The organism is Candidatus Polarisedimenticolia bacterium (assembly GCA_036004685.1).
In the GTDB taxonomy this organism is placed as follows: Bacteria; Acidobacteriota; Polarisedimenticolia; order Gp22-AA2; family AA152; genus DASYRE01.
Genome location: DASYRE010000017.1, coordinates 1 through 53,732 on the forward strand (window position 1 = coordinate 1; position 53,732 = coordinate 53,732).

General features: G+C 66.4%; 49 protein-coding genes. 21 read left to right on the top strand and 28 right to left on the bottom strand.

The genetic code is table 11. The annotated features are described in order from the left end of the window. On the bottom strand, positions 1 to 960 hold a 960-nt coding region (gene asnB, locus VGR67_04155; GenBank protein HEV8335589.1), incomplete at its 3' end, for an asparagine synthase (glutamine-hydrolyzing). Between the two features lie 599 nt (positions 961 to 1,559). Between asnB and VGR67_04160 the strand changes: the two genes are divergently transcribed. The 5 genes from VGR67_04160 (at position 1,560) to VGR67_04180 (ending at position 6,837) form a co-directional block, all read left to right on the top strand. After that, entirely contained in the window at positions 1,560 to 2,474 is a 915-nt protein-coding gene (locus tag VGR67_04160; GenBank protein ID HEV8335590.1) for an SGNH/GDSL hydrolase family protein, read from the top strand. Between the two features lie 111 nt (positions 2,475 to 2,585). Then, the gene (locus VGR67_04165) at positions 2,586 to 3,695 is read left to right on the top strand and encodes an ATP-binding protein (protein ID HEV8335591.1); all 1,110 of its coding nucleotides are present in this window, start codon (positions 2,586 to 2,588) and stop codon (positions 3,693 to 3,695) included. Positions 3,696 to 3,710: 15 nt separating this feature from the next. After that, positions 3,711 to 5,099, top strand: coding sequence for a sigma-54 dependent transcriptional regulator (locus tag VGR67_04170; GenBank protein ID HEV8335592.1), 1,389 nt, complete (start codon positions 3,711 to 3,713; stop codon positions 5,097 to 5,099). A 313-nt stretch (positions 5,100 to 5,412) separates the two neighbouring features. After that, on the top strand, positions 5,413 to 6,234 hold the full coding sequence (locus VGR67_04175; GenBank protein HEV8335593.1) for a dockerin type I domain-containing protein: 822 nt from the start codon (positions 5,413 to 5,415) through the stop codon (positions 6,232 to 6,234). A gap of 132 nt (positions 6,235 to 6,366) precedes the next feature. After that, on the top strand, positions 6,367 to 6,837 hold the full coding sequence (locus VGR67_04180; protein HEV8335594.1) for a cohesin domain-containing protein: 471 nt from the start codon (positions 6,367 to 6,369) through the stop codon (positions 6,835 to 6,837). Positions 6,838 to 7,009: 172 nt separating this feature from the next. Here the strand turns inward: VGR67_04180 and VGR67_04185 are convergent, their stop codons facing one another. Beyond that, entirely contained in the window at positions 7,010 to 7,714 is a 705-nt protein-coding gene (locus VGR67_04185) for a TIGR04282 family arsenosugar biosynthesis glycosyltransferase (protein ID HEV8335595.1), read from the bottom strand. A 193-nt stretch (positions 7,715 to 7,907) separates the two neighbouring features. Between VGR67_04185 and VGR67_04190 the strand changes: the two genes are divergently transcribed. The 3 genes from VGR67_04190 (at position 7,908) to VGR67_04200 (ending at position 11,846) form a co-directional block, all read left to right on the top strand. Beyond that, positions 7,908 to 10,112, top strand: coding sequence for a patatin-like phospholipase family protein (locus VGR67_04190; protein ID HEV8335596.1), 2,205 nt, complete (start codon positions 7,908 to 7,910; stop codon positions 10,110 to 10,112). 164 nt (positions 10,113 to 10,276) lie between these two features. After that, a complete protein-coding gene (locus VGR67_04195; protein HEV8335597.1) occupies positions 10,277 to 11,206 on the top strand; it encodes a proline dehydrogenase family protein in 930 nt (309 codons plus the stop codon). Between the two features lie 16 nt (positions 11,207 to 11,222). Next, a complete protein-coding gene (locus VGR67_04200) occupies positions 11,223 to 11,846 on the top strand; it encodes a redoxin domain-containing protein (GenBank protein HEV8335598.1) in 624 nt (207 codons plus the stop codon). A gap of 6 nt (positions 11,847 to 11,852) precedes the next feature. Here VGR67_04200 and VGR67_04205 read toward each other — a convergent pair whose 3' ends face one another. From VGR67_04205 to VGR67_04250, 10 genes are all read right to left on the bottom strand, one after another. Beyond that, on the bottom strand, positions 11,853 to 12,350 hold the full coding sequence (locus VGR67_04205; protein ID HEV8335599.1) for a DUF188 domain-containing protein: 498 nt from the start codon (positions 12,348 to 12,350) through the stop codon (positions 11,853 to 11,855). Beyond that, complete coding sequence (locus VGR67_04210; protein ID HEV8335600.1) at positions 12,347 to 12,664, bottom strand: carboxymuconolactone decarboxylase family protein; 318 nt, start codon at positions 12,662 to 12,664, stop codon at positions 12,347 to 12,349. Before VGR67_04210 ends, VGR67_04205 begins: the two co-directional genes overlap by 4 nt. Continuing rightward, complete coding sequence (locus VGR67_04215) at positions 12,665 to 12,907, bottom strand: hypothetical protein (protein ID HEV8335601.1); 243 nt, start codon at positions 12,905 to 12,907, stop codon at positions 12,665 to 12,667. Positions 12,908 to 12,970: 63 nt separating this feature from the next. Beyond that, on the bottom strand, positions 12,971 to 13,150 hold the full coding sequence (locus VGR67_04220) for a hypothetical protein (protein HEV8335602.1): 180 nt from the start codon (positions 13,148 to 13,150) through the stop codon (positions 12,971 to 12,973). Between the two features lie 106 nt (positions 13,151 to 13,256). Beyond that, the gene (locus VGR67_04225) at positions 13,257 to 13,958 is read right to left on the bottom strand and encodes a hypothetical protein (protein ID HEV8335603.1); all 702 of its coding nucleotides are present in this window, start codon (positions 13,956 to 13,958) and stop codon (positions 13,257 to 13,259) included. A gap of 126 nt (positions 13,959 to 14,084) precedes the next feature. Further along, positions 14,085 to 16,973: a c-type cytochrome gene (locus tag VGR67_04230; protein HEV8335604.1), complete on the bottom strand. Its 2,889-nt coding sequence runs from the start codon at positions 16,971 to 16,973 to the stop codon at positions 14,085 to 14,087. Positions 16,974 to 16,991: 18 nt separating this feature from the next. Further along, positions 16,992 to 18,074 (bottom strand): hypothetical protein, encoded by a 1,083-nt coding sequence (locus VGR67_04235; protein ID HEV8335605.1) that lies wholly within the window; start codon positions 18,072 to 18,074, stop codon positions 16,992 to 16,994. Between the two features lie 30 nt (positions 18,075 to 18,104). After that, the gene (locus VGR67_04240) at positions 18,105 to 18,896 is read right to left on the bottom strand and encodes a cytochrome b N-terminal domain-containing protein (protein ID HEV8335606.1); all 792 of its coding nucleotides are present in this window, start codon (positions 18,894 to 18,896) and stop codon (positions 18,105 to 18,107) included. Between the two features lie 43 nt (positions 18,897 to 18,939). Beyond that, positions 18,940 to 19,488, bottom strand: coding sequence for a ubiquinol-cytochrome c reductase iron-sulfur subunit (locus VGR67_04245; GenBank protein HEV8335607.1), 549 nt, complete (start codon positions 19,486 to 19,488; stop codon positions 18,940 to 18,942). Positions 19,489 to 19,632: 144 nt separating this feature from the next. Next, positions 19,633 to 20,517 carry a HEAT repeat domain-containing protein gene (locus VGR67_04250; GenBank protein ID HEV8335608.1) on the bottom strand — a complete coding sequence of 295 codons (885 nt, stop codon included), beginning with the start codon at positions 20,515 to 20,517 and terminating at the stop codon, positions 19,633 to 19,635. Between the two features lie 157 nt (positions 20,518 to 20,674). Here VGR67_04250 and VGR67_04255 point away from each other — a divergent pair, with 157 nt between their 5' ends. Both VGR67_04255 and moaC read left to right on the top strand, forming a co-directional pair. Then, a complete protein-coding gene (locus VGR67_04255) occupies positions 20,675 to 21,301 on the top strand; it encodes a molybdenum cofactor guanylyltransferase (protein HEV8335609.1) in 627 nt (208 codons plus the stop codon). Next, on the top strand, positions 21,294 to 21,836 hold the full coding sequence (moaC, locus tag VGR67_04260; protein ID HEV8335610.1) for a cyclic pyranopterin monophosphate synthase MoaC: 543 nt from the start codon (positions 21,294 to 21,296) through the stop codon (positions 21,834 to 21,836). Before VGR67_04255 ends, moaC begins: the two co-directional genes overlap by 8 nt. On the opposite strand, the gene VGR67_04265 is transcribed toward moaC, so the two are convergent. Beyond that, positions 21,779 to 24,484 carry a pitrilysin family protein gene (locus VGR67_04265; GenBank protein ID HEV8335611.1) on the bottom strand — a complete coding sequence of 902 codons (2,706 nt, stop codon included), beginning with the start codon at positions 24,482 to 24,484 and terminating at the stop codon, positions 21,779 to 21,781. The two genes, moaC and VGR67_04265, sit on opposite strands and share 58 nt — an antisense overlap. Positions 24,485 to 24,651: 167 nt before the next feature. On the opposite strand from VGR67_04265, the gene VGR67_04270 reads away from it, so the two are divergent. Then, on the top strand, positions 24,652 to 24,822 hold the full coding sequence (locus tag VGR67_04270) for a twin-arginine translocase TatA/TatE family subunit (GenBank protein ID HEV8335612.1): 171 nt from the start codon (positions 24,652 to 24,654) through the stop codon (positions 24,820 to 24,822). 7 nt (positions 24,823 to 24,829) lie between these two features. Here the strand turns inward: VGR67_04270 and VGR67_04275 are convergent, their stop codons facing one another. Beyond that, entirely contained in the window at positions 24,830 to 25,171 is a 342-nt protein-coding gene (locus tag VGR67_04275; protein HEV8335613.1) for a hypothetical protein, read from the bottom strand. A 353-nt stretch (positions 25,172 to 25,524) separates the two neighbouring features. Between VGR67_04275 and VGR67_04280 the strand changes: the two genes are divergently transcribed. Further along, positions 25,525 to 25,986, top strand: coding sequence for a hypothetical protein (locus VGR67_04280; protein ID HEV8335614.1), 462 nt, complete (start codon positions 25,525 to 25,527; stop codon positions 25,984 to 25,986). A 73-nt stretch (positions 25,987 to 26,059) separates the two neighbouring features. Here the strand turns inward: VGR67_04280 and VGR67_04285 are convergent, their stop codons facing one another. Next, positions 26,060 to 26,812 (bottom strand): hypothetical protein, encoded by a 753-nt coding sequence (locus VGR67_04285; GenBank protein ID HEV8335615.1) that lies wholly within the window; start codon positions 26,810 to 26,812, stop codon positions 26,060 to 26,062. 120 nt (positions 26,813 to 26,932) lie between these two features. Beyond that, positions 26,933 to 27,316 carry a response regulator gene (locus VGR67_04290; GenBank protein HEV8335616.1) on the bottom strand — a complete coding sequence of 128 codons (384 nt, stop codon included), beginning with the start codon at positions 27,314 to 27,316 and terminating at the stop codon, positions 26,933 to 26,935. 202 nt (positions 27,317 to 27,518) lie between these two features. On the opposite strand from VGR67_04290, the gene VGR67_04295 reads away from it, so the two are divergent. Then, the gene (locus VGR67_04295; GenBank protein ID HEV8335617.1) at positions 27,519 to 29,387 is read left to right on the top strand and encodes a bifunctional homocysteine S-methyltransferase/methylenetetrahydrofolate reductase; all 1,869 of its coding nucleotides are present in this window, start codon (positions 27,519 to 27,521) and stop codon (positions 29,385 to 29,387) included. Here VGR67_04295 and VGR67_04300 read toward each other — a convergent pair. Both VGR67_04300 and VGR67_04305 read right to left on the bottom strand, forming a co-directional pair. Further along, a complete protein-coding gene (locus VGR67_04300; protein ID HEV8335618.1) occupies positions 29,368 to 31,494 on the bottom strand; it encodes a tetratricopeptide repeat protein in 2,127 nt (708 codons plus the stop codon). The genes VGR67_04295 and VGR67_04300 overlap by 20 nt on opposite strands. Positions 31,495 to 31,548: 54 nt before the next feature. After that, complete coding sequence (locus VGR67_04305) at positions 31,549 to 33,231, bottom strand: hypothetical protein (GenBank protein ID HEV8335619.1); 1,683 nt, start codon at positions 33,229 to 33,231, stop codon at positions 31,549 to 31,551. A 103-nt stretch (positions 33,232 to 33,334) separates the two neighbouring features. Here VGR67_04305 and VGR67_04310 point away from each other — a divergent pair, with 103 nt between their 5' ends. Both VGR67_04310 and VGR67_04315 read left to right on the top strand, forming a co-directional pair. Further along, on the top strand, positions 33,335 to 34,225 hold the full coding sequence (locus VGR67_04310; protein HEV8335620.1) for a hypothetical protein: 891 nt from the start codon (positions 33,335 to 33,337) through the stop codon (positions 34,223 to 34,225). 74 nt (positions 34,226 to 34,299) lie between these two features. Next, complete coding sequence (locus VGR67_04315) at positions 34,300 to 34,680, top strand: hypothetical protein (protein ID HEV8335621.1); 381 nt, start codon at positions 34,300 to 34,302, stop codon at positions 34,678 to 34,680. 33 nt (positions 34,681 to 34,713) lie between these two features. Here the strand turns inward: VGR67_04315 and VGR67_04320 are convergent, their stop codons facing one another. Next, positions 34,714 to 35,007, bottom strand: a complete 294-nt coding sequence (locus tag VGR67_04320) for a DUF3467 domain-containing protein (protein HEV8335622.1) — start codon at positions 35,005 to 35,007, stop codon at positions 34,714 to 34,716. A gap of 146 nt (positions 35,008 to 35,153) precedes the next feature. On the opposite strand from VGR67_04320, the gene VGR67_04325 reads away from it, so the two are divergent. The 4 genes from VGR67_04325 (at position 35,154) to VGR67_04340 (ending at position 40,595) form a co-directional block, all read left to right on the top strand. Further along, the gene (locus tag VGR67_04325) at positions 35,154 to 36,959 is read left to right on the top strand and encodes a carbon starvation protein A (protein ID HEV8335623.1); all 1,806 of its coding nucleotides are present in this window, start codon (positions 35,154 to 35,156) and stop codon (positions 36,957 to 36,959) included. Next, on the top strand, positions 36,959 to 38,233 hold the full coding sequence (locus VGR67_04330) for an MFS transporter (protein ID HEV8335624.1): 1,275 nt from the start codon (positions 36,959 to 36,961) through the stop codon (positions 38,231 to 38,233). Before VGR67_04325 ends, VGR67_04330 begins: the two co-directional genes overlap by 1 nt. Before the next feature lie 28 nt (positions 38,234 to 38,261). Then, positions 38,262 to 40,037 (top strand): tetratricopeptide repeat protein, encoded by a 1,776-nt coding sequence (locus VGR67_04335; protein HEV8335625.1) that lies wholly within the window; start codon positions 38,262 to 38,264, stop codon positions 40,035 to 40,037. A 108-nt stretch (positions 40,038 to 40,145) separates the two neighbouring features. Next, positions 40,146 to 40,595 (top strand): arsenate reductase ArsC, encoded by a 450-nt coding sequence (locus VGR67_04340; protein HEV8335626.1) that lies wholly within the window; start codon positions 40,146 to 40,148, stop codon positions 40,593 to 40,595. Positions 40,596 to 40,614: 19 nt separating this feature from the next. Here the strand turns inward: VGR67_04340 and VGR67_04345 are convergent, their stop codons facing one another. Next, entirely contained in the window at positions 40,615 to 42,834 is a 2,220-nt protein-coding gene (locus VGR67_04345) for a M28 family metallopeptidase (protein HEV8335627.1), read from the bottom strand. Between the two features lie 226 nt (positions 42,835 to 43,060). Between VGR67_04345 and VGR67_04350 the strand changes: the two genes are divergently transcribed. Both VGR67_04350 and VGR67_04355 read left to right on the top strand, forming a co-directional pair. Next, positions 43,061 to 44,482: an aminotransferase class V-fold PLP-dependent enzyme gene (locus tag VGR67_04350; GenBank protein HEV8335628.1), complete on the top strand. Its 1,422-nt coding sequence runs from the start codon at positions 43,061 to 43,063 to the stop codon at positions 44,480 to 44,482. Positions 44,483 to 44,880: 398 nt separating this feature from the next. Beyond that, a complete protein-coding gene (locus VGR67_04355) occupies positions 44,881 to 47,514 on the top strand; it encodes a M1 family aminopeptidase (protein HEV8335629.1) in 2,634 nt (877 codons plus the stop codon). A gap of 18 nt (positions 47,515 to 47,532) precedes the next feature. Here the strand turns inward: VGR67_04355 and VGR67_04360 are convergent, their stop codons facing one another. From VGR67_04360 to VGR67_04395, 8 genes are all read right to left on the bottom strand, one after another. Next, positions 47,533 to 48,282 carry a glycosyltransferase gene (locus VGR67_04360; GenBank protein ID HEV8335630.1) on the bottom strand — a complete coding sequence of 250 codons (750 nt, stop codon included), beginning with the start codon at positions 48,280 to 48,282 and terminating at the stop codon, positions 47,533 to 47,535. Continuing rightward, complete coding sequence (locus VGR67_04365) at positions 48,282 to 49,421, bottom strand: MotA/TolQ/ExbB proton channel family protein (GenBank protein HEV8335631.1); 1,140 nt, start codon at positions 49,419 to 49,421, stop codon at positions 48,282 to 48,284. The genes VGR67_04360 and VGR67_04365 overlap by 1 nt, the downstream gene beginning before the upstream one ends. 18 nt (positions 49,422 to 49,439) lie before the next feature. Next, complete coding sequence (locus VGR67_04370; protein HEV8335632.1) at positions 49,440 to 50,222, bottom strand: ABC transporter permease; 783 nt, start codon at positions 50,220 to 50,222, stop codon at positions 49,440 to 49,442. Beyond that, positions 50,219 to 51,205, bottom strand: a complete 987-nt coding sequence (locus tag VGR67_04375) for an ABC transporter ATP-binding protein (protein HEV8335633.1) — start codon at positions 51,203 to 51,205, stop codon at positions 50,219 to 50,221. Before VGR67_04375 ends, VGR67_04370 begins: the two co-directional genes overlap by 4 nt. A gap of 8 nt (positions 51,206 to 51,213) precedes the next feature. Beyond that, the gene (locus tag VGR67_04380; protein ID HEV8335634.1) at positions 51,214 to 51,657 is read right to left on the bottom strand and encodes a hypothetical protein; all 444 of its coding nucleotides are present in this window, start codon (positions 51,655 to 51,657) and stop codon (positions 51,214 to 51,216) included. A 177-nt stretch (positions 51,658 to 51,834) separates the two neighbouring features. Next, positions 51,835 to 52,653, bottom strand: coding sequence for an energy transducer TonB (locus VGR67_04385; GenBank protein HEV8335635.1), 819 nt, complete (start codon positions 52,651 to 52,653; stop codon positions 51,835 to 51,837). Positions 52,654 to 52,789: 136 nt separating this feature from the next. Continuing rightward, entirely contained in the window at positions 52,790 to 52,975 is a 186-nt protein-coding gene (locus VGR67_04390) for a hypothetical protein (protein HEV8335636.1), read from the bottom strand. 107 nt (positions 52,976 to 53,082) lie between these two features. Continuing rightward, entirely contained in the window at positions 53,083 to 53,496 is a 414-nt protein-coding gene (locus VGR67_04395) for a hypothetical protein (GenBank protein HEV8335637.1), read from the bottom strand. Positions 53,497 to 53,732: the final 236 nt, after the last annotated feature.

Consider the following 53,732-nt stretch of genomic DNA (forward strand, 5'->3'; position numbering starts at 1 on the left):
GATCGGCTGGTCCAGGTGCCAGAGAATGCGGGGATAGTCGCGCTTGAAGTCCTCGGCCGTGGGCTGCACGACCACCTGTTTGGCCCCGACGTGTCGGGCCACGGTTTGCGCGTGCTCGAACTCGTCGTAGCGCGGGCCGTAGGGATAGCGGCAGGAGAAGACGACGTCCGGCTTCGCCAGACAGGCGATCAGCGAGGAGTCGAGGCCCCCGGAGAGGAACACTCCGACCGGGACGTCGCTGCGCAGCCGCAGCTTCACCGCGTCCTCGAGCAGCCACCTCAGCTTCTCGACGTAATAGGCTTCCTTGTCGTAGGGGCCGTCGAACGAGGGGATTTCCCAGTAGCGCCGCACGCGCGCCTTCTCCCCGTCGTAGCGCATGAAGCAGCCGGGGGGAAGGCTCAGAATACCCTTGAACAGCGTCTGCTCGGCGATCGAGGTCTCGAACGCGCCGTACTCCTCCGGCAGCGCCGGCTCGGCGTCGAGCAGCGTCAGGAGGCTCTTGATCTCCGAGGCGAAGGCGAAACGGAGCGGCCCCCGGGGGAGGGAGTAGTACAAGGGCTTTTCTCCCATCCGGTCGCGCGCCAGGAACAGCTCCTTGCCGTCCCAGATCGCGAAGGCGAACATCCCGATGAAGCGATCGAGACACCGTTCGCCCCACTCGGCATAGGCATGGAGAATGACCTCGGTGTCCGACTGGGTCCGGAACCGGTGGCGCTCTTCCAGCTCTTTGCGGATCTCGCGGTAGTTGAAGATCATGCCGTTGAAGACGAGGGTGAACCGGCCGTCCTCGGTCGACATGGGCTGCGCCCCGGTCTTGAGATCGATCACCTTGAGCCGCCGGCTGCCCAGGCTGACGTCCCCCGAGGTCACCGTGCCGGAAGCGTCCGGCCCCCGGTGGAACAGAATCTCGGTGGCGTCCGAGATATCGGCTTTCCCCCAGATTCCCGCGATGCCGCACATTTTCCGCTCCCCGCGTTGCGAATCGGCTCGCTGTGAAGAGGCGCAATGCGGCGCCGGGAACCCGGCGGCGACATGACGCTCGTCCTGCGCGAAAACGACGTTAACCCGATCCAGGGTGCCTGGGGGTCGAGATAGCTCGCAAACCCGTCGATGTGGGCTCGGGCGGTGAAGGCTTTTGGAGCGCGAGCCTGCGAAGTGTACGAAATGGCGCCCGCCTGCACCCTGCGCGTCGCGTGTGCTAGCCTAACATACTCGTGAAATCAGACAGACAGGCAGCGGAGGATTGCTTTGGTAATCGCTGCCGGGAGACCATCCATGCCCATTGACTCGGGGCCGATTTACTGGATTGCCGCGGTGGAGGGGACGTGACCCATAAAGCACTCGTGAACGGTTCCCGGGGAACTGAACGGAAGGTTCGAGCGATCCTGCTTGCCGGCTCGATTCTCTTTTCGTTGCTGGCTGGGGAGGCGGTCGCCCGTTTGTTCCTTCCGGCTCCGTTACCCTGGCGATATCCGCAACTGCGTTTCCGCAGTTTGCCGGTCCTCCGCTTCGGTCTCATCCCGGGAGAGATAGGTTACAGCGCCGACAAGAAAGTCCGGGTGAACGCTCGCGGACTGCGCGGCAGCCTCGTTCCGTACGAAAGGACGCCGGGCAGAATCAGATTCCTTCTGCTAGGAGACTCGATCGTGTTCGGGTATGGCGTCGGGCAGGACGAGACCCTCGGCGAGCGACTTGCCGATACCCTGCGGAAGGACGGGCTCCCTGCGGAAGTGATCAATTCGGGCGTGCCCGCGTACAGCATCGAAGAAGAGATCGCCTTCCTGGAGCTAGATGGGATCCGCTACCGGCCAGACTACGTGATCCTTGGCTTTTGCTGGAACGATCTCAACGACAATCATGGCATCCGCGTGAGCTCGGAGGGCTGGCTCGTATCCGCCGCTCAGGGGGATGGGCCCGCCTCACACCCACTTTGGGAGACGCCCGCCACGTACGAGCTCAGGAACCTGGTCAAGCGATCACGAATCGCCTATACGGCGATGACCGGACTGCGCAGCGTGCAGGAGAATCTCTGGCCCGATTCCCACTATCTTTTCCGCAAGAGCGTTCTCGAAGGCATGCAAACCCAGGCGATCGTGCAGGCTTGGGAGCGGGTGGCGAGAAACGTCCGGCGCCTGCAGGAGCTTTCCGTTCAACATGGGTTTCGTGTCCTGGTGGTCGCTCTTCCGCTCCCCCTGGCCCTGGAAGCCGACTTCCCGCGGAGCAGCTATCCCAAATCGCTGGCCGAAATCGCCGCGAGGGAAGGCGTGCCCTTCCTAGACCTGCAGGGCAGCTTTCGCGGGGCGTTCCGGGGGCACGACTCGCTGTTCATCCCGTACGATGCCGATCATCCGAACGGTGCCGGTCACGCTCTGGCCGCCGCTTCGATCCGGGACTATTTGGAAAAAAATGGAGGACTCGCGCTCCTGATCTCTTCCGTCCGGCATCGTCCCTCCTTCCCGGACACGCCCCGGTAGGCTCCTCAGCACCTCTGGAATCGGGGGATCGATTCCTTGACTCGCCCCGAGGCTCCGCTTATATTACGAATTCGTAATTATGCGACGTCGCCTTCCAGGGAGAGGGCCTGGATGAACCCTGGCTTTTTCAAAGATGTCTTCGAAAGCACTCGTTGCGGCATCCTGACCATCGACGAATCGGGTCGCGTGACCGCGGTCAATCACCTCGGCAGGTCCATCCTGTCGCTTGCGGAGGCCGATTCTGGCCCTATTCCTTGCGAGGAGCTCCTTCGTAATCACCCTCGGATGAGCCGCATGCTCCTGGACTCCCTCCACATGGAGAATCCGCCGGGCCGTTTCGAAATTGATATCGAGGCAGAGGGAAGGCCGAGAAGGGTGGTCGGCGGGACGATCTCCCACGTACGAGACGGAGAGGGGCGCCGAGAGGGGGCGGTCCTTGTCTTCAAGGATCTGACCCAGATCGAAGAGGGGGAGGAGCAAGAAAGCCTCAAAGAGCGCCTCGCGGCAATCGGCGAGATGGCGGCCGGGCTCGCCCATGAAATCCGCAATCCCCTGGGGAACATCGGCTCCACGGCAACGCTCCTGAAGCGCAAGCTCAGCGGGAACGACTCGGGGATCCTCGCCCTGAACAACATCGTCCAGGAAGTGCGGCGGCTCAACCACACCGTGACCCAGTGCCTCGAATATGCGAAGCCAGTGAACTTGACGTACCGTCCGCTGAATCTTGCGAGCCTGCTGCAGGAAGTCGTCGAGGACGTCCAGGCCAAATGGCCGCGTGGGGGCGTCCTGGTCACCGAAAGTCATACGGGAGGAGAGGCCGGCCCCCTGATGGCGGACGGGTTCCAGCTTCGTCAGGCCTTCCACAACCTGGTGGCGAACGCTTTCGACGCCATGGAGGGAAAGGGTGAGCTCGGCATCATCACCCTTCTGGAGCCGAGCGGGCACAAATTTGCCGCTTCCGACATTTCGGGAGAGGATAATCCGCCCTATTTCGCCGTGGTGCGCATCCGGGATTCCGGCCGGGGCATCACGCCCGAAGCCCGCGAGCGGATGTTCTTTCCCTTTTTCACCACCAAGGCGGGGGGGTCGGGAATCGGGCTGGCGGTGGCCAAGAAGATCATCGATTCCCATCGAGGTCTTATCGACGTGGAAAGCGAGCCGGGCAGGGGAGCCACTCTTACCGTGAGGCTACCCTATCCGGGAGGTCCAATCGATGCGTGAGCCGGGGGTGAGCCGATGAAGCGTCTTCTCATCGTCGAGGACGAGAGGATTTCGAGAGAAAACCTCCAGACGATGTTCAGCGAGCACGGTTACGACGTGGAAGCAGCGCCCAATGGCGGCCAGGCGATTCGCCGGCTGGACCAGGAGCACTTCGACCTGGTGATCACCGACATGCAGATGCCGGAGGCGGACGGGCTGCAGGTCCTCCGGAAAGCAAAACAGGCCGACGAAAACACCATCGTCATGGTCATGACTGCCTACGGATCGGTCGAATCGGCGGTCGAGGCGATGCGCTTCGGGGCCTATGACTACATCCAGAAGCCGTTCGAGCTCGACGAGCTCGAGATGAAAGTCATGCGGGCCTTCGATCACCAGCGGGAGACACGGCAACTGGAGGTCCTGAAGTCGGCGGAAAGCGAGGCAGGCGAGCTCGTCTCAGAAAGCGCGGAGATGAAGCAGGTCCTGGCGGTCGTTCAGAAAGTGGCCCGGAGCAAAGCGACCGTTTTGATCACCGGAGAGACCGGGACGGGAAAAGAGAAGGTCGCGGAAGCGTTGCATCAGGGCTCGTGGCGGGCGGAGCACAACTTGGTGAAGGTGAATTGCGCCGCGATTCCGGAGGACCTGATTGAAAGCGAGCTTTTCGGCCATGAGCGCGGCGCCTTCACGGGGGCGCTCCGAAGAAAAATGGGGCGCTTCGAGCTGGCGGATGAAGGGACACTGTTCCTCGATGAAGTCGGGAGCATGTCCCCCCGGACTCAGGCGAAGCTCCTGCGGGCTCTCCAGGACCAGGAATTCGAGCGGGTCGGCGGCGAGCGTAGCATCCGCGTCGACGTCCGCGTCGTGGCGGCCACCAACCGGGACCTGCTGGAGGCGATCGACCGGGGAGAATTCCGCAGCGATCTCTTTCATCGCCTGTCGGTCGTGAACATCCGAATTCCGCCCCTGCGGGAGAGGAAGGCGGACATCCAGCCGCTCGCGACCATCTTTCTGGAGAAATACAGCCGGGAGCTCCACCGGAGCATCAAAGGCTTCACCGAGGAGGCGAAAGCGCTGCTGCTGGAGCACCCTTGGTCGGGGAACGTGCGCGAGCTCAAGAACGCTATGGAGCGGACGGTGCTGATGAGCGAAAGCGATTGGATCTCCCCGGAAGACATTTCGCTCTTCGAGATCAGGCTGGCACCAAGGGATGCGGCCGGGGGATCCCAGAAGGTCTCGGCTTCGATGGATTTGGAGGAGATGGAAAAGGAAGCCGTGCTTCAAGCCCTGGAGCGCGCCAACTGGGTCCAGAAGGATGCCGCGGCGGCCTTGGGGATCAGCAGCCGGGTCATGAACTACAAGGTCAAGAAGTACAGCTTCAAGAACCCCCGCTGGAACCGCAACAAGCCCACCGCCGGCGAAATGTAGAGAATCCTTCATTCCACTTTGGATGAACCCGAGTCAAGGAACGTCCACTTCTGTCCTCGCGCGCTCCGACATAATCCGAGAGTTCTTCCGAATGCCTCTCGCACACCTGCGTAACCGTAACCGACTTACTAGGGTGTAAGACGTTTGAGGATATGTGCGAGCGCCAAAATACCGACGCTTCCTCCGAGTTCTATCTCGCTGCAATCCTGCAACTTATAGAGTGTCTTTGAGAGCGTGAGAAGGTCTTTCGTGGCACCGATGCTGCTATCGCTCCCTGAGAGGATCCACGAGCGGATCCTGCGAGGGGGGAGCGATGCAATCCATCCAGCGCCAAGCGGTTCGAACGGCCGGCGCCCGGCTCCTGAAGTGGATTTTCTGGATCGCCTTCACGGTGCTGCTCGTGCTCTTTCCGCGTGCGGCATCCGCCGGCACGATCAAGCTGGCTTGGGACCCCGTCGGCGACACCGACCTTTCAGGGTATCGCGTCTACTACGGGACGACCTCGAGGGTCTACACCAACATGCTGGACGTCGGCATGCAAACGGCGGCGACCCTCAATAATCTGCAGGATTGCACGGTCTATTACCTGGCGTTGAAGGCAAGGGACGCCAACGGAAACGAGAGCGTCGCCTTCTCCAACGAGGTGTCGGGAATGTCGGCGCCGGAGCCTGCGTCGATCAGCCCCAACTCGGCCGTCCAGGGCGCGGGCAACGTGACCGTCACCATCACCGGCAACAATTTCGATACCCAGGCGAGGCCGGATTTCGGCCCCGGCATCACGGTGAACAGCTACGGGACCACCTCCTGCAACAGGCTTCAGGCCACCATCAGCATCGACGCGGCCGCCTGGGTCAACGCGCCGCCGGCGCAGCCTCGTGCGGTCGGGGTCCTGAATCAAGGCGGGCCCCGTGGCCAGAGGAGCGGAGCGTTTACCGTGCTTTTCGACAACAAGCGCTCCGACATCGACCACTCGGGGAAGGTGGCGGCTCGAGACGTCCTTTACTGGCGCAATGCTTTCGGCAGCATTCTGGGCGATTCGAGCTACAATACCGCCGCCGATCTGAACGGGGACGGCGTGGTGGACGGCGCCGACCTCGCGCTTCTCGCCGTCTGGCACGGCACGATCTTCAACTAGCCTCGGGGGACCACCCTGATAGCTCAAGCCAAAAGGCGGGCGGCGATTCTGGCCTGCTTCTTCCTGTTCGTCCTGATCAATTGCGGCGGCGGGGGAGGCGGCGGCGGAGGGGACGACGACAACGGGGGCCTGGTGGCCACGTTCGAGGGCGCTTGCGTCCCCGGCAATCCCTGCTACGCGGGGACGGTCACGATGCAGGCGGGGTCGGCCTCCGGGAACGTCTTCGAAGTGAACATGGTCCTGAACAAGCTGAACACCGTTATCGGAGCGGTCTCGATGCTGGTCGATTTCGATCCGACCTTCCTGAGCTATCAGGGCTTCACGAAGGGGACTGCTTTGGGCAACGGCGTCCAAACAATTTACATCGTCACGCCCACTTCCGGTGAAGTCCAGATCAGCATCACGCCGGGTGGTGGGAAGAGCATTTCAAGCGCCGATACGATGATTACCCTGGCTTTCAAGGCCCTGAAGGCGGGGCAGTCGAACCTGTCTTTCAGAAACAAGGACGTCAATGACGGCTCGGTCCTCTACACGACGGGGGGAGTCGTCATTCCCGCGGGCGGCTCGTCCGGCTGGTCCGGAGGGCTGGTAACGGCCAATTGACCGGCGCCTCCAACAGGCTCCGCAGCAAGATGCCCCTCACCATCTGACGAAGTCCTGAGAGGAAGCCGCACCGGTCCCCGGGCGCGTTTTAACCCGCTACCCGCCACCACGCCGGCCGCAGAGCCGGCACCAAGCCTGAACGTTCCGTTGGCGAACGCCTCCGAAATGGCGCTCAGAGCGCTTTCCCTGCCTCCGTCCAGCGCCGCAAAAGGGCTTGGGTGGCGCGCGGAATCGACACGTCCTCCCGCTCCTGCCGGTTGCGGATTTCCTTCCAAAGCGCGCCGAGCGCTTCAGGGGTGTCGACGTCGTCCCAGGCGGGGAGCGAAGCGAGAGTGATCCCTTCCTGGCGGGCCCGGCGGACGGTCTCGCGATAGACCTGCGCCGTCCCCCACGGGATTGCGCGGAACAGCTCGGGGTGAAGGCGCGTGGCCCCCATCAAATAGTAGCCGCCGTCACGGGCCGGCCCCACGACGACTTGGTGGGTTTCCAACTGGTCGAAAGCGCGAACGATTCTCTCGGGCGGAAGATGTGGGCTGTCGGAGCCCAGAACGACCACTTGCCGTGAGCCCGCGCTGAAGCGCTCCTCGAAGGCCTTGGCCAGCCTCTCGCCGAGATCCAACCCCTGCTGCGCCGCGAGCAAAGCGGCTCCCTGCCGGGCGGAGAGCTCCGCGTCCAGATTTCCCGGCTCGCTCAAGTAGAGCGCGGCGGCGGCCGAAGTCCGGGCGGCGACGTCATTGAGCAGGTCGAGGCTGTCGGCGAGAAGGGCGCGGTGCAGCTCCAGTGCCTCTTCGGGAGTGTAGCGTGGAACGAGACGGGTCTTGACCTTTCCGGCGACCGGATACCGGGCGAACAGCAGAAGGGAGCGGGACGGAATCATCGGTCGGAAGGCCGTTCTCCATTGAAGCAAACCCACGTCGGCGGAGCTCTTGCCTGCCGCCGCGCACGGGCCGAATACCGTGAATTGCGCGGCTCTCGTGGCGGCCGGATGGTAACACAATGCCGGAATGGTAAGATGCGCACCGTCCGGCGCCCCGGCCGGGGCGGCGATTGAACATACGGAGAAGCTCCGAATGACGACTCGGCGGAGAACCCTCTCCTCAGTTTGCCTGGCGCTCGTGATCCTGGGGGGAAGCCGGGCTTCGGCCGCCGAAGAGACGGAGACCGGTGCGAACAAACCTCATAAGACCCGCGGCGCCGGCGGGGTTCCCGTCGTCGGCCTGGCGCTTTCGGGCGGTGGGGCGCGGGGATTCGCCCACATCGGGGTCTTGAAGGCGCTCGAAGAGATGCGAATTCCGGTGGACCGCATCGCCGGCACGTCGATGGGCGCGGTCATCGGAGGCCTGTATGCGTGCGGCTACAAGCCGGCGCAGATCGAGGAAATCATCCTCCGGCTCGATTGGAGCGAGCTGTTCCGGATTACCGGTCCGCGGTCGCGCATGGCGCTCTTCGAAAGGGAGGAGTCGGGAAGATACCTCATCTCCTTGCCGATGGACCGGCTGAAGATAAAGCTTCCGGCGGGCTTCTCGGAGGGCGACCGGATCACCAGCATCCTGGCGCTGCTGACCGTCAATTCCGTCGCCGTCGATTCGTTCGACGAGCTTCCGATTCCTTTCCGCGCGGTGGGCACCGACCTCGTCACCGGGGAGCGGGTGGCGCTCGGCGCCGGCTCCCTACCGGAAGCGATCCGCGCCAGCCTGGCTTTTCCGTTCTTCTTCACGCCGGTCGAGATCGAGGGGCGGCTGCTCACCGACGGCGGCCTTTCGGACAATCTTCCCGTCGACGTCGCCGAGGAGATGGGGGCGGACATCGTCATCGCCTCCGACACGACGTCGCCCCTGCGCGACAAGGAGGAGCTGAATTCTCCCCTGGGCATCGCCGACCAGGCTCTCTCTCTCGAAATGGTCGCTTCGGCCCAGAGGATGAGGGGTCGGGCGGACGCCGTGATCGCGCCGGAGATCGGCAAACGGCAGCCGAATGACTTCAAGGACATACCCGTGATCATCGCCGAAGGCTATCGAGCCGCCCGCGAAAACCCCGATCTGCAACGGATCGCCCGCTCCGTGGCCCCGGCCCCCCCGAGGCTGTCTCCGAAGCCACCGCCGATCCTGGGCGGGTTCCGCGCCGACGGCGAGAGACGGCTGACACGCCGGCAGCTGGCTTCGCTGACCCAGGCCGTCACGGGGAAGCCCTTGTCGGTGCCGGACCTTCCCCAGGCAATCCAGGAATCGGTCGGGGAGGAGTTCTTCCGGACCGTCCGCTTCCAGCTGGAGCATGGGCAGGATGGTAAGAGCTTGCTCGTCATGAAGGTCAGCGAAAAGCAGACCGATCGCTTCAACCTCTCAGCCCGGGCCGACGACAAATACGGCGCCCTCGGCCTGGTCAACCTGAGCTTCCGAAATCTTTGGAGGGGCGACAATGCCGCCGCCCTGGATCTTCAGGTCGGCTCCTTCTCCCGGGCCTCGGCCCAGTTCCTCACTCCGTCAGTCCCGGGAACCTCGTTCTTCTTCCGGCCGCAGGCATTCTGGTCGAACGATTTTCAGCTGGCCTACTCGGACCGTCTCAACACCAGCCGCTTCGTCGATCGCCGCTGGGGCTTCGAGCTGCAGGGAGGGAATACCTTCCGGAACCTCGGGGCCGTGACGCTCGGATATCGATTCGTCTCCCACGAGTTCCATCTCGACACCGGCATGCCGCTGCTCGCCCCTTTCCACGGCAAGGTCACTTCGCTCGCGCTGAGAAGCCACGTCGACACCCTGGACCGTTCCGAGGTACCGGAGAAGGGGCGGATCATCGACCTTTCGCTGGAGTCGGCCCGCCAGGGGCTGGGAGGCGATCTGAGCTTCGAGCGGGCGAGCCTCGATTACGCCGGCTATCACACCTGGGCGAAGCGCCATACGCTGGTGACCGGCTTGATCGTGGGAGCGGCGCTCGACCCGTTGCCCGATTTCGAGAAGTATCGCGTCGGGGGGGTCGGCTACCTCACCGGACTCAAGCGCGAAGAGCTGCGGGGCGATTACGCGGCCGGAGTCCGCGTGGGGTATCGTCTCCGGATGGCCGATCCGGAAAAGAGTTTCCTCTCCCGCTTCTATCTGGAGATGGGAGTCGATGGAGCGAACGTCTGGCAGAAGGGGAATCACCCGTGGGACGGTGGGCTGATTCCGGACGCGTATCTGTCGCTGCTGGTCCGGACCTGGGTGGGACCCTTCCGCCTCACGACCGGCTTCACCGAAGGAGGGAGAAGGAACGCGACCTTCTTCTTCGGCCACTCGTTCTGAAGGGGAGTGGCCGAATCGCGGCTCATGAAGCCCGGCGGGCGTTTCGGGCGATGTCGGCGAGCCTGGAATCCTTGGAATGCGGATGGAATGCGGATTGATCCCCCGGCTCGGGATGTGCTAGCCTCCGGCGGCCTTCAGAAAGATCCAATCTCATCACGGCGGCCATGACCAAGAGCGTCTTTCTCTACCTTTCCAGGAGCCCGGCGGCGCGCCGTTTCACGATGGGCCTGCCCCTGGCAAAGCGGGCGGCGCGCCGCTTCGTCGTGGGCGAGACCCTCCAGGAGGCTTTAAATGCTGTGAGGGTACTGAACCGCGAGGGCTTGATCGCCACGCTGGATCAGCTGGGTGAGGACGTGATGAACGCCGAGGAGGCGAAGACTTCCACCCGCGGAGTGGTCAGTATCCTCGAAGGGATCCAAAGGATGGAAGTCGATTCCAACCTGTCGCTGAAGTTGACACAGCTGGGGCTGCGCGTCGACCCGGATCTCTGCCTGGAGAACCTCGATGCGGTCGTCGAGCGTGCCAAGACGCTCGGGAATTTCGTGCGGATCGACATGGAAGGATCCGACGTCACCGACGTCACCTTTCGGCTCTACGAGAAGGTGAAGGAGCGGCACGGGAACGTCGGGATCGTCGTGCAAGCCTACCTGCGCCGGACGGAGGACGACCTCCGCCGGCGGCTGATTCCGGCCGGTGCGTCGGTGCGCCTTTGCAAGGGAGCCTACAAGGAGCCCCCGGACCGGGCGTTTCCGGCGAAGCGCGATGTCGACGCGAATTACATCCGGCTCGCCGATCTGCTCCTGGCTCCGGAGTCTCGTGCCCGGGGAGCGAGGGCCGCCATCGCGACCCACGACGAGGCGATGATCCGCCACGTCCAGACGAAAGTCGCCCGGGGGGAAATCGGCAAAAGGGATTTCGAGTTCCAGATGCTGTACGGAATCCGCCGCGACCTACAGAATGCGCTCGCGAAGGAGGGGTACATCGTGAGGATCTACGTCTCCTTCGGAACCCAATGGTATCCCTACTTCATGCGGCGCCTGGCGGAGCGCCCGGCGAACCTGTTTTTCCTTGTCCGGAACATCCTGCGAGGGTAGTACCCGGAGAAGGACGATGGATCTCCGGAAAACGGCGGCGGCCTTCCTGGCATCCATGACCCTGACGGCGAGTTTCGACCGAACGGGCTTGGCCGACGCGCCGGTTCCGCACTCCCACCAACACGAAGGGGTCGCCGAAAAATTCCCGGAGCATCCCGCCGCCGGAGAGGACGCTCCCGATTTCAGGCTTCGGGATCTGAGCGGGCGGTGGATCGGCCTGGGGGAATACCTGGGCCGCGGTTATCTGGTCCTGCTCTTCTGCTCCGTCTCCTCCCCCAGCTTCCGCAAGACCGCCCTCCAGATGGATCGCCTGGCGAAGAACTGGGAGAGGCTGGAAGTGAAGGTGGTCGCAGTCTACACGCGCGAAGCGCACCCCGCGGCGCTGCGGAAGAGGGCGCCCCGGAGCTATCGCGAGCGCGCCGCCCTGGCGCGACAAGCCTGGGCCGATCTGAAGCTGAAGATCCCAGTCTTGATCGACGAATGGGAAGATCCCGTTCACCGGACCTACGGCGCCATGCCGGGATCCGCTTTTCTCCTCGATGCCCACGGAAAGATCGTCGCCCGCCACATCCAGGCCAGCGCCGATTCCATGGAAAAGGAGCTCCAGCGGGAGCTGCGTGTCACCGTCCCTCCGGAGTGAGACGGCTCAAGCGCCCGCGGGCCGGCCGGCTTCGCGCTTGAGGCGCTCCATCAGCTCGTGCAGGGCGTGCTTGAAGCGGCTCCGGAAGTCCGATCCGAAGGGTTGCGGCCCGCCGCTCGTCTCGCCGATCTCCCTGAGGAACTTGCCGATCTCGCGGCGCGCCAGGAGCGCTCCGATGCTGTCGGGCGTGAAGATCACGCCCCGCGAGGAGAGCGCCGCGGCGCCGGCTTTCAGACTTCGATCGGCGAGGAGGAGGTCGTCGGTGAGGACGATCTCGCCGGGAGCGGCGCGGGCGGCGATGTAGTCGTCGGCGGCCTCGGAGGCGGTGCCCACTACGACCACCTCATAGCCTTCGGAAGACTCCTGCCCGTGGCGGGCCGAGGGGCCTCCGACGACGGTGACCGGCGCGCCGTGCCGGGCGGCGATTCGCCGGGCCTCCGGCAGGACGGGGCAGCCGTCGGCGTCGATCCACAGGCGGAGGCTCGAGCGCGGCCCGGAAGTCATCGCGAGGCGGGGGGATCGTAGGGCTCGTCGGTGCCGGAAAGGTCGATGCGCAGCGCCGTCGTGAAGCGGTTCCAGTAATTCGTCAGCCCGACCACGCAGCTGATCTCCAGAATCTCCGAATCGTCATAATGCCTGCGCATCTCGGCGAAGACCTCCTCCGTGACCCGATGGGCGTCCTTCGTCATCAGCTCGGCGAAGCGCAGCGCCGCCTTCAGCGCCGGATCGTAGGCTGCCGATTGCGCGTGCCGCTCCAAATCGGCCAGCTCCAGCTCGGTATATCCCAGCTGCCTTGCCAAGGCAGTGTGCCCGGCCACTCAATAGCGGCAGGCGTTGAGCGTCGAGACGTAAAGGAAGAGCAGCTCCTTGCGCTTGAAGGGGACCCCCCCGGTGAACATGACGGCCCGGTAGTGGGCGATCATGGTCGTCAGGTAGGACGGGAGGTGGGCGAACGTCTTGAACGCGTTCGGAACGTTGCCGCGCTCCTTGATGTAGGTGTCGTAGATTGCCTGAATCTCAGGACCGACCTGATCTCTCTCCAGCTTCGGGAGCCGTCCCATCGCTTTCCCTCCTCCGCAACCGTGCCTTCAAATCCTCGCCCTGAACCGACGTCGAACCTCCCCTCATTGCCCTTTCAAGCTGCGGAAATAGATCCCCAGCCCCGCCGCCCCCAGGCCCGAGACGATCGCCCGGCCCCGGCTTCCCCGTCCCTGGGAGATGCCCGCGGCTTCCCAGCCGGCGTAGGCGAGGAAGAAGACGACCGCGGTGGCGATCAGGATTCGGTGGGCGGTCATCAGTCGCATCGACACCTCACCGGCGCATCGAAAGAGGAATCAATATAACCCGAAAGGGGGGAAAGGCGGCGGACAGCGGGCGGGGGCCGGTCGGCCGGCCCCCGCGGCGGCAGGGTTATTTCTTGGCGGGAAACGTGATGTCGGCCTTGACGTCGCCGGTCGCCGGCACGGTGACCTGGGCTGTCTGGACTCCGAGCGTCTCCTGCCAGTAGCTCAGGGTGTAGGTCCCCGGAGCGACGTTCGGCATCTTGAAGGTGCCGTCGGGGCCGGACAGCGTGTACCAGGCGTGCGGCGCCACAACCAGCCAGCCGTTCATCCAGGTGTGGACGTCGCACGACAGCCGCACCGTGTCGGGCTTCTCGAACTTGATCGGCATGACCTTCTTGAACTTGGGCTGAGCCTGGTTCACGGGCGGATTGTTCTTCGGATAGGTGTGGATGTTGTGGAGGATCCCGTCGTTGTTGAGGACCTCCAGCGTCCCGCCGGCCGGGATGATCTGCACGTGCGGATGGAACTTGCAGGATCGCTGATCCAGCTGGGGGTTGGGGGTCGGGGCGGCCATCTTGGGGGCGCCGGGGGCGTCTTTGATGTAGACGACGACATTGGCGATGGCCTTGTCGGGCGCCACCACGAGCGCTTCCTCCATGTGGGATTCCTTGGAGCAGACTTCCTTGTCCTTCGTGACCGTGATCGCTTTCTGGGGAGGAGGCGCTCCTCCGTAGGTCACCTTGCCGACGATGTTGCCCGCGAGGCCGGGAAAGGTGGCTAAGGCGAGGCAGGCGACACCGACAGCGACGGTGTTGCGGATGCGCTTCATCGTGCTCTTGCTCCTTTTGTCATAGGAAGGATCCTGGCCGGCTCCGCATCGGCTCCGGCCCCCCTCCAAAATGTGGGGACATTATAACTGACGAGAATCGGGGGGGCCACCGGCCGGAAGGGCCGGTCAGGAGCCGCTCCGGGAGGGACCGCCCAGGGTCAGGAGATAGTCGCGCAGGGCGCGAATCTGCCGTTCCTCGTCGCCGCCGAGGACGTCGTCGGGACCGGCCGTCGCGAAGTTGTCGGGATCGTAGAAGTTGGGCATCTTCGTCCCCGGATAGAGCTTCTGGGGGTTCTTGATCCAGTCGACGATCCACTCGGGGCGCAGGCGCTGGTGGGCGAGCGCGAAGTCGGGCGCCCAGCCGGACGGGTCTCCCTCCGGCTTCTTCGCCCCCTGCTGGTGGCAGCTGGTGCAATTGAAATAATCGGGGGAGGCGAGGGTGCGGGCGGCCGCCAGGTCCTGCGGCGTCGGCGGCGGGCCGTGGGGCGTCTCGAACGGAAAAGGGGACTCCGAGAGGGTGGAGAAATACTGGAGCAGGGCGTTGGTCTCGGCGTCGTTGAAGCCGAAGGTGGGCATGCGCACCTGGAGCCAGGGCCGGATCGGAGTCGGGCCCTGCAGGAAGCGGAACAGCCAGTCGGGCCGGACGCGCGCCCCCTCGCCGCTGATGAGCGGAGGGGAGAAGGCGACGGCCTGGCTGTCGGCCTCGTCGGCGCCCATCCCCTGCGCCACGAGCCTGGCCGCGATCGTCGCGCGGATTTCCTGACCCTCCCCCTCGAGGAGGTGGCAGCCCTGGCAGTTGTGCTCCAGGACCAGCCGCCGTCCCGCCTCGAGAGTCCGCTGCCGGGCGTCGAGGATCCGGGTGCTCGCCAGGGGCGGCTTGTCCTTCACCATCGACAGGACGAGGGTGACGACCGCGCGCCGCTCGTCGGGAGTGAAGTTGAACAGCGGCATCTTGAGCTTCTCCTCGGCCGTCTTCACCTTCCCCTGGTCGAAGATGCGCGGGTTTTCGAGCTTCTGATGGATCCAGTCGTGGCGGGTCTCGGGGATCTCGCTGAAGCCGAAATCGAACCGATCGACCTCCTTGCTCCCTTCTTCGCTGAGCTCCGTCCCGATCGGGGGCGTGGTCTCGAACCCCTGGATCAGGTGGCATCCGAAGCAGCCGTACCGCGTGATCATCCGCTGGCCCAGGTAGGCTTCCTTTTCGTGCGGCGACATCGAGGCGATCTTGGTCTTCACCTCAGCGGCCGTCATGCGGGCCCGGAGCTGGTCGGTGACGAGATCGTCGAGGAGCTTGGGGTCGCCCGGAGTGAGCTCCGCCTTCCACTCCTCCGCCGTCAGGGTCGTCAGATAGGCGGTGATGTCGAGCGCCTCGCGATCGGTCAGGCGCAGGTTGGGCATCCGGGTCTCGGGGAAATACTTTTTCGGGTCCTTCACCCAGGCGTAGATCCATTCCGGACGCGCCTTCGTGCCGATCCCGTCGAGATTCGGGCCGAAACGCCGCCGGAAGGTGGGCGGCGCCTTTTCGAGGCGGGCGATGGAGTGACAGCCGGTGCAGCCGATCGTGGTGACGAGCTGCTCCCCGCGGGCGGGGTCGCCGCTTCCGGGAAGCCTGGGGAAACCGCCCGGCTCGGTCTTGTCGAAGAGATAGGCGACGATGCCGCGAATCTCCTGCCGGGTCCTGGCGAGGTCCTCCGGGGAGGAGTTGTTCGAGAGGCCGAAGAAGCGCGGCATCAGCGTGGCCGGCCTGAACGCGGCCGGATTCTCGATCCACTTGCTGACCCACTCCGGGTTGGTCTTCCAGGTCAGCCGCGTCAAGAGGGGCCCCGGCTTGCGCAGGCCCTCGAACCCCTTGATCTTGTGGCAGCCGAAGCAGCCGAACCGCTCCACCAGGTCGCGCCCCTGATTCCAGCGGGCGGCCTGCGGAATGTGCACGACGCCCTGATGGCATGGCAGGCAGGAGGCCTCGATATATTTCGCCGGCAGCATCGGGTGCATCTCGTGCTCCTTAGGACGCCAGGAATGTTTCTTCTTCCAGGCGTCGCGCTGCGCGTCGCTGTCGGGCCAATGGGCCGCGTCCAGGAAGTCGGTGGCCCGGTCGAGTCCGCGATGGCAGACGGTGCAACCGACCTTGTCGACGGGGTGCGGGGACCTCGCGGTGAGGAAGAGCTCCGGCCGGGAGTGCGACGTGAAGGGCTGGGCGACGTCCTCGTACCCCGCCTGATCGGAACCTTGATGGCAGGTCTGGCAGCGATCGACGCGCGGGATCGAGACGAAGTTGATGTCTTTGCTCTGGGAATCGAGGACGACCTGCTGGATCTTGAGGTCCGGCGCCATGAAATCGAGCAAGGGGGCGTTGCGGAACCCCTCGAAAGCGCGCATGACCAGGCCCCGGGGCTGCACCAAGGAAAGCTTCTTCTGGAGCCGCTCCACGGCCACGAGCTTGTCGGCGCGCTCCTTCTCCAGCTCGGCCGTCCGGCCGATGAACTCGGCTTCCCGTTTCTTGAGAGCGGCGAGCGCCGCGACCGCGATTTCGTTGGCGAGCCGGGCCTTCTCCAGCTTCGCCTCCACTTCCCGCAGGCGCTGGCCAGCCCGCTCGGCGCGGCCCGATTTCTCGTGAGCTTTTTCCTCGTATTCGAAGCGCAGCGCATCGTAGATGGACTTGGTGTTCTTGGAGTCCCGGTCCTTGACGAACACTTCCTTCGAGGCGGCGGCGATCTCCCGCTGCAGCGCCTCGAGATCTTTCTGGCGCTGCTCCGTCTGGGCCTCCTGCGCGCGCAGCTCCGCCTTGATCTTCTCGAGCGCTACTTTGTCGAGGCCTTGCTCCGCCTGCTGGATCGCCTCTTCCGTCTTGCGGGCCGTGATCGAGCGGAACTCGCGCTGCAGGCGCTTCCAAGGCCGGGAGTAGTCGTCCCAGACCATCCACAGCGTCCCGAGGAGGAGCCCGAGGCTGGACAAGGCGAAGACCTTGTTCAGGAGCGGGACGCTGCGGGCGTATTCCTCGTTCTTGGCGGGCACCGATCGGCTCCGGCTCAGTCAGATGTTGAAGAAGTACTCCGGGATCGCGACGACGTAATGCATGTTGAACAGCCAGCGGAGGTACATCTTGATCGGCAGGCTGACCATGCACAGCAGCAGGAAGACGAGGATTTGATACCTCGCCATGCCCATCTTCTCGAAGAAGGGCTTGAACCAGGTCTTCGCCAGGAGCAGCGGAGTCAGGACGAAGTAGGCGAGCACGAGCAGGATGCCGAAGATCTCACGGAGGAACCAGTTCTGGGGAAGCCCCGTGTTGAAGACCTGCACCCAGATCACCTCCGAGAGGTTGATGTTGCTCAAGGGGACGAGCTTGTGGACGTCCCATTTCTCGAACGGGCCGAAGAAGTTCTGGTTCGGGCCGCGGAAGAAGGTGCCGGTGATGATCATCATGACCCAGAGGACCAGGAAGCCGAATTGGAAGGTCAGGATCTCCCACTTCCGCTCGGCGAAGGTGTAGTAGCCGTTCCCCTTCTTGTTCGGGTCGATGTAGGGCAGCGCCATCAGGCCGATGATGATCAAGCCCGGCAGGAGCACGCCGGCAATCCAGGGGTCGTAGTAGACCAGCATCTCCTGCAGCCCGAGGAAGTACCAGGGCGCCTTGGAGGGGTTCGGGGTCTTGGCGGGGTTCGCCGGCTCCTCGATCGGCGCCTTGAGGTAGATCGACCAGACGATCAGGAGCACGCCCCAGAGGATCATGCAGAGGAACTCGGTGTAGACCAGATCCGGCCAGACCAGGATCTTGATCTCCGACTCCAGCTTTTCCTCGGGGGGAAGGCTTTTCCCCATCCTCTCGTCGTTCTTCAGCGCCAGGTACATCGAGAGCCAGGAGAAGAAGCCCACCAGGAAGAGCATGGCGACGATCGGCACGTTGTCGGGCTTGGTGACGATCAGGCGGAAGTTGGGATCGGTCAGGCCGTAGGCCACGAACGCCGCCCCGAGCGCGAAGGCGATAAGCGCGGCGCGCGGGGACCAGAGCCATCGCAGCTTCCGGAGCAGGAAGGCGGCGAAAAACAGGATGAAGATCAGAGTGAAGAGGATGGGCGGGTTACAGAGCCAGTCCACCACCGATTTGAAGAGCATCGCCTGATCTCCCGGCCGCCCGGTTCCGCTTCAGAGGGGCCCTGAAATCCCGCCGTCCTTGCGGACTCTCCAGAAATGAACGGCCATCAGGACGGCCGCCACGAGGGGAATGCCCACGCAGTGGAGGACGTAGAAGCGCAACAACGCCGCGGAGCCGACGAAGCGCCCCGCGAGCAGGGCGAACCGGGCATCGTCGCCGGCGTGGACCAGCCCGATGTCCCCGACTTTGAGGAGCGCGGCCCCCGGGCCCTCGTTGCCCAGAAAGGGGGTAGCTCTCGCCATGTTCGAGCCCACCGTCACGGCCCACATCGCCAGCTGGTCCCAGGGGAGAAGGTAGCCGGTGAAGCTGAGAAGAAGCGTGAGCACGAGCAGCAGGACACCCACGTTCCAGTTGAACTCCCGTGGCGGCTTGTAGGAGCCGGTCATGAACACCCGAAGCATGTGGAGCCAGACGGCGATGACCATGGCGTGGGCGCCCCAGCGATGGATCTCGCGCATCACGCCGAGCGGCACCTGCGACCGCAGGTCGAGGATGTCGACGAAGGCGTACTCCGCCGTCGGCCGGTAATAGAACATCAACAGGAGACCGGTGATCGTCTCGACCAGGAACAGGAAGAAGGTCGTCCCGCCGGCGCACCAGGTGTATTTCAGCCGGAGCCCCGATTTGCGGACCTTGACCGGATGGAGGTGAAGGAAGACGTTGGTGAGCACGGCCAGCGAGCGGTTTCGCGTGTTATCCGGGGGGCCGTGACGGAAAATGGAGTTCCAGACCTGCGATTCCCGTAAGTTGTCGAACCACGATTTCTTCGGCGGCGTGGCCATGGTCACCCTCGATCCATCGCGTCAGTAGGTCCTCGAGCCGATCTCAGACGGGGATGAATGCCTCGGGGTCCTGCCATTGTCCCTTTTCCTGCCGGTAGACCTTGGTCTTGTCCACGAGAATCTGCCCGTCCTCCGCCAGGACGATCCGAAACCGCTCCAGCGGGCGCGGCGCCGGCCCTTCGAAGTTGATCCCGGTGATGTAGAAGCCGCTTCCGTGGCAGGGGCACTTGAACTTGCCTTCGGCGTCGAGCCAGTTCGGCGTGCACCCGAGATGCGTGCACACCGTGCTGAGCGCGTAGATTTCCTTGTCGTCCCGCACCATGAAGACTCCCCGCGATTCCTTGAAGCGGTTGTCGACGCCCGGCGCGTACTCGCTCGGGAAGCCGGCCTTGAAGGTCTGGGGAGGCTCGAAAAGGACGTTCGGGAAGAAGAAGCGCAGGGTGGAGACGGAAATCAGGGTCATCGCTCCGGTGAAGGAGACCCAGGCGATGGCGATCCAGGAGAGGAAGCCGCGGCGACTTACCTCACCGCCGGCGGCCGCGCCCGGGGAAGCCGGCAGGACAACCGGCTCCGTCTTGGGAGCATCGGGCATGAGAGGAAACTCCGCGAGCCCGTCTGAGAACTCGTGAAAAAGTTCACGCGCCCCCGCCCAACCGGCCGATGGACGAGCTGCGCGCGTCGAAGGGCAGCTATTCTAGCCAAATGGGGTGGAGTGTCAAGCATCTCGAGGGCCTTCTCAGGGAGACCGCGCTTCGAGAATTTGCCGCGCCTCCCCCCGCACGCGCGCCGAAGGATCCTTGCCGGCGGCGCGGCGGATCGCGCTCGCCGCCGCCTCTCCGGGAAGGCCGCGCAGGGAGCGCAGGACGTTGATCTTGAGCTCTTCCTGCCGGCGCGCCGGCATCCCCGGCGCGCGCCAGGAGGGATCGAGCAGAGGAAGGAGCACCGGCAGCGCCGCGGGATCTCCCAGGCGGGCCAGCGAGATCGCCGCGTTCCAGGAGACGTCGGAGGCGGGATCCGAAAGCGCGATCCGCAGCGCCGGGACGGCCGCGCGATCCTCGATCAGCCCCAAGGAGAAAGCCGCCATCTTGCGGACGGCGGGATCCTCCTGGTGGAGCTTCTCCATCAGCGGAGCCGAGCCGCGAGAGTCGCGGAGGGCGCCGAGAGCCCAGACGCTGTAGAGCTGAGTTTCCGGATCGGGATCCTCCAAGGCGCGGATCAGGCTGTCCACGGCGTGGCGATCTCCCAGCCGGCCCAGGGTCAGGGCCAGGGATCGGCGGATGCGTGAATCTCCCCCCGCCTCGCCGTCGAAAGTCTGCACGGCGCGGGAGACGAACGCGGCGCGCGCCGTCCTTGGGATGTCGTAACGCTCGAGGCGGGAAAGCTCGAAGGCGGCCATCGCCCGCCGCTCTCCGGGCGCGTTCCGAACCTCCTCGAGGAGATCGTGCGGGCTCCGGGAGTCGAGGGAGAGGAGCCCGAAAAAGAGCACGATTCCCGCCGCGAGCAGGACGAAAAGCAACGGGACGAGCACGGCGGGACCGAGACGCCGGGAGCGTTCGCGCGGGGGAGGCGGGGGCGGCGCGGATCCCTCCTGAGGCCGCTCTTCCAGGACATCTTTGAGCATCGTCGCCGTCCTCCGACCGGAAATTCGCCGCGACTCGCGGGAGCCCGCGCTCCGATCGCATCTTGCGGCAGCCCACCGCGCGGGTCAAGCTGCGCTCCGGCGGCTTGTGCTATCATAATCACAACATGAGATCGTCGATGAAGCGGAGGTATGGGCGGTGGAAACCGGCAAGGGGTTCAGCGGTTTCATCCTCGCCGGCGGGCGGAGCCGAAGGATGGGCAGCAACAAGGCGCTGCTTCCTCTCGGCGGCCGCCGTCTCGTCGATCGCGCCGTCGAGCTTCTGGAGCCTCACGTCCAGGAAATCTTCGTCGTAGGCCCACCCGAAGTCTTCCCCTTGCTGCACGTTCCCGTCCGTCCCGACGAGATTCGCCAAGGAGGCCCCCTGGGCGGGATTCTGACCGGGCTGCGGCACACCCGCTTCGAGCGCAGCTTCGTCCTGGGAGTCGATCTCCCGTTTCTCACGGGCGAGATCCTGGATCGGGTGCTGGGCGAGGCGGAGGGTTACGACGTGACCCTGCCGCGCATCGGGGAGACCCTGGAAACTCTCTGCGCCGTCTACTCCAAAAGTTGCATCAATCCGATCGAAGCCCTTCTGATGACCGGCAAGAAGTCGGTTCACGAGCTGATGGGACGGGTCCGCGTCAAGGTGCTTCCCGAGTCCGACTTCCAGGAGCTGGGAGGATCGTCGGCCTTTTTCAACATCAATACCCGCGAAGACTACGAGGAGGCGAAACGCCGCGCCGCCCATCTTCCGCGCCATCCGGAGGGTGTCCACCATGCCTGAGCGCCCCCGGCGCTTGAGCCACGTGGACCTCTCCGGGAAAGCGCGCATGGTGGATGTGGCGGGGAAGCCCGCGACGTTTCGCGAAGCCGAGGCCGAAGGGCGCGTGGCGCTCGGGGCGCGGGCGTTTCGCCTGGTGCGGGCGAATCGCGTCGCCAAAGGGGACGTGCTGGGCGTGGCCCGGATCGCCGGGATCCAGGCCGCCAAGCGCACCTCCGAGTGGATCCCGTTGTGCCATCCCGTGCCTCTTGAGAACGTCGAGATCGGATTCCGCCTGGAGCCCCGCCGCAAGACGATCGTGATCACCGCGCGCGCCGCGGCCCGCTGGTCCACGGGCGTCGAGATGGAGGCGATGACCGCGGTCGCGGCCGCGGCCCTGGCCATCTACGACATGTGCAAGGGGGTGGAGCGGGCGATGGAAATCGGTGGAATCCGGCTCCTGCTCAAGCGCGGCGGGCGGAGCGGCGAGTTCCGGAGACTTCAGCGCGAGGGTGGGGGGCCCGCGCTGACGCGCACCAGCCGGGTCGCGTCGAGGTAGCGCGCCGCCCCCTCCTTCAGCAGGGCGGGCGTGAGATTCGCAGGCAGCGTCTTCCCTTCCTCGTAGGCCGCGAATCCGACTCCGAGAAGCTCGTAGAAACCCAGGTTGCTCGCGACGCTGTAAACCCCCTCCTTCTCTCTCAGCAGCCGGCCTCGCTCGATGGCGATCAGGTCGCGGATCGTGGCCGGGGTGACTTCCTTCATGCCAAAGGCCCGGGCGCGCAGCTGGAGCTCGTAGGCGATCTGAGGGATCTGCGAACCGGGGGCGGCGGCCTCGACGCTGAGTATGCCGCCGCGGGAGAGTCCTTCCGGTACCGCGGTGATCGAATAGGCCATCGGCTGGTTCAGGACGAGATCGAGCGTTCCCCGGGCGGCCAGCAGCGTTCCCAGGGCGCGGACGAGCGGGAATTGCGGATCCGCCAGCGGCACCCCGGGGTAGCCCAGGATTATGGCGGAGGGATAGGCCTCGACGACCCGGGAGAATTCTCCCCCCACCGATTCGTTCGTGGCGACTGCGGCAACCTCTGGCGGCGCCTTTTCGCCGGCCGGCGCGCTCCAGGCCCCGAAGGCGGCCGCGGCCAGCTTGCGTCCCTCCTCGGGACTCAGATCGCCGACCAGCGTGAGCACGGTCCGATCGGGCCGGTAGTAGCGGCGGTGAAACCCCAGGATCTCCTCGCGGGAAATGGAGGGGAGGCTCGTTTCGCTGCCGGTTCCGTTGTTCGCGTAAGGATGGTCCCGGTACAGCTTCTCCCGCACCAAGTCCCGCGCGGCTTCCAGCGGCACGAGTGAGCGCGTCTCGCCGAACCGCCGGATCCGATCCCGGACCGCGTCCACCTGATCCGCCGGGAAGGCCGGCTCGAGAACGGGCTTCGGCAGCAGCGTCAGCGCCTCCGGAAGATCCTCCGGGAACACGGTCAACCCGGCCTCCGTCGTGTCGCGGTTGGTCGTAATCCCGAAGGTCGATCCGATCGCCGCCACCCGCCGGCGGAAGTCGGCGCCCGGGAGCGTTCTCGTTCCGAGCGACAGCGCCGAGGCGACCATTTGCGCCAGGCCTTCGCGCCCCTGGGGATCGTCGGCCGAGCCGGCGCGGATCTGCAGCGAGACCCCGACGAGGCCCCGGCTGCGGTCGGGTTTCACGAGCAGGACCATCCCGTTGGGCAAAACAGACCGGACCGTCGGCGCGGCTTTCCCGTGCTCGGGACGCGGCGCGAGCGCTCCTTTCTGCTCCGCGTAGAGGACGGTCGAAAAGTCGGGCGCGGGGGCGGCGGGCTCGTCCAGATCGGTGGCCTCGCGGGAAAGAGCATCGAGCTCCTCCTTGGGCGGAGCCTTCTCTTCCTTCGGGAAGATGAGGAGAGTCTTGACGTTTTCTCCCGCCAGATAGGTCGCGGCTACGCGCTTCACGTCGGCGGCAGTCACCCTCCCGAGGTTGCTCTCGAGCTCCCAGCCGTAACGGACGTCGCCGAAGAGCGCCGCTTCTCCCAGATCCTGGACCATGACTCCCACGGGCTCGCGCTGGATCATCGCGGCAAGGCGCATCTGGCGAACCACTCGGCTGACCTCAGCTTCCGGGAACCCCTCGCGCCGGACCCGCTTCAGCGCGGCGAGGACGAAGCGCGCCGCCTTGGGGGCCACGCCGGGGGATGGAGGATGAGCCGTGAAGATCAAGAGTCCCCGCTCCTCCAAAACCTGGAACCGCGAGGTGAACGCGGCGATGTCGCCGGGGGAACGGTTGCCTTCCTTTTTCAACGGCGACGCCGTCGGATCGTCGAGGAGACGGGCCAGGACGGCGAGAGCGAAACGGTCCGGATGGCGGTAGCCGGGGACGGGGAAGAGCACGGAAGCGGTCGCGGCCATGCGCGGGAAGCTCTTCACAAGGTGCCGCGGCCCGGTGAAGCCCGGCTCGAATTTCGGCTTCGCCGGAAGCACCTTGCTCGGCTTCAAGGTGCCGAAGAGGCTCTTGACTCGCGCGAGCGTCTTTCCCGGGTTGATGTCCCCGCCAATCGCCAGCACCATGTTGTTCGGCACGTAGAGGTTCGCGTAGAACGCCGCGGCGGTGGAATGCTCGAAGGAGGCGAGGCTGGCGAAGCTTCCCAGGTAAGGGAATCGGTAGGGCTGCCCCGGGAAGGCCGCGCGCATCTGCTCCAGGAACAGGACCTCCTCGGGACCGGCGTAAGCCTCCTTGAGCTCCTGCGTGAGCGCGGGGCGGATGCGATCGACCGCCGTGTCGGCGAGCGTGGCTTGGGAAACCTGCTGGAAGAGGGCCTCCAGGATCGGATCGAGGTGGATCGACCCCACCTCGGCGAAGAAGAAAGTGCGATCGTAATCGGCCTGGATCGCCGAGAGTCCGCCGGCCCGGAAGATCTCGAGTTGCTGTTGCAAGGGAGCGTGGTTTTCGGTCCCCCGCGGAATCACGTGCTCGAGGAAATGAGAGTATCCCGCGAGCGACTCCGACTCGTCCTTGCCGCCGGCATGGACCCAGACGGCGGCGGCCGCCAGGGGAGAGGAATGATCTTCCAGGAGCACGACCTTCAAGCCGTTCTCCAGGACCTGCACTTTGGGAGCGCTGGAAGCGGGCCAGGCCGCCGGGGAAACGGTCAGCAGCAAACCGAAGACGAGCAGGCGAAGAGACGGCGCGATACGCGGCTCCAAGCGACCTCCGGAAGAGGAAGAGTTTCGTTGAGGGCGGCGGAGATTATAATCGGCCCGGCCCGGTCGGGCAACGGAAGGGCGGCGCGGAAGGCCTTTCGCTCGTGTGTTATACTTACCCCATCGGCTGCGGACGCCGGCCTTGGGCGTGCGCCAGCCAGGAGGGGAACTTGCCCAGCATTGGTTTTCCGGAGCTGCTCCTCATTCTCGGTATCGCCCTGCTGATTTTCGGTCCCCGGAAGCTTCCGGAGCTCGGAAGCGCCATCGGAAGGACGTTCAAGGAATTCAGGAAGGGGATGAAAGAGGACGCGCCGGCAGGGACGCCTGGAAAGAAGGAATAGCCGGCCGTCAGTCCTGCCGCCGATCTTCACCCCGGCCGCGCTCGGAGCCGCGAGCCAGACTTCGAGTCGCGTGAGCCGCCATCAGCGCCAGGCCGATCAAGGCCGGCACGTAGCAGCCTACCGCCGGCCATCCGCTCTTCCCACCCGTCAGCCAGGCCGCCACGACGCCGCCGCCGACCAGCGCCGGACCCACGTAAGGCCTCGACCACCAGGCCCGGGCGCGCGGCGCCTCCGGGGCCTCCGGCGACGGAGATCGCCTCCGATAATCGAGATAGATCAGCCAGGCCGAGGCCCCCAATCCCGCCACCGTCGCCGCCCCGGGAACCACCCAATTCTGCCAGGACACCATTCAAAACTCCGCGCCGCAAGGACCGATCTCGCCCTCGGACTCACTCTCGCCCGCGCCGCGTCTTAACAGTGTCGCGATTCTAAACACGCGACGCGGCCGTGGCTCTCCCCGGGACGCGGGGCTTCAGTGTGCCATCAAGACTCACTGAAAACCAGCGACTGGAGCGCACTTCCAGAGAGTCTTCAGTGAAAAAGAGATTGCCGCCCCGTGACGATCGCCGTATATAACGTTCACATCGGTGGCCAAAAACCCATCTCTTTCCCCGGCCTTTCGGGTGGCTTGGGAAATCAGGACCTGTCGGAGATCCCCTCTCCGGGCGAGGATCCCATGGGCGGCCCGTCGGGAGGAAGATGATGAAGAAATGGATCGCAGTCGTACTCTGCCTGCTTCCGGTCGCGGTGCGCGCCGAGCAGACCTACACCAACGAGGACCTGAGGAAATTCAGCGTTCCCGGAGCTTACACGAACGCGGATCTTCGCAAGCTCCCCCGCTTGCCAGTCGTGAAGGGGGCGCCGTCCCGGCCGGCTCCGGCGCCGAGCGAGGCGCCGGACGCGGAGCCTTTCCAGAGGCACCTCGATTTTCTTGCGGAGCAGCGGCTCATCATCCAGTCGGAGCTCGACTGGCGTGAGGAGATGGTCCGCAAGGCGAATTCGGCCTTCGACAAGGGGCCGGACGGCTATCCTTGGCCGGGCTTCCTGAGCAAGAACAAGAGCTCCATCCAGTACCTGAAGATGCAACTCGCGATCATGGACGCGCGCATCGGACAGACTTACGACGATGCCCGCAAGGCGGGAGTCGTTCTCGAAAGCCGCTGAACGCGAAACACTCTCCCCTCTCGAGGGCGCCACGGCACGCGACGTGGCGCCTTTTTTTTGGACGAGGATGGAGTCAGCGGGGATTCCAGGTCCCGAAAGAGGGAGCCAGGAGCTCCCAATCGACCGGGCCGCAGCTGCGATCGAAACGGAGCAGGGTGCGCAGGGAGAGATCGCCCCCGCCAGGTTCGATGCAGGGGGGGTAGTCCCCCTGTCCGACGCCGTCGGGATCGAGGAACTCCGCCGGATGCCGGAGCCGGCTGAAGGCGAGATCGATCTGATGCAGGTACTCGTGGGACATCACGAGGTGAAGCGGGCGATAGAAGCCGTCCTGCATGAAATAGCGGGAGGAAAGCGGGATGGAGGAATGCCTTCCTTCGAAGAACGTGCGCCCCGCGAGGCGATTCGGTCGGTCCGGCGGGGGGTCGTACAGAATCAGCAAGGGAAGATCGGCGGCCCCGCGGGCCCGGAGATCGGCCTCGACGGCGGCGCTACGATCCAGCAGGAAGCCGAACTGAGCTCCGTAGTCCCTGAATTCACCCGCGAGCAGCTTTCGATGGACGACGTCCAGGCGAGAGTCCACCGACAGCTTGCGGAGGGAATATCGCCAGAGATACCCCTCGAACAGCGATATTTCACGCCGCAGCGTCCATCCACGCTCGCTGTCCTCGAAGCCCGCGTCCGCCGCGTAGACGAGGATCTCGACCTTCTGCGACAGGTAGCCATCGGGGGCCGCTCCGGCGGGGGCGGGAGCGGCGCTGGCGATCGCCGTTGACAGGGCGAGCCCGAGGAGCGCGCCGAGCGTCCGGTGAGCCGTCGGAAATGCCATGACATTCCCATACGGCGGTTTTGGCCGGAGTCAAGGCGAGAAGAGGGTTCGATGGGAGTGTCGGTTTTCCGGCGGCGGCGGCCCGGGCTTCCGGCCGGCTCGAAAGGCAGGGAAGAGAAGTCAGGCCGCTGGCGATCGCGAGATTCTCTGGACGGCGGCGAGGAGAGAATCGACCTCGAACGGCTTGGGAAGGAAGCCCGCACCCATGGAGCTGAGGTGCTCGACCGTGTTCTTGCCGAAGAGCACGGCGCTGATGAACAGGATCCGGTTCCTCAGCTTCGGCCGGACCCGGCCGATCTCCTGCGAGAGAACGAATCCGTTCATGTCGGGGAGGAGAAGATCGAGAATCACCAGATCGTAGGCGGAGCTCTTGATCCGGGCGAGGGCGTCGCGGCAGTTCGTGACCCCGTCCACCTGGTACCCGGAGCCCTGCAGCGTCTCGCGAATCAAGTCGAGGATCGGCTCCTCGTCGTCGACCACAAGGACCTGGACTCTTCTGTCCATCCGGAGACTCCCGTCCGGTGCTGAGCGCAGCGACGGGACTAATATAGGTCCGGCCGGAGGGAATGCAAGGTCCGGCGGAGGCGGCTCCCCCTGCCTAACCCCCTGAAAGCCCGGGTCTTGGGATAGCCGCCCCAAGGGGTGCTCCGCCGAACTGTGGTATCATCGGCACGCTTTTCCCTGAAAAATCCGCGCGGAGAGTCGAATGGATTCCGGTTCCTCGAGCCGAGCGCGTCCGAACATTCTCGAATACCTCAAGGATCACGTCGTCGTCTTCGACGGCGGCATGGGGACCGTCCTTTATCAAAAGGGCGTCTTCCTGAACCGCTGTTTCGACGAGCTGAACCTCTCGGCCCCTGATCTCGTGAGAGACGTGCACCGCGCCTATCTGCAGGCGGGCGCCGACGCCGTCGAGACCAACACCTTCGGCGCCAACCGTTACAAGCTCCGCGGCTTCCAGTTCGAGGACAAGCTCCGCGAGATCAACCGGCTCGGCGCCGTCCTGGCCCGGGAAGCCGTCGGAGACCGGGCCTGGGTGGCGGGATCGATCGGGCCCCTGGGCCTGCGGATCGAGCCCTGGGGACCGACTTCCGTGGAGGAGGCGGAGCAAGCCTTCCGCGAGCAGGCCGAAGCCCTGCTCGAAGGGGGCGTCGATCTGTTCATCCTGGAGACCTTCACCGATCTGAACGAGATCCATCAGGGAATCAAGGCGATCCGATCTCTGGGCAATCTTCCCCTGATCTGTCAGATGACCCTCGAGGAGGACGGCAACAGCCTGTACGGGACCGCTCCGGAAGTCTTCACGAAGCGCCTGGACGAATGGGGAGCGGACGTCGTCGGGATCAACTGCAGCGTCGGTCCCCAGGTCATGCTCGAGAGCCTCGAGCGCATGGTGAAGATCACGTCGCGTCCGCTCTCGGTGCAGCCGAACGCGGGCAAGCCGCGCGCCGTCGACGGCAGGAACCTCTATCTCTGCTCGCCCGAGTACATGGCCTCCTACGCGCGCAAGTTCATCCTCGCCGGGGCGCAAGTCGTCGGAGGATGCTGCGGGACGACGCCCGACCACATCAAGGCGATCAAGTCGTCGATCCGCGCCCTCCGCCCCGCCCACGCCGCCGTGGAGGTGTCGCTGCCGCCCGAGCAACGGGCCGAAATCGAGCCGGTGGAGCGGGCGCGCAAGTCGAAGGTGGCCGCCAAGCTGGTCGAGGGACGCCTCGTCACCTGCGTCGAGATCACCCCCCCGAAGGGCTACGACACTTCGAAGGTGGTCGCGGGAGCCCGGATCCTCAAAGCGGCGGGAGTGGACGCGATCAACATCCCGGACGGCCCGCGCGCCTCGGCCCGGATGGGGGCCCAGGCGCTGGCGCTGATACTCGAGAACCAGGTGGGCATCGAGACGATCCTCCACTACTGCTGCCGGGATCGGAACCTCCTGGGGATGCAATCGGATCTCCTCGGCGCGGCCGCCCTCGGCCTGAAGAACCTTCTCGTCATCACGGGCGATCCTCCCAAGATGGGCGACTACCCGGACGCGACCGCCGTCTTCGACGTCGACGCCATCGGCCTGACCAACGTCGTGAGCCGGCTGAACCAGGGTCTCGATCTCGGAGGCAACTCCTTCTCGCCCCCGACTGCCTTCCTCGTCGGAGTGGGCGCGAATCCGGGAGCGCTGGAGATCGATCACGAAATCCGGCGGTTCCAGTACAAGGTCGAGGCGGGAGCCGAATTCGCGATCACACAGCCGGTTTTCGACGTCCGCCAGCTCCGGGACTTCCTGGGACGGATCGAGCGCTTCCGGATCCCGATCATCGCGGGGATCTGGCCCCTCACCAGCTTACGGAACGCCGAGTTCATGAACAACGAGGTCCCGGGCGTCCACGTGGCCGAGGAGATCATGGAGAGGATGAGGAAGGCGGAGGGGGAGGGCAAGGCCCGGGAGGAAGGGATTTCGATCGCCCGCGAGACGGTGAACCAAGTGAAGGATCTCGTCCAGGGCGTGCAGGTGAGCGCACCGTTCGGCCGCTACCAGGCGGCGCTGGATGTCCTCGACGGCATCATCCCCCGAGCCGCCTGACGCCTTCCCGGGCCTGGGCGATCACGGGCAGGGGATAGTCGGCGGTTCCCCACCAGCGCAGCGCTTCGCGATAGGATTTCGCCGCCTCGTCCTTCTTTCCGAGCTTCTCCAGCGCCTCCCCTCGATAGACCAGGCAGCGGACGTAACGGACCGGGTCCGAGAAACGGTCGGAGTCCGCCGTGATCTTGCTGAAGACCGACTCCGCCCGCGCCGGATCCCCGGCTCCCAGGTAAGCTCTTCCGAGAGCCTCCGAATCGGGCGGGTCCTTGCCCGCCTCCGGGGCGGAGCTGCGGATGCGCTTCATCGCCTCGGCATACTTCCCCTCCTCCAGGGCGATCGTCCCCTCCAGGGAGTCCCGGAGTCTGGCGAGCGCCGCGGGGGAGACCCGATCCTTGAAGCGCGCGATCTGATCCTCCAGCATCTTCCGGGCTACGTCGTACTGCTTCTGGGCCACCAGGACGTTGATCATCGGAAACCCCGTCTCCACGCCTGCGCCGCTGATGCCGTGGATCTTTGCCAGGGTCGCCAGGGCCTCGGGCGCCCGCTCCAGGGACAGCTGCACGTCGGCCAGGGCGAGCAGGTCTTGGGCCTGCCGCGCGCCGTCTCCGGCGCGCTCCGCCCGGTCCGCCACCGCGCGGTAGTGCGCGATCCCTTCGTTGAACCGTCCCTGGAGAAGCGCCGACCGTCCCAACAGAAGCTCTCCTTCGGCCTGCGCGGCGGGGTCCTTCGAGCGCGCCAGAGAGGCGTAGACCGACTCGGCCTCCCGGACCTTGTGCTGTTCGAGCAGCAACGCGCCGAGGAGCCCGGCGGCTTCGGGATGATCGGGATGCCGGGACAGGACGTCCTGCGCCGCCTGCAGCGCCTCTTGAGGACGCCCGGCGCGGCGCAGCGCCTCGGCGCGCAGGACACGGGCCGAGCCATCCTCCGGCCGGGATTTCAGGTAGCGGTCGAGATGGGCCAGGGCGTCCGTGGCGTGACCGGCCTCCAGGGAGGCTCGCCCGAGAAGGCGCAGGTCATCCAGGTTGGCAGGATCCAGAGCCACCGCCTTTTTCAGCTGCTCCTCGGCCCGCTGCGGCTCGTGCAGCAGCAGGAGCTCAATCGTCCCGAGCCACGACAAGGGGACCTTCTCGTCCGGAAAGCGGGCCAGGAACGATTCGAGCGGGGCCACGGCGCGGCGCGGGTTGCCGCTGCCATAAAGCGCCAGGATGACCTTCGTCAGGAGGAGCACGCGGGTCGGAAGAGGCCTCGTGACCCTGCTCAGGCGGGCGCTCGCCGCGACCGCCTCGCGCGGTTTTCCGGCGCGCGCGGCGGCATCGGATTGGAGGAACTGTGCCAAGTGAAAATCGGGGAGCGCCAGCGCCTCCTCGAGGCGCTTGAGGCACCCGGCGGCGTCTCCTTTCCGGAGGAGGGCCGACGCCTCGAGGAAGGAGCGCGTGGGGGCCTCCTTGATCGGGACCAGGGAGGCCAGCGGGGGATCGTCCGGCCCGGGAGCGCTGAGCTTCATCGCCTCCCGCAGGCGGGCGCAGAGCTCGTCGAGCTTGTGGCCGAGATTTTCGGGGGTGATTCCGTCGATGCTCCAGGCTGCCTGCTCGCGTCCCGTGGCCGTCTCGATCCAGGAGACCTTCAGGCCGGCCGCCGGGGGCTTCCCCGTCACTTCCCCGCTCACGAAGAAAACGGCCCCGCCCCGGCGCGCCAGATCGCGCTGCGCCTCCGCCGCCGAGGGCAGCGCCGGGCCCGCGAGGTCCTGCAGCCTTTGCGGCGAAAGGACGCTGAGGTCGGCGTCGTTCTCCAGGGAGAGCGGGACGAAATCAAAAACCGCCTGGCCGACCCAGGCCATCTCTCCGGAACCCGAGCCGGGGGACATCGGCATGATCGCCACGACCGTCCGCCGGCCGCCTTCCGGCGCCACCGCGCCGCCCGCTGGTCCGCGGGCTCTCCCGATGAAAAAATAATAGACGGAGCCCCCGGCCAGCAGCAGCACCGCCGCCAACGCCAGGATCCGGAAGCGAATTCCAGACCCTCCTCCTCCGCCGGGCTGCGGAGGCGCGGGCACGTCCGCCGAGCCTTCCGCGGGCGGAGGATCGGTCGAATCAGGAAGTGGATTCATGTCCATGTCGAGGCGAGCATGTTAGTCGAGCGGAAGGAGAGGGTCAAACAGAGATCAGAACTTCAGGGCGGTGCCGAAAAGGAGCTGGAGGCGGGGGCTGTCGGTCTCCTTCGCGTCGACCGAATAGGCGAGATCGAGGCGGCTCACGCTGGCCACCGAGGAGCGGCTCACCGCGAAGCGCAGTCCGAGCCCGAAATCGGAGTGCAGATCGGGGGAGTCGTACCAGGCGTCCCCCGCATCGGCGAACGTCGCGAAGCCGATCCGGATCAGCCGAAAAATCTCCCAGTCGCCGAAATAGCGGTGCTCGAGCGTGACGAGGAGCCGGCGGTCGCCGGCGAACTGGCGGGACGGATAGCCCCGCAGCCCGTTGTCTCCGCCGAGAAGAAACTGGTTCTGCCGGTCCAGATGGATCCCGGCGTCGTAGGCCATCCGCGTGTAGAAAGTCTGGTGAAGGGTCACCCGCCAGTACGACTCGATCGACTCCGAGAGGATCACGTTGGAGACTTCGCCGGCGCCGGCTCTTCCGGAAGCGGAGAAATTGAACAAGAGGTTGGTGGAATCGGAGACGGGCACCCCGAACGAGTCGGTAAAATTGAGGATGCCTTCGCTGCGGTCGGCGCCGAAGGATCGCAGCGAGAGCTGCAGCGAGAAATTCAGATCGTTTCCGAGGTTGAAGTCCTCCTCGCGCTCGAAGTGGTTGTAGTTGACCACCTTGATGAACCGGGACTTCAGCCGCTCCACCGTGAAGAAAGGGCCGACGAATTTCTGGTCCTCGGCCAGAGGAACGACCCCGAAGCCCGTGTCTCCCGGCTCCTGGGAGAACTTGCGCCGCAGGTAACCGGCTCCCAGGCCGTACCGTTTCACCTTCGCGTCGACGAGGCCGCCGGAGAAGGCGTAGGAGAGGCTCACCGCTTCCCGGAACTCGCGGAACTCGGAGATGTCATCTCCATTTTCGAAAAGACGGTCGTGCTGCTCGACGTGCTCTCCCGACGCGCTCATCGACCAGCGGGAGTCGAGGGAGTAGAAAGGCCGGGCGATGCTCAGGGCCCTCGACTTCCCGTCGCTGTGGCGCTCGTAGGAGGAGGAAAGGGTATAGCGCGAGCCGAAGAGCCGGGGATCGGAGTAGAAGAACCCGGTCGTGCTGCGGTCGATCTCTTTGCGGTGGGCGAACTGGAGGACCTTGAAGTGCCCGAGAAGGTTGGTCTCGACGAATCCGACGCTGGAGGTGGTGTTCCCTCCGGCGCGCGAGACCTTGATCGAAGGACGCAGCGTCCAGGTGTCCTGGGTGACCACCTCGAGGTCCACCACCCCGTCGTGATAATCGATGGGTTGGATCTTGACGTGGTAGATGACCCTGATGGCCCGGAGGTTCCTTTCGCTCTCGTCGATCAAGTCCTGGCGGTAGAGATCCCCTTCTTGGAAGAGAAGCTCACGACGGATGACCTGGTCGCGGCTGATGACGTGGAGCCGGTTGGCCAGACGAAAGAGAATGAAGCTCTCTTTCGGATCGTTCGGATCGAAAATGTTGAGACGATGGATGCGAATCTTGCCGATCCGGGCCCCGGCCGCCTCGAGATCTTCGCCGGTCGGGATGCCCGCCTCGGGCTCCAGGTCGGCCGGGAGACTCAGGTCCGGCTCCTCCCCGGCGGGGGGAGGGCTCTCCTGAGAAACCGCCTCACTCCTGACGGCCACCAGGACTGCAAGCGCGACCGCGAGCCGGGGCAGCGAGGGGCGCATCGCGCTAATCTACAGTGTCGTGGTTCCCGAGGCAAGGCGGTAACGGTATGATGGATCGAGGTTTGTCGGAAATGGGCCATGGCGGCCCGCGGGAGATGCCGGCGTGAAGCGCGAGGCGCGATCGACTGGAGAAGGGAAGCGACGTCTGGGAGCGCTGGCGGGGCTCGCGCTCGTCCTCGCCGGGGCTTCGGGACCGCCGGGGGGGTCCGGCTATGCGCTGGAAGCGGTCCTCGAGCAGGTGTCGCGCCGCGCCGCGCTCTACGAGAAGGCGGCGGTCGGATTCTCCTGCGACGAGAGCATCCTGATCGGGAAGTTCTCGGCGCGCAGCGGCGAGAACCGGCGGGAAGAGAAGACCCGATACAACTATCTTTACGAAGGGAATCCGCAAGCCGGATATCAGGAGATTCGGCTCCTCCTGGACAAGAACGGCGCGCCGCGCCAGGGACGGGTGGCCGACCCCGATCTTCCGGTGCCGGGCGCCTACGACTGGGCCTTGCTCTTCACCGAGCACCATCGTCCCCACTTCCGGTTCGAGCCGGCGGGCTCGGAGCTGGTGGGCACGAAATCGACCTACGTTCTGTCCTTCTCGGGTGCCGCGGCCTGGGAGAGCGGCAAGAAGCTGGAGGAATGGAGCGGCAAGGTGTGGGTCGATCGCGAGACGGGGAATTTCGTGAGAATCTCCGCGGCCCCGAACAACCAGGACGACCTACTTCCGCTGAAGATGGCGGAATGGCTGAAGGGCGTGCGCCTCGGTGGGGTGCCGCTGAAACGGCAGCCCCGGGGGATCCGCTACCGGCTCTCGTTCACCGTGGAGAGGCTCGGCTTGACCTTCCCCGGAGAGGCCGAGACGAGACTCTTCGTCCTGACCGCGCAGGACGAGGAGGAGATTCGGGAGCGGATCGCCCAGACGTTCGAGGACTACGCTTTCTTCAACGTGCAGTCGGAAGAAGAGTTCCAGACGAGCCCGCCTCCCCCGCGCCCGCCCAGCCCCTAGGACGAGAGCGCGGGCGCCGCCGAGGCGTTTGACATCCTCCGGAGGCGCAGCCGATGATGAGGAGGGTGAGGACGATGAAAGATCGCGATCCGGAAAAGGAGAGGGAGAGCGGCCCGGGAGGAAGGGAGCCCGGGGAACCGTCGCGCCTCGAGCAGCTCGAGGTGATGCGATCGGAGTCGCCCGGCGATCGCGACCTGCGGTACTTTCTCGCCCACGAGTATCTCCAGCGCCAGCGCTACGCCGAGGCGCTGGCGGAGCTGGAGGAGTATTTCCGCTCGGGCGAAGACGAGGGGATGGGCTTCAAGATGCGCGCCACCTGCCTGTTCCACCTGGGACGAAGCGAGGAAGCGAGGGCCTGCCTTCGGGAAGGGATCGACGCCGCCTTGCGGCATCACCACCGGGACCTGGCGGCCGACATCGAGGAGAGCCTCGCCCATCTCTTCCCCGAGGCGTGACGGGGACGCGGCGAGGCCGGCGGGCCGCCGCGGCTACTGGGGCTCTTCCAGCTCGGGGATCCGCGCCGGAGGCTCCGGCGCCTCCAGAATCGGGCCGAACTGCGCCTCGTACTTTCGGAGGTTGTCTTGCAGAGCCAGGATGATCCGCTTCATGTGCCCCGGGCTGATGATCACCCGGGCGTTGACCTTTCCCGCGGGCGGAAAGATGCTCATGAAATCGAGGACGAACTCCTCGCGCGTGTGGGTGACCTGCATGCTGTTGGAGTAGACCCCGCCCAGGATCTCGTCGGTCAGCTTGACCTGAATCGTCGGTGCCGGCTGGTTCATGAAGTCCTCCTTCCCAAGGCGAACCCTACCACATCGGAGCCGCCGCCGCCTCGGCCGGGAACGCCTGCGTTGACAGCCCGGGACCCATGCGATATCAGTCCGTTCCGCCCGCGGCGCGATCCGCCGCCGGCGGGAGGGGTGGCGGATTGAACACGCTCCCGATCCTGATCGTCACCATCTGCCTGTTCGCCATCGCCTACCGCTATTACAGCGCCTTCATCGCCTCCAAGGTCCTGGTCCTGGACGACTCGCGGCCGACCCCGGCTCACCGTCTGAACGACGGACAGAACTACTTTCCGACCCACCGGTGGGTGCTCTTCGGCCACCATTTCGCGGCGATCACCGGGGCGGGCCCCCTCATCGGCCCCGTCCTCGCGGCCCAGTTCGGCTTCCTCCCCGGGCTCCTCTGGCTGGTGATCGGCGTGGTCCTCGGGGGGGCGGTGCACGACTTCGTGATCCTGGCCTCGAGCGTCCGGCGAAACGGCCGCTCGCTCGCCGAGATCGCCCGGACGGAGATCGGCCCCGTCGCGGGGGTCACCTGCGCCGTGGCGATTCTCTTCGTGATCGTCATCGCGCTGGCCGGGCTCGGCCTGGCCGTCGTCAACGCGCTGAAGGACAGCGCCTGGGGCGTCTTCACAATCGCCGCCACCATCCCGATCGCCCTGTACATGGGGATCCACATGTACCGTCTCCGGAAGGGGCGAATCGCCGAGGCGACGGCCATCGGTGTGGCCCTCCTCCTCGGCGCGGTGATCGCGGGCCGTTACGTCCCCGGATCTCCCATGGCGTCCTGGTTCACGCTCTCCGAGCATCAGATCACGCTGGCGATCGCGGCCTACGGCTTCACCGCGTCGGTGCTCCCGGTGTGGCTGCTCCTCTGTCCCCGGGACTATCTCAGCTCGTTCATGAAGATCGGGACCATCCTGGCGCTGGCGCTCGGGGTGTTCCTCGTCCATCCCGACCTCAGGATGCCGGCGCTGACGCAGTTCGCGGCAGGGGGAGGGCCCATCATCCCGGGCAAGCTCTATCCTTTCGTGTTCATCACCATCGCCTGCGGCGCCATCTCGGGCTTCCACGCGCTCGTCGGCTCGGGGACGACGCCGAAGATGATCGACCGGGAGTCCGACGCCCGCGTCATCGGCTACGGAGCGATGCTCATGGAGAGCTTCGTCGGCGTAATGGCGTTCATCGCCGCGGCCTCGCTGTACCCCGGCGACTACTTCGCCATCAACGTGCCGCCCGAGAAATTCGCCACGCTCGGCATGTCGACGGTGCACCTGCCGGAGTTCTCCCGCCAGGTGGGGGAGAGCCTCGCCGGGCGGACCGGCGGCGCGGTCTCCCTGGCCATCGGCATGGCCCAGATCTTCGCCGCCGTGCCGGGCCTGAAGGGGCTGCTGTCGTACTGGTACCACTTCGCGATCATGTTCGAGGCGCTCTTCATCCTGACCACCATCGACACCGGCACGCGGGTGGGGCGGTTTCTCGTGCAGGAGTTCCTCGGCCGGATCTACGCGCCGCTGGCGCGCACCGAGTGGATGCCCGGGACGATCCTATCGAGCCTGCTGGTCGTCGCCGGATGGGGTTACTTCATCTGGACCGGATCGATCAGCACGATCTGGCCGATGTTCGGCGTCGCCAACCAGCTCCTCGCCAGCATCGCGCTGTGCGTCGGGACGACGGTGCTGATCAACGCCGGCCGGGCGCGCTACGCCTGGGTCACGCTGCTGCCGCTATCGTTCGTGGCCACGACGACCCTGACCGCGGGATGGAAGAACATCTGGGACAATTTCCTGCCGCTGGCGCGCTCGGGAGGGCGGCCCCTCCAGGGATACCTGAACGCCGGGATGACGGCCGTGATGATGGCCTGCGTCTTCATCATCCTCGCCGACTCGCTGCGACGCTGGGGAAAGGCGCTGGCGGAGCGCCGGGCGTCTCCCTCGGCGGCTCGCTGATGCTCGCGGACGAGGTTCGGCTCACCCCCGCCCATCGGAAAATCCTGTTTCTCGCCTGGGCGGGATGGATCTTCGATTTCTACGATCTCATCCTCTACAGCTTCCTCCTCGTTCCGATCTCCCGGGAGATGGGCCTGACGCCGATGCAGCACTCCTGGGTGATGGGGCTGTCGCTCGGGATGACGGCGGTGGGCGGAATCCTCTGCGGCGTGCTGGCGGATCGATTCGGACGGCGGCCGGTGCTCCAGGGGACGATCATCCTGTACAGCGTCGGGACGCTGATGTGCGGCTTCGCCGGAAGCCTGGGATGGCTGCTGTTCTGGCGAAGCGTCACCGGGCTCGGCGTGGGCGGGGAATGGGGCAGCGGGCATGCGATGATCGCCGAGACCTTTCCGGCGAAAAGGCGCGGTCATTACGGCGCGCTGATGCAGTCGGGCGCACCCCTCGGGGTCGGGCTGGCGGCGGTCATGGGAAGCCTGTTCGCCCCGACGTTCGGCTGGCGGGCCACCTTCATCGTCTCCGGCCTGCCGGCGGTGATCGTCGCCGTCGTAAGGCGCGGCTTCCCCGAATCGGATCTCTGGGAGAAGAGCCGGCAGGACTCCTCCGGCGCGCCCTCGGGCGGGGCGGCGCTCGCCGCTCTCTTCCGGAGGGGAATCCGCGGCATCGCGCTCAAGGCGCTGATCCTGGCGATCTTCAACATGAGCGCCTACTGGTTCACCTACGTCTGGTTTCCCGGCTACCTGCAACAGGAGCGGGGCATGACGGTGGTGAAATCGGGGTTGTGGGTCCTGGTCATCGTGGCGGGAGAGCTGGTCGGATACGCCAGCTTCGGCCTGGTCTCCGATCGGATCGGCCGGAAGCCCGCCTTCTCGCTCTACGCCTTCTTCATGGCGGGGGGATTGGCGCTCATCACGCTGTTCTGGGAGGCGATCGCCTCCTCCACGACGCTGTTGCTCGCCTCGATGGCGCTGCTCGGCATCGGCACCGGGACCTGGTCGAATTTCGGCCCCTTCTTCTCGGAGCTCTTTCCGACTGCCGTGAGGAACGCGGCGATGGGGGCGGTCCTCAATCTGGCGCGCGGGGTGCAGTTCTTCACGCCGCTCGTGATCACCGCCGTGGCCCGCGCCGGGTACGGCCTCGCCGGCGGGATCTCGCTGGCTTGCCTTTTCTCCCTGCTGGCAGGGCTGTGGATTTGGACCCTCCCGGAGACGGTGGGCCGGAACCTGGCGGCGATGGACGTCCCGGCCTCCTCCACGACCTCCGCGGCGCGATGACGCCCGGCGCGCGGCGCCCGGAGGCTCCGTGAAGCTTCTCCTGGTCGTTCCCTCGTTCCTCCTGACGCTCCTGCTCGTCGTGCACGCCGTGCGCGTCCGAGGGAGACGGACGGCGTTTTTTTTCTTCGCGGCCGCTTTGCTCTTCGGGATCGTGCGGGGGAACAGCGTCGCGGCGCTGGCCGCCGGCGAGAACCGGGGTCCCTACATCTTCAGCGAGGCGGCCGTGAGCATCGGCCGGGCGGAGCTTCCGGCCTGCGTCGGCTGGGTCTTCGCTCTGTATCTCTCGTGGTGCCTCGCCGAGGCGGTCACGGCGAGAGCCGGCTCCCTGGCCGGCCGGGTTTTCCCGACGTCCTCCTTCTCCCTGATCGCCATGGGCTGCTTCTCCTACGCCGTCGAGACGGCCGCCTCCGGAGTCGGGTGGTGGCGCTGGAACATCGTCCGGCGCCCGACCCCTTTCCTGGTGGGCGGGACCCATCTCTTCGGGATCGTCGAATGGATGTCGGTCGGGCTCGACTTTCTCCTGCCGTTCCTGCTGTTCAGAACTCCGAAAGGTTGGAGGTATGCTCCGGCCTGGCTGTCGCTGGGCCTCTATCCTCTCCACTGGGCCTCCCACTGGAGACCGCAGACTTGGCCGGGCTTCCCGCACGCCTACGAGATCTACCACGCCGCCATCGTGCTCGCGGCGCTCGCCTTTCCACTGCTGCGCTCGCCGCGTCTGTCGCCCGCGGCCTGGCGCGCGGCGCCGCCGTGGATCCACGCTCTCCCTGCGGCGGCCATTCTCGGCATGTTCGCCGTCCTCGGGTGGGCCGAGGTGGCGATCCTCAGGCAGGGAAGTCTTCTGCTGTCGATACTCCCGCTGGCGGCGCTGCTGTCGCTGTCGCGCGGCTCGGCGCGCTCCGGGACGGTGATTTCGCTCGCCTTCGGAGCGCTGACTTTCGCCGTTTCCTGGGCGGCCGGAAGCACGCCGGGGACGGCGTTGGCGCGCAGCCTGCCGCCGCTCGTGCCGCTCGCCGCCGTGCTCGCATGGTCCGATCGGCTGGGTCTGGCCGAACGGCCCCGAAGACGGCGCCTGGTCGCCGGCGGGCTCGCGCTCCTCACCCTGGCGGGCGCGCTCGGGATGATTCAGGGAAAGCGCGAGCGGGAGCGGTACAGCCGCCTGATGGACCGGGCGCGCGCCTTGACCGATCTCGGGGACGCGGCCGGCGCCGAAGCGGCCCTCAAGCAGGCGATCGCCCTGAAGCCGGAGATTACGCTGGCGCCCAAATACCTGGCGAACCTGTATGGAGGCCAGGGCCGTCACGAGGAGGCCCTGGAAGTCCTGCGGAGGTGCCTCGACCTCGATCCTACCGACGCGGAAGCCCAACAGATCGCCGGCAGCCTGCTCCGGGCCCGCTCGCGCTGCGCCGAGGCGGTGCCGTTCTTCGAGCGCGCCTCGAGGCTGAACCCCTCCGATCCGGAACCGGCGCGCGATCTCGCTGATTGCTATTTCAAGATCGGCAAGGAAGCCGCGGCGATTCAAGTCCTGCGATCGGCTCTCGCCCGCCGCTCCGGCGACCGGGAGGCGGGCCGCCTGCTGGCGGCCGCGCTGATTCGGCGCAAGGAGTTTCAGGAGGCCCGCCGCATCGTCGACGAGGCCCTCGAGGCCGATCCCGCCGACGCCCCGTTCCACGTCCTGAAGGCTTTCATCGAAGCGGGAACCGGCAACGTCCCGGCGGCCCGTCTCGAGTGCCGGCGGGCGCTCGAAATCTCCCCGGGCGATCCCCAGGCGAGAAGGCTCCTGGAATCGCTGCCCTCGCCGCGCTGACGCATGAAGGCCCGTTGCCAGCTCGGAGCAGAAGTCGTATCGTCATGGCGGGCCGGGTAGTCGCTGAATCCGGGCCCGGACCGCGGGCGCTTCCGGGAGAAAGGTCGAATGATTGAGAAAGCACGGGTCCTGATCATCTGCACCGGGAATGCCTGCCGCTCGCAGATGGCGGAGGGCTGGGTGCGGCACGATTTAGGCGAGCGCGTGGAGGTTTTCTCGGCGGGCACCCATCCCTGGATCGTCCACCCGACGGCCCGGGAGGTGATGCAGGAAGCGGGCGTCGATCTGTCCGGGCACTTCAGCAAATCGGTGCGACAGTTCGAAGAGGAAGAGTTCGATCTGGTGATCACGGTCTGCGACTCGGCCCGGGAGGCCTGCCCCGTTTTCCCCTGGGCGCGGAAGCAGCTTCACGAAAGCGTCGCCGACCCCGTCGCCTTGGACCTCTCGGGAGAGGAGCAGAAAGAGGCCTTCCGCAGGACGCGCGACGAGATTCGCGAGCGCATCGTGGGGCGCGTCCGTCGCGAGCTGGAGTCCCCGCCGCAGGATCCCAAACCCTGAACCCGTGATGCCGCGCGCCTCAGGGGGCGGAGGCCGACCCCGTCGCCAGCGCCGTCGCGCGGCCGAGAGCGGCCGACGCCGCCGCCAGGCGCTGGGCGATCTTTCCGGCCTCCTTGTCCCACGTCGCCCGGTCGTGCTCCTTGATCGCCAGCGTCAGCCCCGGGAAAGGCCACGAAGCGTAGCCCGTCGTCAGCCCCGGAGCGTAAAGCACGTGCCGGTACCAGGGACGGCCGGAGAGCCCTTCGGGCGCCAGGAACTGCCGCTCGACCTCCACCACGGCGTCGTTCAGCCGGGCCAGGGCCGCCGGCGCGGGACGGCTCCCGCCGGGAAGCCCGTCCAGCGCCGCATCGAGGGCCTCCGCGGACCGCCGGAAGGCTTGCAGCGCGGAGAGGATTGGCTGGAAATCGGCGGCCAGAGGCGGCTTTTCGGGAGGCTTCTCCGCGCCGGCCGCTTTCCGGCGCTCGAGGATCGCCTGGCGGCGCAGCGCGTCGAGCTGATCGGCAAGCGCCTCGGCGTAGGGGACGTAACGGAGCGGCACGACGTCGGCCGAGCCGAGCCGCATCGCGAGCAGCCCGAACAGCCTGGCGGCGACCGCGTGATAGAGGAAATCGGGATCGCCGAAGTGCTTCATCCAGAAAAAATTGTCCAGCGTCGAGTGATAGACGCCGTACCGGCCGTTGAAGCTGAAATTCAGCGAAGCGATGCCGAGGTGATCGAGAAACACGGTGTAATCGGATCCCGATCCGAGGGGCCCCAGCGCCGGCTCGAATGACCTCTCCGGCTCCGAAGGGCAGATCGGCTCCTCGCCGTTCCACTCGTCCCGCCGCTTGGAACGCCACAGCTGCCCGACGCTCTTCCCCCGTGCCGGATCGGGGAGATCGTCCGCCGCCTCCATCAGCAGGTTTCTCAGGGAGGGAATCCCGTCAACCTCGAGATCGGGACCGGTGACGGAGCTGTCGAGATTGACGTAGGCGACGGCGTTGCGGGAAAGTTCGGCCGCCAGCCCCTCTCCCCATTCGGTGGAACCGACCAGACCGTATTCCTCGGCGTCCCAGGAGGCGAGGAGGATGGTCCGCCGCGGCTTCCACCCCGCCTTGAGGGCGGCGCCGAGGCCGCGGGCCGTCTCGAGAAAGGAGGCGGTCCCCGAGTTCGGATCGACCGCCCCGTAGGTCCAGGCATCGCGGTGGTTGCCGAGGATGACCCAGCGATCGGGCTCGGCGGACCCCCGGATCCGGCCGAGGACGTTCCAGATGGGGCGCACCGCGTAGTCCATCTCCACGTCGATCTCGATCTTGGCCGGTCCCGGGCCGAGGTGGTAGGCGAACGGCAGCCCTCCCTGCCATTCCCCGGGGACGCCGGGTCCCGCGATGACCCTCAGGATCTTCTCCGCCTGGCCATAGGAGAGAGGCAGCGAAGGGATCTTCGGAATCCCCTCCAGCTTCTCGCGGGGGATGCGCTTGGCGGAGGGCGAGGAGGCGTAGCCGGGGGTCTGCGGATCTCCGGGACCGAGGCTCAGGAATTGCACCGATCCCCGCTGGATGCCGGAGGGGGGACGCATCGGGCCGTCCGGATAGACGTCCCCCTTCATGTAGCCGTCATCGGCGGGATCGGAATAGATGATGACTCCCGCGGCCCCCCGCATCTGGGCCTCGCGCACCTTCAGACCGCGGAAAACCTGCCCGTAGCGCACCAGGACGATCCGCCGCTTCACCGAGACTCCCATCTCCTCCAGCTTCTTGAAGTCCTCGTCCCGGCCATAGTTGGCGTAGACCACCTGTCCCGCGGCCTTGCCGGAGGCGCCGTAGCCGTGGAACGCGGGGAAGGCGTCGCGGCTGTAGGAGTCCTTGTCCCGCGGACTCCCTTCCTCGAAGAGGGAGAGCTCCTGCGGGGCCGGCTCGAGCAAGCGGAGCGCCACGCGCTTCGGATAGTTGAGCAGGACGGGATAGGTCGCGACTTCGACGTCGAAGCCGTACTCCTTCAGCCGGTCGCGGACCAGCTCCGAGAGCGCCCGGTCGTTCTCCGTTCCGGCCACGTGCGGCTCCTCGGTGAGCTGGCTCAGCCAGCGCTCCGCTTGCGCGGGCGTCGGCGTGGAGAGAAAAGCCTCCTCGGCGCGGAGCTGGGAAGCCTGCGAGGCGGGAAAAAACCCGAGACGCTTCCGGGTTTCCGTCGCGGCCCGTCCGAAAGCGACCGCCATCAGGAGGCAGGAGAGGAGCAGGACGCGGCACGAACGCTTCGGCATGAGGTCTCCGCGAAATATGGAAGAAAACAGACGAGTTTGGGCTCGCGACTCCGGCTTGGACCCGGCGGCTGAGACCCGGCCGCGGGTCAAGCCGGTCTCTTGTGGCGCGAAGCCCGAAACAGGATTGCTAGCCTCTCCTGGGGCGCGCGCGCTGTCAAGGGGCCCGGGCGGCGGCGCTCCGGGAGAATCACGCGGACCGCGCGACGCGATGGTAGAATGCGCGCCTATGCCCGTCCCGGACGATCCCGCGTGGCCCCTGGAGCCCGCTCCCGAAGCGCTGCGCCAGCTCATCGACGCGTGCGCGGCCTTCGTCGTGGAGCACGTGGAGTCGCTTCCGGCGCAGCCGTCCTTCGACGTCGACGGCGCGGCGGATGTCGCGGCCTCCTTTCGGGAGCCTGTCCCCGAGGCCGGGCACCGGATTAGCACGATCCTGGGCCGGCTCCGTCCCGCGGTCGCCAAGACCTTCACCACCGCCGGACCGGGATATCTCGCCTTCATCCCCGGCGGGGGAATCGTCGCCGCCGGCCTGGCCGATTTCATCGCCTGCGCGGTGAACCGCTTCGTCGGCGTCGCGGCCGCCGCTCCGGCGCTGGCCCAGATCGAAGCCACCGTCGTCGGGTGGCTGTCCTCGCTGATGGGATACCCGCCGGATGCCGCGGGGATCCTCACCTCGGGGGGCTCGATCTCGAACCTGACCGCCGTGGCCACGGCAAGGATCGCCAAGCTTCCGGAAGACTTCCTGTCGGGGACCCTCTACTTCTCCGAGGAGACGCACCTGTCGCTGGTGAAGGCGGCGCGAATCGCCGGATTCTCGGAGCGCAACCTGCGCTGGATTCCGGTCGACGAGCGCTTCCGGCTGGTTCCGGAGCGCCTCGAGGAGGAGATCCGAGCCGATCGATCCCGCGGCCTGCGCCCCTTCTTCGTCGTCGCGAACGTCGGGACGACCAACACGGGCGCGGTCGATCCGATTCCCGACATCCTGGAGATCGCCCGCCGGCACGACCTCTGGGTCCACGCCGACGCCGCCTACGGCGGCTTCTTCCGGCTGGTGCCGGGAGGCGAGAAGCTCATGCCGGGGATCGAACGGTGCGATTCGATCACCCTGGATCCGCACAAAGGGCTCTTCCTTCCATACGGCACCGGCTGCCTTTTGGTTCAGGATCCGCAGGCTCTGCGGAGGGCGCATCAGGGCGCGGCCGGGTACCTCCAGGACGTCGCCGCGGCGCTCGGGCAGGTGAACTTCACCGACATCTCGCCGGAGCTGTCGCGGGACTTCCGGGGACTGAGGGTGTGGCTTCCGATCCAGCTGCACGGCCTGAGCGCGTTTCGCGAGCAGCTCCAGGAGAAGCTCGAGCTCACGCAATGGGCCGGCCGCGAGCTGCGCGACGATCCCCTGTTCCACGTCCTCGACGAGCCGCAGCTCTCCATCGTCGCCTTCACCGCCGCCCCGCGCCGGGGGGATCCCGACGCCATCGGGGCCGAGATCCTGCGGCGCGTCAACGCGCGGAAGCGGGTGTTCCTTTCCAGCACGACGCTGGGGGGACGCTACGTGCTGCGCCTGTGCGTCCTGAGCTTCCGCACGCATCTCGAGCGGGTGAAGGACGCGGTGACGGGGCTGAAGGAGGAGGCGAGAAGAGTGGAGGCTTGAAGAACGAAAAGACCCGGAAGCTGCTTCGGCGCGTCGCGCCGCCTCGGATGACCAGTCCGGGGACTTCCGGGTTCGGTCGCCTGCCGGTATTCCCGAAGCGGGATCCAGCTATGGCTTGATGCAGGCCCGCCTAAGGTACAGGCACCTCACGGGTCTCAGATTTGATACTAGGTAAGCTCACTGGACCACCTCCTTCCTCGTGTTCCGCGAATATACTCCCGCCCCCTGCCTCCGGCAAGGAAAAATCGTTGGTCGGCCCGGCGCGAGCGCCCTTGAGCTGGCCGCCCCGCCTGGCGTTTCCCTCAGACTGCCGCCTTGACACCCCGCGGGAGCGGGTGGTAGCTTGCGCCGTTTCGCAACTCAGAGGCCCGGCGCTCTCCGACCTTCGGGAGATCTCCTTGAAACGAACCGGCCGCTCCGGGAAAACCCGGGCGACGTCGCCGCGCTCGATCCTCGCCCGGAGCGCGCTTCTCGCGGCCCTGGCTCTGTCGTCCCGGCCGGCGCTGGCCCAGAGCCTGGCGGGCGAGAAGCACCCGCGGTGGGACGAGCCGGGCATCTTCCGCCACTACCCGCGGGATCGCTCGATCGACGTCAAGCACATGGTCCTGGCCCTTTCCTTCGATGGGCCGAAGGGATGGGTCGGGGGCGACGTGACCTTCACCCTGTCGCCTCTCGCGGAGCCTCTGAGCACCGTGGCCCTCGACAGCGCGGACCTGCGCGTCAGCAAGGTTGCGTCTCCGGGGGCGCCCCTCGGCTTTCGATTGTCGGGAGAGCAGCTTCTCGTCGACCTGGGGAGGAGCGTGCCGCCCGGAGAGGAGGTGACCTTCACGGTGTCGTACGAGGCGAACCCCCGCCGCGGGCTTTTCTTCGTGGGGCCCGATCGCGCGTATCCCGAGAAGCCGCGCCTGATCTACTCGCAGGGCGAGGGGGAGGAAAACCACTGGTGGTTTCCCTGCTACGATTCCCCCAACGATCGCGCGACCTTCGAGCAATTCCTCACAGTGGCCGAGCCGCTCACCGCTCTCGGGAACGGGCGGCTCGTCGACGTGAAGGCGGGCCCGGGAGGAAAAAGGACCTTCCACTTCAAGCAGGAGGTCGCGGCGCCTTCCTACCTGATCTCCGTGGCGATCGGCGATTTCGACATCGTGCGGCAGGATTACGAGGGAATCCCGGTCGAGTACTACGTCCCCCGCGGCACGCCCCGCGAGGCGGTCCTGCACTCCTTCGGAGAGACCCCGGCCATGATGAAGTTCTTCTCCGAGAAGATCGGCGTCCGGTACCCGTACGCCAAGTACGCGCAGAGCGCGATCGTCGACTTCATCTACGGCGGCATGGAGAACATCAGCGCCACGACGCAGACGTTCGAGACGATCCACCCGGCGGAAGTGGAGAAAGAGGCGTCCAGCCGCGGCCTGGTGGCCCACGAGCTGGCGCATCAGTGGTGGGGGGATCTCCTGACGTGCCGGGACTGGGCACACGCCTGGCTGAACGAAGGCTTCGCCACCTACTTCGAGAATCTCTACCAGGAGCAGCGCGCCGGCCGGGAGGAGTTCGAATACGAGATGCTCCAGGACGCGCGGGCCTACCTGAAGGAGGATTCGGAGGAGTATCGCCGCCCGATCGTCCAGCCGGTCTACGCGGACGGCATGGATCTCTTCGACAGCCATCTCTACCCCAAGGGGGGATGGAGCCTGCACATGCTCCGCGGCATCGTGGGCGACGACCTTTTCTGGAAGGCGATACACCGCTACGCGGAGGAGCACCGCGACGGCCTGGTCGTCACGGACGATCTCCGGCGGGCGTTCGAGAGCGTCACGGGACAGAGTCTGGTCTGGTTCTTCGAGGAATGGTTCGATCACGGCGGGCATCCCGAGTACGCCCTCCGTCAGGAATGGGACGGACCGCAGAAGGCGATCCGCCTGACGGTGGAGCAGAAGCAGCAGGTGGACGACGTGACGCCCCTTTTCCGGATGCCGGTGAGAATCGAATTCATCGGGAAGGAGCAGACGCGGGAGTTCACGGTCACGGTGGCGCGGGCGACGGAGGAGTTCTCCTTTCCGTTTCCCGAGCCGCCCCGGATGACCCGCTTCGACGCCGGGGCGCGCATCCTGAAGACGCTCGAATTCGAGCGATCCCTGGAAGAGCTGAAGTACCAGCTCGAGCACGATCCCGACGTGGCCGGACGGACTTGGGCGGCGGAGCAGCTCGGCTCGCGAACCCTGGACGCGTCCGCCGCGCTGGGGCTCGCGGCGCGGCTGGAGCGGGAGGAATTCTGGGGCGTGCGGGCCGAGATCGCCAAGAGCCTCGGGAAGATCCGGCTTCCGCAGGCGCGCGACGCGCTGGTCCGGGCCTTGAGGGACGCCGACACCCGGGTGCGGGCGAGCGCCCTGGACGCCCTGGGGCGTTTCCGGGAGGATGCGTCCGCCGCCGCCGCGATCCGCTCCGCCTTCCGGCGGGAAACGAATCCCTTCGTGCGCTCCGCGGCGGCGAAAGCCTATTCCACCGGCCGCGCGCCGGACGCCTTCGCGCTGCTCAAGGAGGCCGCGGCCATCCCGTCCTACAAGGACGTGATCGCGGTCGGGGCCTACGAGGGGATGCAGGAGCTGGGGGATCCGCGCGCCCTGCCGCTCCTGGAGCAGGGCGCCCGCTACGGCCGCCCCCGGCGGCAGCGGGAGGCCGCGATCCGGGCGCTCGGAAAATTGGCGCGCGGCGAGGCGCAGCGCGACGTGGGCGATTTCCTGATGCCGCTCCTGCAGGATCCGTGGATATTCGCCCGGGACGCCGCGATCCAGGCGCTGGGCGACGCGCGGGAGGAGCGGGCGGTTCCGGCGCTCGCGGACGCGGCGCGCGGCGAGATCGATCCGCGCCTGCGCCGGCACGCCCGCAAGGCGGTCGCGGCGATCCGGAGCGCCAAAGCCGGGACCGCCTTGGAGGACTTGCGAGCGAGGATCGAGCAGCTCAAGGAGACGACCGAAAGCCTGCGCGAGCGGATGAACCGGCTCGAGGGAGAGAAAGGGAAGAGCCTGCCGTGAGCGGGCGCGCCGGGGGGGTCAACGAGGGGGATGGTACCAGTATTCCCGGGCGAACCGGTCGATCTTCTCGGGGGAGAAGAAATACCACCAGAAACTCCGGGCGATCAGCGTGAAGTAGTGCCAGTCGCCGTGGCTGTCGAACTTCCGCGCCGAGGCAATCGCTTTGGCGGCCGTCGCCCGCACCAGACCCTGTCGCCGCCGCTTTCCCAGGCGCCGGAGCTTGAGCAGGAAGCGGACGTCTTCGGCGTACAGCATGTCCTCGTCGTACCCGCCGACGGTCTCGAAGTCCTCCTTCCGGCAAAATACGACCCCCGTGTCCATGCGGGTGGTCCAGACCAGGATCATCAGCACGGCGTAGATGCCCGCGATTCCCGGCGACATTCGCTCCATCGTCGCGCCCGTCGCTCCGCCGACCGCTTCCGGCGAGGCGAGGGCCCGCTCGATCGCGCCGAACGTGTCGGGATGGATCCTGAAGTCGGCGTCCACGAAGGCGAGAATCTCCCCCCGCGCGACGGCGGCGCCGCCGTTGCGGGCGGCGCCGATGACGCGCTTCTCCACGCGGGCGACCCGACACCCCCGCCGGCGGGCCACTTCCGCGGTGCGGTCGCTCGAATCGTTGTCGGCGACGATCACCTCCACGCCCTCCGCGCCCGCGGCGTACCGCGCGCGGGCCGCGTCGACGGTGTCGAGAAGTCGCGGCAGGTAGGTCTCCTCGTTGTAAGCGGGGATGATGAGCGAAACGCGCGGGCGGCCGGGAAACGCGTTCATCACCGTCCTCCGGGACGGGCTGCCGCGGCGCCGCGGCTGACGATCGCGATCTTGTCGACGCCCGCCGCGCTCGCCTGATCCAGGATGCGGACCACCTGGGGATAATCCGCTCCCGGATCCGCCTCGAAGAAGAGAGGCTCTCCGGCCTTCCCCTGGAACGCCGACTTCAAGGCGCTCTCCAAAGAGCCGGGAAGAACCTCGCGGTCGTTCAGGTAGACCTGGTTGTCCGCCGTGACCCGCACGAAGACCCGATCCTTCTTTTCCTTCCCGGCCCCCGCTTCCGAGCGGACGACTTTGGAGATTCCGAGATCGAGCGCCGTCCGGGGGGGCGGCGTGATGACCATGAAGATGATCAGCAGCACCAGGACGACGTCCACCAGGGGGGTGACGTTGATCTCCGAGCGGATGGGAGTGGTGGAGATCCGCGCCCCTCCCGGAACGTGCCCGACTCCTTGCGCCAGGATGCGGCGGGTGGAGACGCCTCCCGGGGAAGCCAGCGCCTCGAGGAAGAAAGTCGAGAAGCGGCGGGCCCGGAACACGGCGAGATCGACCTTGTCGCTGATGAAGTTGTAGGCCCAGGTCGCGGGGATCGCCACGAAGAGTCCGAGGGCGGTGGTGATGAGCGCCTCGGCGATCCCCAGGGAGACGCCCGCCAGGCCCCCGCCGATCTTTCCCAGCGAGTCGAAGGCCCGGATGATCCCCAGCACCGTGCCGAGCAGGCCGACGAAAGGGGCCGTCGCCGAGATCGTGCCGATGATGGGAAGGCCCCGGCGCAGGTCGAGGTTCAGCCGGGCGAGCTGCCGGTCGACGCTCCACCGGGCGAGCAGAAGGCGGCGGTTGATCTCCCATTCCGCCAGCCCGCCGGCCTCGAAGTCGATGCCGCTTTCGCGGACCATCTCCGATTCGGGACACATCGAGCAGCGCTCGGCCAGAGGGACGACCTCCGTGAGGATGCCGCTCTGCAGCGCCGCCTGGGCCAGGGGAACGAACCGATCGGTATCACGGCGGGCGATCCACAGCCCGGCGGTCCGCTCCACCACGATGGCGATCGACGCCAGCGACATCATCCCCAGGAGGAGAATCACCGCCTGCGCCGGGACGCCGAGGGTGGCCCAGAATCGCATCAGCTCGGAGGACACGGGCCGCCGCTCCCTATCTCATTTCCGGAGCCGGTAGCCGGAGCGCAGCATCTGGAGGCAGACGCCGAAGAGGAGCGCGGTGACGATCGACAGCGCCGCGAGGCTCCATCCGGGGTCCACGTCGGAGACTCCGAGGAACCCGTACCGGAGCGCGTTGATCATGTACAGCAGGGGATTGATGAGAGAGACGTTGCGCCAGAAAGGGGGCAGGGTGTCGATCGAGTAGAAGACTCCGCCGAGATAGGTCAGCGGCGTGATGATGAAGGTCGGGAACAGCGCCAGGTCGTCGAATTTCTCCGCCCAGATTCCGGCGGTCACGCCGGCCAGGGAGAACAACGCCGCCGAGAGCAGCGCCACCAGGATCAGGTAGAGCGGATGGGCGAAGGGAGGCGGGCCGAAGAGGCAGGCGGCCGCCAGGATGCACGTTCCCACCAGCAGTCCCCGGAACATCCCGCCGAGCATGTAGCCGGCGATGATCTCGGCGTGCCCGATCGGCGCCATCAGGATGTCCACGATGTTCCCCTCGAACTTCGAGATCATCAGCGAGGAGGAGGGGTTCTGGAAGGAGTTGTTCACCAGTCCCATCATCACGAGGCCGGGGATCAGGAAATGGAGGTAGCTGTGGCCGTGGAAGGAGCCGAACCGGCTCCCCAGCGAGAACCCGAAGATGAAGAGGTAGAGCAACGCCGAGATGACGGGCGCCAGCAGCGTCTGGTTGATGACGATGAAGAAGCGGTGGACCTCGCGGAAGAAGAGGGTCCGAAACGGCAGGGGGAGGAAGCCTCCGGCCAGGGCGCTCATGGGGCGCTTCCCGCGGCGATCTGCCCGGCGGCATCCGGCTGGAGCTTCTCGTCGGTGAGCTGGAGGAAGACGTCCTCCAGGCCGGCTCCTTCCACCTGCAGATCGGCGAAGGCGATTTGGCCTCGCCCCAGGAGCTCGAACAGCCGCTGGAGCGATCCGTCGCCCCGGTCCACCCGCAGCATGGCGCTCGTGCCGTCCGCCGAAAGGGAGGCGCCCATCTCCGCGAGCGGCGCCGGAAGGCGGGGCTGCGGGGAGGCGAATTCCAGCGTGACCTTGCGGTGCTGGATCTGGCGCATGAGGGCGTCCTTGCTATCCAGGGCCACGAAGACGCCGCGATGGATGATTCCGACCCGCTCGCACAGCTCCTCCGCCTCGTCCAGGTAGTGGGTGGTCAGCACGACCGTCGTGCCGGCGGCGTGGACCTGGCGCACCAGGCTCCAGAGAGACCGCCGCAGCGCCACGTCCACCCCCGCCGTCGGCTCGTCCAGGATCAGGATCGGCGGCCGGTGGACCATCGCCTTCGCCACGAGCAGGCGCCGTTTCATGCCGCCGGAGAGCTGCCGGATCGTCTTCCCTTCGTGCTCCTTCAACTCGAGGCGATCGAGCAGCTCCTCGATCCACGGGCCGTTGCCCGTCACCCCGTAGTAACCGGACTGGATCTTCAGCGTCTGCCGCACGGTGAAGAAGTGATCGTAGACCAGCTCCTGGGGGACGGCCCCGAGGAGCGCCCGCGTGATCCGGTAGTCGCGATCCACGTCGTAGCCGAAGATCCGGACTTCGCCGGCGTCGCGCCGGACGAGGCCGGTGAGGAGGTTAATCAGGGTCGACTTTCCGGCCCCGTTCGGCCCGAGAAGCCCGAAGAGCTCCCCCCGGGGAATCGACAGGGTGATGCCGTCCAGCGCGCGAACCGCGCCGTAGCTCTTGGTCGCGCTCCGCACTTCGATGGCGGGGACCGGAGGATCGGGAATGGCGATTTTCTTCACTCGATCGATCAGCCCTTGGACTTCTTGCCGGATCCCGCCGCCGGCGGCTCGCCGGTCCGCGTTCCGGAGAAGGTGTAGTTCACGACGTTGCCGTCGGTCTTGGTCCAGGTCATCTGGCCGCTCACTGTGTCGCCGCTGACCTCGCCATGCCAGTGGATCTTCCCTTCCTTCTTGCTCTCCGTGTCGGCCATGAAGTGGTTCCCCTCCACCTTGTAGGAGGCCGGGCCGAAGCCGTAGGGATCGCATCCGGGGGAGTGAAACTTGCCGCCCTTGAGGATCAGCGTGTCATCCGATTCCTTCTCTCCCTTGGCGGCGGCGTCGGCATCGGGCGTGATCTTCACTTTCCAGACTCCCTCGGCGCCCGACCTGTCTTTGGCGAAGATCGCCGGCGCGGCGGCCGTGGCGGCCAGGACGAGGATCACAACTGCGAGCGCGAGAATCCTATTCCGCATGTCGATTTTCCTCCTCGAAGGGTTGAGAACGGAGGAAGTCTATCGAGGCGGGTGAGGCGAGTCAAAGCCCCGGTGCGGGCCCGCGCGGCGCTCACGAGTCATTCCGGCGCCTTGGGAGGACGTGCGGCTGAAACACTCCGGCGCGGCATTCCCGCGGGGAAGGGCCACTCCGGCCGGTCAGCGCGCCAGGGCGAAGTCCACGATCACGGTGAAATAGACGGCGACGGGACGATCTTGCTGGGTTCCGGGCCGATAGCGCCAGCGCGCCACCGCGGCGCTGGCGGCTTCGCCGAAGCCGACGTGAGGCGGAGTCTCCCGCAAGATCCTCACCGAGGCGACGGTCCCGTCGATCTGGACGATCGCTTCCAGGATCACCCGGCCCGAAACTCCAGCCCGCCGCGCCAGCTCCGGATAGCGGGGGAGGACCTTCGAAGATTCGATCAGGACGGGCTCGGTGACGTCTCCGATGCCGGGCCGCCGGATGGGATCGAGATCGGCCTCTTCGCCGCGGATCCCCGGACCGACGCCCAAGGAGCCGTCGGGATCGCAGCCCTCCCCGGCGCAAAGGGCGCCGCGTCGGCCGCCGGCCTCTCCGTCGAGCGCTCCGGCCGGATCGCCCTGAGGGCTCGTCCCGTCCGAGGTCTCCTGGACCGGACCGGAGGGTGAATCGGCAGGGGGCTGGCTCGAAGCATCCGGCATCTCACGCGGCGGCTCGAGGCGGCGCGTCTCGGCGGGAGGCTGCGACGCGGGGGAGGGGGATGAAGGATGAGGGCGACCGAGCTTCGGCGCCGGACCCCCACCCGTGGAGAGAGGCAAGAAAAACACCGGCGCGATGAGAGGACGCATCTTCGGAAACGCGATCGGGGGGAGCGTCAGGCAGGAAGCCAGGACCAGGCTCACGACTGCCGAGCCATGGAGCAGCAGCGAGAGGCCCGTCAAGGCGGCGCCGAGAGGATCGAGCCGAGGGGATCGAGACGCGGGAAGCCGGTCGAACATCGCGGCACCCTCCAGGGCGACGGATGATGCGACGCGACTTGATCTCCCCTGGCGATCAAATCTACAGCGAAGCGCCAGGAAGCGGGAGGAAAGATGGCGTTCGGTGCTGCAGGGGAGCCGCGAGGCGGCTCGCCTCCTAGCGGCGCTGCTCCCGCCAGAGCCAGCCGGCAAGGGTCGCGCTGATCAGGGCGCCCGGGACGCTGGCCCACAGCGGAATCACCCTCCCTGCTGCGACGATCTCCACGCGATAGAGAAGGCGAAGGAGATGCGCCACCGAAACGAGGGAGAGAAGCAAGACAGATAGCCCGGCGGCCGGCTTCATGGTTGACCCTCCACCCACTGGCAGGCTCCCGGCCCCTGCCGTGACATGCCGACTCCCGTACGAGCCAGAGCCCAAGTCCATCTCTTACGCCGCCAGGGGTCTATCCTTCACGCTTCCAGGGCGCCGGCCGCCGCCTCGTAGGCCGACGGCTTGACCCACAGGATCGCCCCGAACCGGCCGGCTCCGCCGCACACCGCGTCCAGAGCGGTGATGTTGATCTGCGCCTCCGAGAGCCGCCCGACGATTTCCGCGACCGCTCCCGGCCGGTCGGCCCCGTCGACCAGGAAGCAACGCTTCCTCTCGCTGAGGGAGATTCCGGCCTGGCGGGCGGCGGCGAGGAATCTGTCGCTGTCGGAAGGAACGAAATCGATCTGGGTCTTGCCCCCCGAAACGGGGAAGGCCGAAAAGGCCAGCAGGCTCACGCCCGCCTCCTGCAGACTCTTCAAGAGGCGGTGTCCCTCTCCCGGAAGATCGGGGACGGTGGTGTAGAAGTAATCGATCCGACGAGCCGTATCGGTCATGCTCCACCTCGAAGGTCGGAACGTGAGCGGCCCGCTCGAACGGCGCGGGCTCCGCAATCACCGGTCCGCAGCCAGTCCCGAAAGGCCGGCGGCCGGCTAGTGTCGCGTCTCAAAAATCATGTTACATTCGGCCCCCGATCCATCCCGGCTCGCCGCGTTGCGCCTCGCTTGCGTACCGCCTTGGGTACGCGACGCTCTGGCGCGCCTTGCGATCCGGGCGCCTCGGCGACCTCGGT

Coding starts and splice junctions, on each gene's coding strand:
- VGR67_04360 (HEV8335630.1), bottom strand. CDS start 48,282: ATGAACGCGTTTCCCGGCCGCCCGCGCGTTTCGCTCATCATCCCCGCT.
- VGR67_04235 (HEV8335605.1), bottom strand. CDS start 18,074: ATGCTCTTCAAATCGGTGGTGGACTGGCTCTGTAACCCGCCCATCCTC.
- VGR67_04295 (HEV8335617.1), top strand. CDS start 27,519: ATGGATTCCGGTTCCTCGAGCCGAGCGCGTCCGAACATTCTCGAATAC.
- VGR67_04170 (HEV8335592.1), top strand. CDS start 3,711: ATGAAGCGTCTTCTCATCGTCGAGGACGAGAGGATTTCGAGAGAAAAC.
- VGR67_04390 (HEV8335636.1), bottom strand. CDS start 52,975: ATGAAGCCGGCCGCCGGGCTATCTGTCTTGCTTCTCTCCCTCGTTTCG.
- VGR67_04245 (HEV8335607.1), bottom strand. CDS start 19,488: ATGCCCGATGCTCCCAAGACGGAGCCGGTTGTCCTGCCGGCTTCCCCG.
- VGR67_04285 (HEV8335615.1), bottom strand. CDS start 26,812: ATGGCATTTCCGACGGCTCACCGGACGCTCGGCGCGCTCCTCGGGCTC.
- VGR67_04250 (HEV8335608.1), bottom strand. CDS start 20,517: ATGCTCAAAGATGTCCTGGAAGAGCGGCCTCAGGAGGGATCCGCGCCG.
- VGR67_04380 (HEV8335634.1), bottom strand. CDS start 51,657: ATGCGGAATAGGATTCTCGCGCTCGCAGTTGTGATCCTCGTCCTGGCC.
- VGR67_04240 (HEV8335606.1), bottom strand. CDS start 18,896: ATGGCCACGCCGCCGAAGAAATCGTGGTTCGACAACTTACGGGAATCG.
- VGR67_04340 (HEV8335626.1), top strand. CDS start 40,146: ATGATTGAGAAAGCACGGGTCCTGATCATCTGCACCGGGAATGCCTGC.
- VGR67_04290 (HEV8335616.1), bottom strand. CDS start 27,316: ATGGACAGAAGAGTCCAGGTCCTTGTGGTCGACGACGAGGAGCCGATC.
- VGR67_04320 (HEV8335622.1), bottom strand. CDS start 35,007: ATGAACCAGCCGGCACCGACGATTCAGGTCAAGCTGACCGACGAGATC.
- VGR67_04330 (HEV8335624.1), top strand. CDS start 36,959: ATGCTCGCGGACGAGGTTCGGCTCACCCCCGCCCATCGGAAAATCCTG.
- VGR67_04315 (HEV8335621.1), top strand. CDS start 34,300: ATGAAAGATCGCGATCCGGAAAAGGAGAGGGAGAGCGGCCCGGGAGGA.
- VGR67_04175 (HEV8335593.1), top strand. CDS start 5,413: ATGCAATCCATCCAGCGCCAAGCGGTTCGAACGGCCGGCGCCCGGCTC.
- VGR67_04280 (HEV8335614.1), top strand. CDS start 25,525: ATGAAGAAATGGATCGCAGTCGTACTCTGCCTGCTTCCGGTCGCGGTG.
- VGR67_04200 (HEV8335598.1), top strand. CDS start 11,223: ATGGATCTCCGGAAAACGGCGGCGGCCTTCCTGGCATCCATGACCCTG.
- VGR67_04385 (HEV8335635.1), bottom strand. CDS start 52,653: ATGTTCGACCGGCTTCCCGCGTCTCGATCCCCTCGGCTCGATCCTCTC.
- VGR67_04370 (HEV8335632.1), bottom strand. CDS start 50,222: ATGAGCGCCCTGGCCGGAGGCTTCCTCCCCCTGCCGTTTCGGACCCTC.
- VGR67_04185 (HEV8335595.1), bottom strand. CDS start 7,714: ATGATTCCGTCCCGCTCCCTTCTGCTGTTCGCCCGGTATCCGGTCGCC.
- VGR67_04220 (HEV8335602.1), bottom strand. CDS start 13,150: ATGCGACTGATGACCGCCCACCGAATCCTGATCGCCACCGCGGTCGTC.
- VGR67_04345 (HEV8335627.1), bottom strand. CDS start 42,834: ATGCCGAAGCGTTCGTGCCGCGTCCTGCTCCTCTCCTGCCTCCTGATG.
- VGR67_04165 (HEV8335591.1), top strand. CDS start 2,586: ATGAACCCTGGCTTTTTCAAAGATGTCTTCGAAAGCACTCGTTGCGGC.
- VGR67_04195 (HEV8335597.1), top strand. CDS start 10,277: ATGACCAAGAGCGTCTTTCTCTACCTTTCCAGGAGCCCGGCGGCGCGC.
- VGR67_04350 (HEV8335628.1), top strand. CDS start 43,061: ATGCCCGTCCCGGACGATCCCGCGTGGCCCCTGGAGCCCGCTCCCGAA.
- VGR67_04305 (HEV8335619.1), bottom strand. CDS start 33,231: ATGCGCCCCTCGCTGCCCCGGCTCGCGGTCGCGCTTGCAGTCCTGGTG.
- VGR67_04275 (HEV8335613.1), bottom strand. CDS start 25,171: ATGGTGTCCTGGCAGAATTGGGTGGTTCCCGGGGCGGCGACGGTGGCG.
- VGR67_04225 (HEV8335603.1), bottom strand. CDS start 13,958: ATGAAGCGCATCCGCAACACCGTCGCTGTCGGTGTCGCCTGCCTCGCC.
- VGR67_04300 (HEV8335618.1), bottom strand. CDS start 31,494: ATGAATCCACTTCCTGATTCGACCGATCCTCCGCCCGCGGAAGGCTCG.
- moaC (HEV8335610.1), top strand. CDS start 21,294: ATGCCTGAGCGCCCCCGGCGCTTGAGCCACGTGGACCTCTCCGGGAAA.
- VGR67_04395 (HEV8335637.1), bottom strand. CDS start 53,496: ATGACCGATACGGCTCGTCGGATCGATTACTTCTACACCACCGTCCCC.
- VGR67_04215 (HEV8335601.1), bottom strand. CDS start 12,907: ATGGGACGGCTCCCGAAGCTGGAGAGAGATCAGGTCGGTCCTGAGATT.
- VGR67_04190 (HEV8335596.1), top strand. CDS start 7,908: ATGACGACTCGGCGGAGAACCCTCTCCTCAGTTTGCCTGGCGCTCGTG.
- VGR67_04205 (HEV8335599.1), bottom strand. CDS start 12,350: ATGACTTCCGGGCCGCGCTCGAGCCTCCGCCTGTGGATCGACGCCGAC.